Source organism: Lysobacter enzymogenes, from assembly GCF_900106525.1.
Lineage (GTDB): Bacteria > Pseudomonadota > Gammaproteobacteria > Xanthomonadales > Xanthomonadaceae > Lysobacter > Lysobacter enzymogenes.
In genome coordinates this window covers 1-57,354 of the sequence record NZ_FNOG01000004.1, presented here as the reverse complement: position 1 = coordinate 57,354, position 57,354 = coordinate 1, and the positions used below count along the sequence as shown (strand labels likewise).

The following is a 57,354-nucleotide window of genomic DNA, read 5'->3' as shown; positions in this document are numbered from 1 at the left end:
GGGAAGTGGAGGATCGGCGCAGATTGAGCGCCCCCAGTCGCAGCGACTGCGACGCAGCACCCCTGTAGGAGCGGCGCAAGCCGCGACCGCGTGGCATCAAGATCGCGCCGTAAGTGCCTGCGCTACATACCAAAACCGCGCCGCGATCATGCCGGTCCGCAGTCGCGGCTCGCGCCGCTCCTACAGCGGCTGGCGGGAAGCGCCGACGAACGGCGCTGGAGCCTATTGACGGTCTACGGTCTCTTCATTAATTTCTGTCTAAACAGAAACAAGAGAACGATCATGCCCCTCAGCCCCCTGCAAGAACGCTTCATCCTCCACTGGGGCGAGATGGGCAGCCGTTGGGGCGTCAACCGCACCGTCGCCCAGATCCACGCGCTGCTGTTCCTGTCCGAGCGCGCGATCACCGCCGACGAGATCTGCGAAACCCTCAACCTCGCCCGGTCCAACGTCAGCACCAGCCTGCGCGAGCTGCAGTCCTGGAACCTGGCCCGGGTCACCCATGTGCTCGGCGACCGCCGCGACCACTTCGAGACCTACAAGGACGTGTGGGACATCTTTCGCGCCGTGGTCCAGGAGCGGCGCCGGCGCGAGATCGAACCGACCCTGAGCATGCTGCGCACCGCCGTGCTCGATGGCGACAACGCCGCGGTGTCGCCCGATCCGACCGACCCGCGCGATCGCCTGACCCTGGCGCGCATGCGCGAGGTGCTGGAATTCATGGAGACCGGCACCGGCTGGATCGACGAGATGAACCGGCTCGATCCCAAGACCCTGATCAAGCTGCTGAAGATGGGCGCGCGCATCCAGCAGTTCGTGCGCGGCCCGATCAAGCCGCTGCCGGAACCGCAGGCGCAGGCCGTGGGCGTGCTGTTCGCCGATGAGGACGAGGCGGGCGAGGGCGCTGCGACGGGCCAGGCCGACGCGGGCGCCGCGGCACCGCGCGGCAACGGCCCGAGCTGAGCGCGCCCTTTTTTGCCGATCTATTTCTGTAATTACCGAAATAACCGTAGGAGTCGATCATGAAGAACGATCCTGTCACCCGCCTTCCCATCGAACCGGTCGTGGCCCTGTACGACCGCGCCTGCCCGCTGTGCCGCAGCGAGATGCATCGGCTCAAGGCGCGCGACCGCCACGGCCGGCTGCGCCTGGTCGACATCGCCGCCGACGATTTCGACCCCGCCCAGTGGGGCTTCCCGCTCGACGCGCTGCGCAACGCCCTGCACGTGCGCGGCGCCGACGGCCAGTGGCGGATCGGCGTGCCCGGCATCGCCGAGGCCTACCGCGCGGTCGGCCTGGGCTGGCTGACCTGGCCACTGCGCGTGCCCGGCGCCGGCCGCGCCGCCGCGCGCGCCTACCGCTGGATCGCGCCGAACCGCCACCGCGTCTCGCGCTGGCTGGGCTTTCGCGAAGCCGGCGAAGACCCCGCGCCGCGCTGCGACGACGGCCATTGCCCCACCCACTACTGAGGAAGCGGCCATGGACCTGCACACCTTGTTCCTGAGCTTGCTGCTGCTGCAGATCGCGATGGGCGCGCTCGACACCGTCGCCCACCACGAAGTGATGGAGAAGCTGGCCAACCGCCGCAGCGCCGCGCTGGAGCTGAAGCTGCATTCGGCGCGCGGCTTCGTCTACGGCTTCCTGTTCCTGGTGTTCGCCTGGATCCGCCCGCAAGGGCTGTGGCTGGCGGCGGTGTGGGCGCTGGTGCTGATCGAAGTCGGCATCACCTTGTGGGACTTCGTGGTCGAAGACGCGACCCGCCTGCTGCCCAACACCGAGCGTGTGCTGCACACCATCCTGGCGGTCAACGGCGGCGCGATGTTCGCGGTGTATGCGCTGGCCACGCGCAGCGACTGGGCGCTGCCGAGCGCGTTGGTGGTGGCGGCGCATGGCTGGATGTCGTGGGCGCTGACCGCGGCCGCGCTGGGCATCGCCGTCAGCGCGGTGCGCGACGGCCTGGCCGCGCGCGCCAACGCCGCCGAGCCCACGCCGCGGCCGCTGCTGGCGCAGCACCCGCAGCAGCATTTCCTGGTCAGCGGCGGCACCGGCTTCATCGGCACCGCGCTGGTCGAAGGCCTGCTCGCCGGCGGCCATCGCATCACTGTGCTCAGCCGCGATCCGCGCCGCGCCGCGCTGCGTTTCGGCGGCCGCGCACGCTGCATCGCCGACACCGCCGAACTGCGCGACGACGAACGCATCGACGTAGTGGTCAATCTCGCTGGCGCGCCGGTGGTCGGCCCGCGCTGGTCGCCGGCGCGCAAGCGCGCGCTGCTGGCCAGCCGCGTCGGCACCACCGACGCCTTGCGCGCCTGGTGCGATCGCGCCAGCGCCAAGCCGGCGCTGTGGCTGCAGGCCAGCGCGGTCGGGCTGTACGGCGCGCAGGCGCGCAGCGCGCCCGAACTGCGCGAGGTCGCGCCGGTGCGCGGCGACTTCCCCAGCGAACTGTGCGCGGCCTGGGAACGCGCCGCCGCGCCGGTTGGCGAACACGGCGTGCGCCTGACCACGCTGCGGCTGGGCCTGGTCCTGCACCGCAGCGGCGGCCTGCTGCCGATGCTGGCGCTGGCGGCCGCGCTCGGCGGCGCCGCGCGCCTGGGCGACGGCAAGCAGTGGTTCGCCTGGATCCATCTCGACGACGTGCTGCGCTTCGTCGAGCACGCGGTCGAACACGCCGGCGTGCGCGGCCCGTACAACCTGGTCGCGCCGGGCGGCTGCAGCCAGGCCGAGTTCACCCGCGAGCTGGCGCGCTCGCTGCATCGCCCCGCGTGGCTGGCGATGCCGGCCGCGCCGCTGCGGCTGCTGCTGGGCGAGATGGCGACGATGCTGCTCGACGGCCCCGTCGTCGCGCCGCAGCGCCTGACCGACCAGCGCTTCGCCTTCGTCCACCCCGTGCTCGCCAGCGCCTTGGGCGGCGCGCGCGCCGGTTTGGCGATCGATCCCCGTTCTGACTATGTGGGTGTAGGACACCCGGGTGAGGGACATGGAACTGTTGCAACGCATTGACCTGCCGGCGCCCGCCGGCGACCGCGCCGTCGCTCCCGCGGCGGCGGATCTTCCCGCCGCGGCCGGCCGAGCGGCTCCCGCGCACGACCTGACCGAACTGCTCAAGGCCGCGCTGGGACCGCGCTGGGCGCTGCTGCATCCGCATATCCAGGCGCGCTTCGGGCTCGCCGACGGCCAGGCCCAGGCCGAATACGTCGGCGACATGCACCAGGTGCGCTGCACCCGCCTGGGCGCGCTGTTCGCGCGGCTGATCCGCTACGCGCGGGTGCTGCCGCACCACAACGCCGACAACGTGCCGTTCCGCTTCGACGTCGAACCGCTGCGGCGCGAACTGGGCTGGCTCAAGACCCGCACCTACCACTTCGCCCAGGAGATCTTCAGCTTCCGCTCGCGCATGACCCTGGGCGCCGATGGCGAGTTGCTGGAACACTTCGGCGGCGGCCTGGGCATGCGGGTGCGCCTGGAAGTGCTGCCGAACCGGCTGGTGTTCGTCGACGACGGCTTCTTCCTGCACTGGCGCGGCCTGCGCCTGCCGCTGCCCAGGCTGCTGTCGCCGGGCCGGTTCGTGCTGGTGCACCGCGACCTGGACGCCGAGCAGTTCGAAGTCAGCATCGACGTCGTCCACTCCTGGTTCGGCCCGCTGTTCCACCAGGAAGGCCGGTTCCAGCGCATGCGCGGCTGATGCGCTGTTGCGATCGCGCGCACGCCACGGACGGCTACCTGCGGGAGCGACTTAAGTCGCGACCGCGGGGCATCGAGCTTGCGGCGCGAACCTGCGACCACGCGGTCGCGGCTCGCGCCGCTCCTACAGGAAGCGCTTCGCGGCAAACGAATGCCTGCGCAATCCACGCCCACCCCCTGTAGGAGCGACGCAAGTCGCGACCGCGAAGCTTCAAACTCGCGGCGCAAACCCGCGAAACCAGCGCCGCCCGCTCAAGGCGCCCGAAACACCACGTTGTACTGAAACTTCCGCCCCGCCACCGCGCGCAGCTTCTTCGCATCGCGATGCTCGGGATTGATCAGCGCGTTGTACTCCTCCGGCACGATCACCGACGGCACCAGCAAGATCGCCGAGTCGCCGCCGCGCAGCCACTGCGCGCCGATGCGCACGCTGGCCAGGCCGGCCGGCACCGCGTCCCAGCCGCCGGGCAGGTCGGCGACGGCCAACTGGATGCGCGCCTTCCACACCGACGCCGGCACCTCGATCGAGACCACGTGCCGGTTCAACGGCAAACCGTGCGCGTCGACGTAAGCCGCCGTCTCCAGCGCCGCCAGCGCCAGCGAAGTGGCGGTGTAGAGCACGCGCTGGCCTTCGTCGTTCCAGCGTCCGGGAAACTTGGCCGCGCCCGCGCCGCTCATGTCGTCGGCGCGGTAGGCGCGGGTCTCGCCGGCGATACGCCATAGCTTGGTCATCGGCACGGCTCCGTGCCTGCGCCGCGCCGGGTCACTGGTAGGCCCCGCTGGCCAGCGCGCCGAGCAGGCGCGCGACCACGCTCAGACCGGTCGGGGTGTCGAGCAGGTCGGCCGGCCGCTGTCCGCCCAGCGCGGCCTGCGGTTGCTCGATCCATTGGCCCAGCCAGCGCGCGGCGTCGAAGTCGGCCGCGGCCGGATCGGTGCTGTCGGCGACGATGTCGCGGGCGATGCCGAGCAACTGGATCAGCCCCAGCGCGGCCTGGCCGCTGGCGCCGGTGATGTGCGCCTGCTGCGCGGCCTTGGCCTCGGCGGTGGCCTTGGCGATGCCGAGGATGTCGAACATGCGCACCGCCGGCAGGTCCATGTCGCTGGCCATGTGCTTGACCATGCGCGCCGGCACGCCTTCGCGTTCGGCCTCGACCCGCTGCAGCGGCGTGGCTTCGCGCAGGTAGTCGACGTAGCCGTTGAGCGTGGCCGGTGCGGGTGGGGCGGGCGGCGCATCGCGCACAGCCAGCCTGCGCTTGGCCAGCGGCGGCGCGTAGGCGGCGTCGTGGACGAGGCGTTGGCCGGCCTGCGCGTCGGCGCGGCCGCGCGCGAGCGGCTTGGCCGGCTTGGCGACGGTCTTGGCGGCGCCCTTGGCCGGGGCGGACGGCTTGGTGGCTTTGCTCATGGCGCTGAATCCGTCTTGATTTGGACGAACTATAGCTCAAAACGATACGGTCGATGCAAGCCGTCCCGTCCGGATTCAGCTTCACCGCGCGTGGTCGCGGACCCTGCGACCCTGACCTGGGACACTGTCTCGGCATGGCCGCCGCCGCGCCCCTGGCAGAGCCGGCAGTCGACACGAAATGGCACACTTTTGGTTGCTATGCTGCGCGGCTGAACAGCGCGCCGTCCGTCCGCCGCCGCGCCCGCGCCGCCTTATCGAGCCCTCACGTTTCGTTTTCGGAGTCGTCATGAACTGCAAGTCGCGCATCCTCGGATCCAGCCTGGGGCTGTTGCTCATCCTCGCCCCGCACGCCGACGCGCAGAAGCGGCGCGCGCAGCCGCCGGCGAAAGACAACGCGACCCATGCCGCCGCTATGGCCCGTTCGGCCGAGACCTGCCCCGAGCATTCCGACGCGCGCACCCGTCCGGGCGTGGCCGCGGTGCCGGCCGCGGCGCTCAAGGTGCTGGAGTCGCGCGGCTATGTGCTGTGCCCCGACACCCGCCTGGACACCACCACGCCGGTGGTGTGGTACGGCAAGCAGGGCGTGTTCGCCTGGAACCCGTCCAGCGCCGGCGCGATCAAGGTGCTGGCCGCGCAAGCCGCGGCCTTCGCGCGCAGCGAAGAGTTCCCGCCCGGGACGGTGGTGTGGCGGGCCAACGGCAAGCTCGCCGAAGGCGCGCTGGTGCCGGCGTTCCGCAGGCGCTGAGCGCCGCCGCGCGCAGGCCGCGCGACGCGCGCGGCCCGCGTTCGCGCATGCGTGCGGCCGCACGCGTCGCCGGTTCGTGAACGCGAGCTACACCGTTCTCGCCCTTGCGGCGTCAGCAACGGAAATTTAATTCTCCTGCGCCCTCGCTCCTCGTTATCGTCGCCTCGACCCGATCCGCGCGCGCAGCGAGCCGCCGGCATCGCCGGCGCGGTTTCGCGGGCGCACTGGGCGCGCGCGAGGTTCACCTACGCGATGTCGCCGATATCGCCCGGGTGATGGCCGCAGCCGCGTCGTCCGCGCTGGCGGCCGCCGCGCTCCGGCGATCCGCCGCGCTCCGCTTCGCCGCGCTTCGGGACCGCGGATCGCGCCATGCGCGCTCCGCGCCCGTTCCGCCGCAACCGCCACGCTTCGCCGAGCGCACGCAAGCCCGCGCGCATCGCAGCGCGCACGCACGCGGCGTTTTTCCGAGCAGGATGCATGCGCGCAGACGAGTCATCGCCCGAATTGCCGTTACGCCTGGGCGCCGCTGCGCTGGCGTTGGCGTCGACGGCGTTCATGGTCTGGCTGTTGATGCGCATCCCGCCGCCGTTGCCGCTCGCGCCGGACGTCGAGCTGGTGCTGGTCGAACGCATCGTGCCGGTGCCGCGCGCCGGGCCTGAGCCTGCACCCGACGAGTCCGCTCCCGTTGCGGCCGACGCCGAACCGAAGCCACGCAGCGCAACGCCGCCGTCCGCGCGTGCGGCGCGAGCTGCCGCCGCGCCGGTCGCACCCGCTGCATCCGCGCCGCGCACGGCGCCGCATCCCAGCGCGCCGTCCGCGCGCCTGTACAACTCCGAAGGCCTGGTCGCGGTGCCGGTGACTCCCGACTTCAACCCGATGAAGCGCAAGACCTACATCCCGGGCAGCGACGAGGATCCCAACGCGAACAAGGTCAGGAATGCGTTCGAGCGCGCACCGCCGGCGCTGCCTTTCCCAGGCAGCGGCTTCGGCGGCTTCGCCAGCGAGGGCACCCTCGGCGAAGCGCTGATGGAGAACGCCAACAAGCGCCTGAAGAAAATCGTCGACAAACTGCCGGGGCGCAAACAGACCCAGGAAGTCGTCGCGCGGCCGCCGCCGCCGGTGCGCTTCAATCCGGCCTATCACGAGCGCCCCTCGGATCTGGGCAGCGAGGCCACCGGCGATGCCTACAAGGCCGCGCCGATCGCGTTCGAACGCGCGCCCGGCCTCCAGGGCGACGCCAGCGCGCGCATCCGCGCGGCCATCGGCGAGCTGGAAACGCGCCGCCGCAGCTGCGGGATGGAGCGCCTGCGGCAATGGCTGGCGCCGGCGCTGTCGGGCCTGGACGAGTTGCAGCGGATCGAGCGCGCCTACGCCAGCGGCGCCGACCCGGTCAACGCCCAGCAACTGCTGCCGCGCTCGGCCGACATGGCCTACGACCGCGCGCGACGCGCGATCTGGTATGCCGACAAGCAAGGCGAGAGCTGCGCGAAGACTTAGCCGCGGGGCAGGGTGGCGGCAGGCTGGAAACGCGATTGCGGGTGAGTCGGTTTCGACAATCCGGCCACGAACGCATCGATCCGGAAACGCGACACTTGCCGGCCGCACGCATCGGCGCAAGATGAGCGACCGTCCCGCCATTGGCCGCGCATGCCAGCTACGCCCGCCGATTACCCCGACCCGGTCGTCAAGCGCATCGACATCGCCGCCGCGCCGCATGCGGTGTGGCGCGCATTGACCGACCCCGCGCTCGCACCGCGCTGGATGTCCGACGAACCGCTGACGATCGACACCGACTGGCGCATCGGCGGCCCGATCCGGGTCAGCGGCACGCTGCACGGCCGCTTGCGGTTCGCCAACACCGGCCACGTGCGCGCCTTCGACCCGCCGCGCCGGCTCGAATACACCCACTACAGCTCGCTGTCGCGCCGCGCGCTGCCCGACACGCCCGAACACCACGCCGTGTTCGCGTTCGAACTCGAACCCGACGGCGCTGGCACCCACTTGCGGTTGAGCCTGAGCAACCTGTCCGACTACGCCGTCTACGGCCATCTGAATTACTACTGGGAGCTGGCCCTGGCCGCGCTCAAACGCGAATGCGAACGCACGCCGGCGTCCGCGCCCATCGCCGGCGCATAGACCGCGCGCACGCCGCGCCGGCCGCCTTATCACTCGCCGCCGCCTGCCGTATGCTTCGCGCTCCCACCCAGGAGCGAAAGACACGTGGATCTGGAAACGATCGGTGAAGTGGTGCAAATCGACGACGTGCAGGAAGTGAACCAGCGCCTGCAGGACGGCTGGGTCGTCCTCGCCGTGGCCCCCGGCACCAAGGCCGGCGGCGAGCCGTGGCTGCGGTACTCGATGGGCCTGCCTTACGAGGATGAGGACGAAGAAGACGAGGACGAAGAAGAAGGCGACGAGGAAGAGGAAGACGAGGACCAGTAAGTCCGCGCCCGCGCCATCGTCTTGGAACCGCAAAGGCCGGCGTTTGCCGGCCTTTGCGTTGTTGCGACCCACCCATCGTTCAAGGCAGATAGGCCGAGTCGTTGCTCACGCTCAGCCGCACGCACAGGCCGCTCTCGTTGGCCGAGAACGCCACGAACGAGGTCGGCACGATGGTGCGAGCGATGTCGATGACGGCCGGGTCCACCGAAATGCAATCCACCCGGCCTTGCGAGTTGCGCGCCACGCAGGTGACGTAGACCTGGGTGAGGCCGGGGTAGGGATAGGTCGAGGTGGGGACGCCGTATTTGATCGTGCAACCGATCTGTGCGTTCGGATCCGCGCTGCGGCGCGCCACGTTCAAGGTACCCGCGGCGCCGCGCCCGGGCAGATAGATCGACACTTCGCCGTCGTAGTACTGATGTCCCGCATAAGCGGCCGGGCAACACGCGAACGCAGCCGCCAGCGCCAACAGCGCCGATCCCATTTTCATACCGTCTTCCTTTTAGAGTGCGCCCGATCGCGACCGGGCCTGCGCCAGAACGGACCTCGGGCCGCAGCCGCGATCGGATGCGGCGGTCCGATGATGGACTCGCAGGGCGCGGGGAAAGCGGCTCATGCAGGGGGCGATGGGGCCAGGTCGCGCGGATGAGCGCGGAAGCTGTGGCCTCTTCCGTCTCGCCGGCGTCGAGGTCGCGGCGCTCCAGGTTGTGGCGCAGCACGTGCTCGTAGAAGGCGTCCGCCAGGATTATCCCGTGGCGGTAGCCGAAGAGCTTCGACCAAGACGATTCCAGCTTGTCGCGCCAGGCGTTGTACGTGCCCTGGTATTGGCGCTCGGTCTTCTCGTTCCAGCCCGGAAGCCGGCACTGGTAGCGCATGAATTGGATTGCGCGCCGGCCATCCTCCCAGACGATCGGCGGCACCAAGGGGGGGAGATCCGCGAGTCCCGCGGCTTCAGCTCCGAGCGCTTCAGGTCGTCGAGCTTCGTCTTGAAAAGCTATTTGTCGATAGCGGCTTTCCACATGATCACGATCACGCTCCAGAACCCAATGCCGATGGTCCACGCAACGACAAAATAAAACTTGTCTCGGTGGATTTGCCAACTGGTCGGTCTGGGGATGGATCGAAGAAATGCTGAGAATTTCTCTTCATCTGCCGCCAGAATGCGTAGTTCGTGTTTGTCGTCGATCAGGCCGCCGACTATCAGCCCATCATCGAGCATCATCAGGCGCGCGTGCTTGAACTCACGGTGGGCTGGGTGCACGAAATTCAGTGCTTCGACGGTGCAGGGTTCGACTTTGTATCCGGCACGAACAAGCGCATCTATTCGCCGCACCGCCGAATTTTTTGCACCATCTTCCATCGCAGTTAACTCTATTAAGCCCGCAGCGCTTCTTGATTGAAGGCGCGCTCGAAGTCCGACGATTCCCAGGCCTCTGCGACCTCCAGAGCGTCGCGTACAACTGCTGCGCGGCCTTCTCCCGTCGGGTCGAGAGGAGCATGGCTGAGCCCGGATGTGGCCTGGGCCGATCTTAACCCCGTCAACTAGACGCGCGGTTAACCAACCCCGGCATGGCGCCATGCCGCTCGTGCCGCGCGTTAGCTAGAGGATACGAATGAGGATCTCGATATCGGGGCGCCTGGCGCGTAATGCATCAAAGAAAGCGCTTAGCTTTTGGTCCTCGCCAGGCACTCGAATGCCGAGTCCAGTTCTGCCGTAAACGAGGATCTTTGCCGGAAGTTCGGCGTCTTCAAGGCCACAAACCAGGCTAGTGAGTCCGTCCCACGTGAACTCACGATCCAATTTGAGTCCAAAGGCAACAGCGACAGTCTGCCGGACGAAAAGGGCATTCTTTGCGTGTCGAAGATCGATTTGTAGTTGAGTCGGGAGCATGTAGAAACCGGATTGCCAAGTCGGCCACCAGACCATCTTCGCTGGATCGATCGAGCGGTGTCGGAGTTGTCGCGATCTACGCCGGTTCGCGCAATGGTGCTCCGACATGAGTTTTGCGAATCCGGTACCCAAGTTGAAAAAGCGGCCGCCGTCGAGGCTTTGTACGGCGGTCGATTCTCGGTGTGGCAGTACCGCCGAGAACTTCAGCGGGTAATGGACTTCTTAGGCGGACGAAGTGCCGTTGCTTAGTACTTTCCCATCAGCTCCGCAAGCTGAGCGAAGAGTTCGTCTGCTCTTTCTTCGGATGGGAAGTGGACCGAGTGGGTATGGCCTCCCTCCAGCAATATCTGCACCCCGACAACGCCTGGCCGGCCACCTACGTTCCGAATCCGACCAATCATGACTACCTTGTCCGTGCGAATTGCTGCCTCATCTATGTGCAATACCATTGCCATCGTAGATTGCTCCCTGCGTGGACGGAGTCTTATCGGAGCAGTTGACCACGTGGTTGACAAGTTGCACTCGCAGCGAGAAGATTTGGCCACAGTCAAGAATTGTCCCTGAAGCCCTGGCGAAAGCCGGGGCTTCGCCGTTCTGGGTCGTGTCGCAGCCGCTCCATTGCGTCGATCAGTGAATCCGCAGCATGATTGGGCTTCTACCAGGGACAGGGAGCGGGGGGATGAAGGTCTTCATTAGCTGGTCAGGTGACCGGAGCCGAGAGGTAGCAGATTTACTGCGAGATTGGTTGTCATGCGTAATCCAAGCTGTGAAACCTTGGGTCTCCACGCGAGACATTGACAGAGGTGCCCTTTGGTTTGGTGAGATTTCTGGGCAACTTCAAGACACTGCGGTCGGCATAATCTGCCTCACTCAAGAGAACAAAGAACGTCCTTGGATACTCTTTGAGGCGGGGGCGCTTGCTAAAGGGCTTTCAACCGCACGGGTGTGCACTCTTCTCATTGATCTTCAGCCTGGCGACGTTCGCGAGCCATTAAGTCAATTCAATCACACGTTTCCAATTAGAGAGAGCATGCTTTCTCTCGTTCGAACTTTGAACGGCGCGTTAGGGGAGAAAGGATTGGAGCAGGGAGTCCTTGAACAGGTCTTTGAGACGTATTTTTCGCAGTTCGATCAGAAATTCAAGGCAATTATTGCGAACACGGTCTCTCAGCCAAACAAGGAGATTGGTCCTGAAGACGACGTTCTGAATGAGATACTGGCTGCAACGAGAGCTCTCTCCCGTCGAGTTGGTCGAATTGAGTCAACAATGAGTAGGCGAGCCGGCAACTTGTTTGGCTCGCCTTCGACGCCGTCTCCAGTACAGCGAAATGACGAGGCACCTGAGGCCGCGGCAGTGAAGAGAGCATTCGAAGAGGTCAGCAAATTGGCTGCTGAAGGCGCGTCGAAGAACAGCGCTATGTCCGCAGCGATGAAATTTGTGGACGAGGTCACGGCAGGTTTTATCGTCTCACATTTCTTTGGTACTACTTAGGCTCTCCCGCAATTAGCACAAGTCGCTTCATCTAGCGTGGGACGCTGGATTCTGTTTGCTGCGACGATTTATTTGTTTGACCAAGGCATCCAGGCCCTGCGAGCAATCGCGGGGCTTTCCATTTCTGGAGCAACCACGACCACCCGAGTCCGCATCGAGCTCGCCCAGCAATGCGGCGAGAAGAAGGTCGAGATCCTCCGCAGCACGTTCGTCGACGCCACCAACCGCACGGTCGACGTCGCTGCCACGCTGGACAACGAGAACTGCACGTTCGAGGACGTGGTTTACGTCGGCGTCGAGTTCTCGGTGCGTGAGATCGAAGGTTGATGGTTTCCCCGCTAGACGCCTTGAGCCCTGTGCCCGACCTGGCGTCGGTGACTGCGGCGAGGTGCCGCTCCGGCGGCGTCGCTAGGGCGCCCTTCAAGTCGGCCACCGGGTTGCGCGGCGCGCGCTGGGTGGCCACCGCGAAGCGCATGATCTCGCCGCACTTCTGCATGATCCGGTGCGCCGACTCCAAGGCGCCGCGCGCCTCGATCCGGCGTGCGAGGGCAAGGAAGTCCGCCGCGGTCAGCTCAGCGGCCGGCCGGGCGCCGATCCAGGGGAACACGTTGACCTCGAGCCAGGCCTCGACCTTGACCCGGTAGGCCGGCACCCAGTCGCGAAGCGGCAGCCACTCCCGGGCAATGACCTGAAAGGAGCCGGCATCCAGAGTGCCGCGGGCGGCGCGTGCCGCTTTCCTGTGCTCGCCGGGATCGATGCCGTTGGCGAGGACGCGCCGCGCCTCGTCGCGCCTCTTACGCGCGTTGGTGAGCGAGACCTCGGGGAAAACGCCAAAGGCCATGAGCCTTTCCTGGCCGGCGTAGCGGTACTTCCAGCGCCAATATCGGAACCCGGCTGGCTTGATCGGCAGGTAGAGGCCGCCGGAGTCGAAGAGCTTGAAGGGCTTCGGGCCAGGCTTGGCCTTGCGAATTGCCAAATCCGTCAGGGGCATTGGGGGTGCTTGCTCGGGCATGGGGTCAGGTACCCCAACATATACCCCCAAAGTCGCACGTCCTATGTAGGACTAAGCCAGACTACGACGGACACAAAAAAGGCCGGAAACCCTTGAAATCAAGGTATTCCCGGCCTGTTTCGGACCCTTGCGGATCAACTGATGGTGGAGGTGGGCGGAATCGAACCGCCGTCCGAAGGCACTCCATCCCCGGCACTACATGCTTAGCGCTCCGTTAGATCTCGTCCCGGGACAGCACGGCGCGCGAAGCGCATCCAAGGACCAGCCTGCTATAGGTTGAACGGGAGCTGGCAGGCGGCCGCTCCCGGCGATTCCGTGATAGTGACCCTACGCTGCGAGCACGGACACAAGCAGTTTCGGGGCTTACGCCTTAAGCGGCGAGAGCGTAGTTGTCGTCGTTGGCAACTAGAGTTTTGCAGCTGGATTTACGAGGAAAGCTACCCCCTCGGCATGCGCCAAGCGATTTTGCGACCCCCGTCGAAGCCAGTGCACCCCCGGGAACTGCGTGTTTCGCTGACGTGTTCAGTATAGGGGTTGCGCGCCGGTTCTCAAGCCCGCGGTGGACGACGGTGGGGCGGCGCTCAGGTGGGGGCGATGCGGGAGGGCTTTCAGGCCTGATGCTTTCGTGCCCGATCGCGGCGCGATCTGGAACAAGAGCGTCGGGCCTGAAGGCCCTCCCACAAGCAGCGCAGCGCTTCAGTTGCCGTCGAGCAGCTCGATCAGCGCACGGCGCTTCTTGCGCGAGAGCTTGCGCATCAGGCCCATCAGCCGCAGTTCGTCGGGATCGCTGTATTTGGCGGCGTTCTCGCGCACCGACAGCGATTTGCCTTCGATGGTGCCGCGGCCGGTGGCCAGCCATTCGAAGCTGACGTGCTGCTGCACGGCGATCTGCAGCATCCGCTCCAGTTCGGGCAGGGCCAGGCCGACCAGCCATTTGCGCGCGGTCTCGCGGCTGACGTCGTAGTAGGCGGACAGGGCGCCGGTGCGGGCGCGGCCCTTGGCGAAGCCGGAAAAATCCAGGGCCTGGTGCAGCCGGTTGGCGAATTCTTGATGGGGCGCGTTGGTCATAGGTCTCGCCGGAGCATCCTGCAGGGCTAGAACGTGGGCGCCAGGGTCCGGGCCGGCAGCGGGCCGGAGCGGAAAAGAGAGCGCAACTCATTGTTGCGTATTCTCGCGTAAAAAGATCACTCTTTTTGCTTGTTGAAAAGAGCAATTTACGATGGTAATTTTTCCTGGCACGGATGCACGGGAGAAAGGGGCCATGGAACGGCTGAATCGCAGCAACGGCAATACCTGGGAACAAGCGCGCCGCAGCGGTGCGGCGCAGCGGGGCACGGCTTCGCGACAAGATCCGCAAAACGGAAGCCGCGTCACGAACGCGCTCGAATCGCAGGTCGAAAGTGCGGTGGAAAACAGCTCTGGGGATGATAACGGTCGCGATCGACGGCGGGCTCCGCCGAGTTCCCGGCCCAATCCGATCGAACGCTATATCGCCTGTTTCCCGACCGTGCGCGCGGCTGCGGAGGCGGCCGGGGTGTCCACCGCGATGCTGCGGCGGATGCGTTCGCGCGGTTATGTCTCGACCCGGCAGCGCGCGCTGCGCATGGCGCGCGCCTGCGACCTGCGGCTGAGCGCGGCGGAGCTGCTGGACCTGGAACTGCTGGATCTGGCGCTGCTGGACGCGGGGGCGCCGCCATGAGCGCGGTCGCGGTGGCTGCCACCGCGTGGGGCGCGGCGCCATGGCCGGCGGGCGCGTGGTGGTGGTTGATGGCGCTGGCGGCGGCGCTGTTCGCGCTCGCCGCGCTCGCCGGCTGGCTGTGGGGCGCGCGCTGCGCCTCGCGCGCGCGCCTGGCTGCGCGTGCGGACCGCAACGGCCGGGCGCTGCTGGAGCTGGCCGACGAAATCGAGATGCATCTGTGGCAGCAGCGCGCCGGCGGCGCGGCGGTGTGGGTGCAGGCGCATTGGCCGCGGCTGTGCCGGCAGGCGGCGCTCGATCATCTGGAGTGCATCAATCGGCTGATGATCGAGGATTCGATGCGCCGCTAGCGCCGTGCCGCGCTGGGCTCGCCGGCGATGCAGCGCGGCGCCACGCGCCGCGCTGCGGCCGGATCGCCACGGCCCGGGCGGCCGCAGTTGGGCGCAACGAAGGTGATGTTGCGTCGCTGCGATGTGCCTGTCCGGGTACGGCTTGTATGCTTGGGCGGATGACGACGACCGATCCGGCCGCCCGTGCCGCTCCGCCGAACGAACCGGACCCCGTGCCGGATTTCGCCGATGTCTCCGGTTTGATGCCGCGGCGCGGCTATGTGCTGGCGTTCATCGTGTTCATCGTCGCCCTGGTGCTGGTGTTCACCGCCTGGCGGGTGGCGCGCGATCGCGAGCAGCGTTCGGCCCAGATCGAATTCATCGGCCGCACCGCCCAGGTGACCGAGCTGCTGCAGCAGCGCATGGTCAATTTCGAGTTGGTCGCGCGCGGCGGCGTGTCCTTGTTCGCCTCGGTGCAGCGGCCGACTGCGGCGCAGTGGAAGGCCTATGTCGAGGGCATGAACCTGCAGCGGCGGTTTCCCTCGACCCTTGGCCTGGGCTTCACCGGCTATGTGCCGCAGCGCCTGCTGGTGCAGTTGCAGAACGAGTGGCGCGACGCCGGCTACGGTTTGCTGACGGTGCGTCCGTTCGGCCAGCGCGAGGTGTACGGCCCGATTCTTTATCTGGAGCCCCGGACCGCGGCCAATGTCGAGGTCATCGGCTACGACATGTTCGCCGAGCCGGTGCGCCACGCGGCGATGGAGGCGGCGCTGGAGTCGGGGCAGGCGCGGCTGTCGGGCAAGATCCAGTTGCTGCAGGACAAGCACGACGGCATCGAGAGCACCGGCCTGCTGCTGGTGCTGCCGGTCTATCTCGGCGGCGGCCGGCCGCAGAGCCCGAGCCTGCGCCGGGCCGAGATGCAGGGCTGGGTGTACGTGCCGTTCCGGCTGCAGAAGTTCGTCGACACTTCGCTGGCCGAAGGCCACAAGAACCTGCGTTTCCGCATCTTCGACGAAAGCGGCGGCAACGAGACCTTGCTGTTCGAAACCGCGGGGCCCAAGCCGGCGCAGCCGGCCGCGTTCCTGCACAAGACCACCTTCGAGGTCTACGGCCGCACCTGGCGGATCGAATACGAATCGCCGCCGATCGAGCAGGCGGTGCCGCGCATGGAAGGCCTGCGCAACATGTTCGCGCTGGGCATCTTCACCGCGCTGCTGTTGTACGGCATCGCCCTGGTGTTGGCGCACACCGAGTCGCGCGCGCGCCAGATCGCGCTGCGCATGACCGAGGATTTCCGTCGCTCCGAGGCGCGCTTCCGCAGCGCGATGCAGTATTCGGCGATCGGCAAGGCGCTGCTGGACAGCGAGGGCCGCATCGTCGATGCCAACCCGGCGCTGGCCAACATCGTCGGCCTGTCGCGCGCGCAGTTGCTGGACCAGCGCTTCGACAGCCTGCTCGAAGACGAGGAAGGCGAGGCGCAACAGCCGCTGGAAGCGCGCACCGACGAGGACGGCGTGCACCGCGCCACCCGCCGGCTGCTGCGCCAGCACGGCGTGGCGCGGCAGGTGCAGCTGACCTATTCGCCGGTGCCGGGCAAGGTCGGCCAGGACATCACCGGCCTGGTCCAGGTCGAGGACGTGACCGAACGCCTGCGCGCGGAAGCGCGCGTGCATGCGCTCAACCGCACCCTGGAGGCGCGCGTGGCGCTGCGCACGCGCGAGCTCAGCCAGGCCAACCAGGAGTTGGAGGCGTTCGCCTACAGCGTCTCGCACGACCTGCGCGCGCCGCTGCGGGCGATCGACGGTTTCAGCCGGATCCTCGGCGAGAAGTACGCCGACCGGCTCGACGAATCCGGCCGCGGCTATCTGGCGCGGGTGCGCAAGGCCGCCGCGCGCATGGGCGATTTGATCGACGCGTTGTTGAAGATGTCGCGCCTGACCCGCAGCGAGCTCAAGCACGAGAACGTCGATCTGAGCCGCTTCGCCGGCGAGCTGATCGAGGAGCTGCGCATGGGCGAGCCGCAGCGCGCGGTCGAGGTGCGGATCGAGCCGGGGCTGAAGGTGGTCGGCGATGCGTCGCTGCTGCGCAACCTGCTCGGCAATCTGCTCGGCAACGCCTGGAAGTTCACCCGCGACAGCGCGCCGGCGCGGATCGAGTTCGGCCTCGCCGAGGCGCCCGGCGGCGGCCGCGAGTTCTTCGTCCGCGACAACGGCACCGGTTTCCCGCAGGCCTACGTCGACAAGCTGTTCCGGCCGTTCCAGCGTTTGCACAACGTCGAGGACTTCGCCGGCCACGGGATCGGGCTGGCGTCGGTGAAGCGCATCGTCGAGCGCCACGGCGGCACGATCCGCGCCGAGGGGCATGAGGGCGAGGGGGCGGTGTTCTATTTCACGCTGCCTGGGGGCGGGTGAGGGCGCGGCTCGGGTGAAGCGGCGCCGGGGTTTGCGGTGTCGCGGTCGCGGCTCGCGCCGCTCCTACAGGTAGCCCATGTAGGAGCGGCGCGAGCCGCGACCGCGACAATCGTCTACCGCGAACCTGTCGCCGAAGGCCCGCGCACGCACAAGCCGCGGCGCACGCGTCTCCCGCGCCGCGGCTGCCGAGCCTGCCGATATCCCCACCGCCGCCGCGTTATGCGGCAACCGCCGTCACGCGTCGCGGTTGTGCCGGCGCATGACCCGCTGCTTCTCGCGTTCCCAGTCGCGCTCCTTGCTGGCTTCGCGCTTGTCGTGGCTCTGCTTGCCCTTGGCCAGCGACAGCCCGGCCTTGACCTTGTTGCCCTTCCAGTACAGCGAAGTGGGAATCACGGTGTAGCCGTCGCGCTGGACCCGGCCGATCAGGGTGTCGATCTCGCGCCGGTGCAGCAGCAGCTTGCGGCTGCGGCGTTCGTCGGCGACGACGTGGGTGGAGGCGGAAATCAACGGGACGATCTGGGCGCCGATCAAGTAGATCTCGCCGTGCAGCACCACCGCGTAGGCGTCGGTGATGTTGGCGCGTCCGGCGCGGATCGACTTGAGCTCCCAGCCCTGCAGGGACAGGCCGGCCTCGAAGTTCTCTTCCAGGTGGTATTCGTGGCGGGCGCGCTTGTTCTGCGCGATGGTGCCGCCAGCGCCGCCCTTTCCTTTATCCTTGGCGGTCTTGTTGTTTGTCTTGGCCATGCGGCGATTGTCTCCGATCCGGAGGCGGTTTGAGTAGCCGGCCGGCGGGGCGGCAACGGCGGAGCGGGCGCGCGCCGGCCCGAAACGCCGCAAAATCGGCGCGAAACGCGCAGGGTCGTTGCCGATGCGGGCGGCCCGGCCCCGTCCCGGTACGACCCGGTTGAATCCCGCGCTGCGATCCCAATTAGCGAACACGATGCCTACCATCCGCCGCTCCGCCCTGGTCGAACACTCCGCCGCGCGCATGTTCGCGCTGGTCAACGACGTCGCCGCCTATCCGCGCCGCTTCGATTGGTGCGAGGCCGCGCAGGTGCTGGAGGCCGACGACGCGCACATGGTCGCGCGGCTGGACCTGGGCCTGGGCGCGCTGCGCACCTGGTTCACCACCCACAACACGCTGTCGCCGCCGCGCCACATCGAGCTCAAGCTGGTCGACGGGCCGTTCCGCAAGCTCGGCGGGCGCTGGGAGTTCCATGCGCTGGACGAGTCGGCGTGCAAGGTCACGCTGACCCTGGAGTTCGAGCCGGCGCTGAAGCTGCTGGGGCCGGCGATGGCGCTGGGGTTCCAGAGCCTGGCCGACCGCATGGTCGACGACTTCGTCCGCGTCGCCGATCGTGGCGCGGAGCCGGCGGCTCCGGTGCCGAGCCCGGCCGCGGCCGGCCCGGCGTCGGGCGAGACGCCTGCGTGAAGATCGACGTGGTCCGCGCCTGGCCGCGCCGGTTCGAAGCGATGGCCTTGGACCTCGACGAGGGCGCGACGCTGGCCCAGGCCGTGGCCGCGGCCGGCTTCGCCGACGATGCCGAGACGACCGGCTACGCCGTGTTCGGCGTGCGCGCGGGCGTCGAGACCGTGCTGCGCGACGGCGACCGGGTCGAGGTGCTGCGGGCGCTGCAGATCGACCCGAAGGAAGCGCGGCGGCGACGGGCCGAGGAGCGGCCGCTCAAGAAGAAGTGATTGCCTGGCTCAGGCGCGGCTCTTGTAGGAGGGCCTTCAGGCCCGAGGCTTTTGTGCCAGGTCGCGATGCCCGGATCCAACAGCGTCGGGCCTGAAGGCCCTCCCACAAGAGCGGCTTGTCCTGACCTGGAGGTCCTGCCACAGAGTCGCATGTGTTGGCTGGCGCGGGTCTGCGCGGCGGGCGACGGGTGGGGCGCTGCGATCTGAGCGCAAGGCATCGGGCCTGAAGGCCCTCCCACAAGAGCGGAAGGCGTCGGGAGCGAAAGCCCTCCCACAAACGAAACAGCCGCCTTTCGGCGGCTGTTTTCGCGGGACGAGAGCGGCGCCTCAGCGGCGCTTCTTCTTGTCCTTTTCCTTGGCCAGGTTGCGGCCGAACTGCTTGACCGAGGCGGCGGCGATTTCCTTGTCCTGCTCGGGGAAGTAGTCGCCTTCCCACTTGGTCAGGGCGTCGTTCTCGAACCACAGGGTCAGGTTCTTGCGCGAGGTGTGGCCGAGGCGGTCGACGCGCTGGGTCGAGGTGTAGTCCCAGCGGTTCTGGTGGAACGGGTCTTCGATCGACGGCGTGCCGATCAGCACCTGCACCTGCTGCTTGCTCATGCCGGCCTGGAGCTGGTCGACCGCGGTCTTCTCCAGCAGATTGCCCTGGTAGATGGGCTGCTTGTAGATGATGCCGCAGCCGGAGGTGACCAGGGCGAGCGAGAGAACGAGCAGGACTTTACGCATCGGATAGGAGTGTCGGCGGCAGTCGAAGGCAACGGGCCCGATGATACACTGAAGGGCGACTCCACCAAGGGCGGATCGCGGCGCGGGGCGGCCCCTCGCGTTCATCCGCCATTCCGGCCCGCCCGCCCTGTACGCCCTTCGCGGCGACGGCCAGCCGGTCTCCACCCGGGCCGGCTCCACCGGCCCACGTTATCGAAGGGACAACGCCCTCATGGAATCTCAGGACCTGCGCAACGCCGGACTCAAGGTCACCCATCCGCGCATGCGGATCCTCGAGTTGCTGGAAAGCGCCAAGCCGCGCCACATGACCGCGGAAGACATCTACCGGATGCTGCTGGAAAAGGGCGAGGACATCGGCCTGGCCACGGTCTACCGGGTGCTGACCCAGTTCGAGTCGGCCGGTCTGGTGCTCAAGCACAACTTCGAGGCCGGCCAGTCGGTCTACGAGCTCGATCGCGGCCACCACCACGACCACATGGTCGACATCGACACCGGCAAGATCATCGAGTTCGAAAGCACCGAGATCGAAGAGCTGCAGCGCAAGATCGCCGCCGAGCACGGTTACCTGATCGAAGAGCATTCGCTGGTGCTGTACGTGCGCAAGAAGCGCTGATCCGCGGGCGCGGCGCTTCGGCGTCGCGGCGCTGCAACGAAAAAGCCCGCGTATGCGGGCTTTTTTGTGCGCGGCCGACCGGCGCCGATCAGGAGAAGATCGAGCCGCGCTCGTAGCCCAGGGCGCGCAATTGCCAGTCGACATAGAACGCTATCGCCAGGCCCGCGGCCATGCTCAGCGCGAGCAATACGGCGTTCAACGTGCTGACCTTGCCGGTGCCGGGGCGGTCGAGCAGGTTGATGCCCTCCGGGCCGCGGATCAGGATGTTGAAGCCGGCGAACGCGAACGCCGGCGCGATCACGGTGAACTTGCCGTTGTAGAACATCGCGTCCATGTGCCGCGCGGCCGATTCCAGCGCCTCGTAGGCCAGCCACAGGCCGAGCGCGCCGGCGCCGATGGCGAGCAGGCCGGCGGTGTAGGACAGGCCGTCGCGCGGCGCGGGCTTATAAGGCTTGGGCGGTGTCGCGCTCATCGATGTTCCCCCTGTAAGACTCGTCCGCCGTCGGGCGCCGTCGTTCAGACCACGTCGGCCAACAGCCGCCGCGCCGCCGCCCGCACTTCCTTGGTCAGCTCGACGCCGCCGAGCATGCGCGCCAGCTCTTCCTCGCGCTGCTTGGCTTCCAGCACCTGCACCGCGCTTTGGGTGACGCCTTCGCTGGCGGCCTTGGCGACCCGATAGTGGGCGTGGCCCTGGGCCGCGACCTGGGCCAGGTGGGTCACGCACAGCACCTGGCGGCTGCCGCCGAGCGCGCGCAGCTTCTGGCCGACGATCTCGGCCACGGCGCCGCCGATGCCGGTGTCGACTTCGTCGAACACCATCGTCGGCACCGCGTCCAGGCCGAACGCGGCCACTTCGATCGCCAGCGAGATGCGCGAGAGTTCGCCGCCGGAGGCGACCTTGCGCAGCGGCCGCGGCGGTTGGCCGGGGTTGGCGGCGACCATGAACTCGACGCGTTCGGCGCCGTTCGGGTCGGGCCGGTCCTGGTCTTGCGGTTCGATCTCGACCGCGAAGCGGCCGCCGCCCATGCCGAGTTCGCCGATCAGTTCGGTGGTGCGCGCCGACAGCGAGGCGGCGGCCTCGCGGCGGACGCGGCCGAGCGCGTCGGCGGCCTGGCGCCACTGCTTGCGCGCCAGGTCGATCTCGCCGTCGAGCTTGTCCAGGCGCTCGCCGGCGCCGCGCAGTTGTTCCAGCTCGGCGCCGACGCCGTCGCGGGTGGCGGCCAGTTGCTCGGGCGCGACCCGGTGCTTGCGCGCCAGCTCGTGCAGGCGGCCGAGCTTGGCTTCGATGCGTTCGAATTCGGACGGGTCCAGGTCGAGGTCGTCGCGCACGCGGTCGAGCAGGCTCAGCGCTTCGTCGATCTGGATCGCGGCGTTGTCGAGCATGGCGTCGACCTCGGTCAGGCGCGGCTCGTGCTCGGCCACGCGCTGCAGGTCGCCGCGCACCTGTTGCAGGGTGCGGGTCAGCGACGGGCCTTCGTCGCCGCCGATGCGCGCGAACGCGCTCTCGCAGGCGGCGATCAGGCCGGCGGCGTGGGCGTGGCGGCGGTGGTCGGCGTTGAGCTTGGCGATGGCGTCGGGTTCCAGCGCCTCGCGTTCGAGTTCGGCGTGCTGGTGTTCGAGCCAGCCGATGCGGTCGGAGACGTCGCCCTGGGCGACCAGGCCGTCGCGCTCGCGCAGCAGCGCGCTCCACGCGCGCGCAGCGGCGGCGACCGGCTCGCGCACGGCCTCGTGGCGGCCGTAGGCGTCGAGCAGGTCGAGCTGGCTGGCGCGGGTGAGCAGGGCCTGGTGTTCGTGCTGGCCGTGGATCTCGACCAGGCGGGAGGTCAGGTCCGCCAGTTGGCTCAAGGTCACCGGGCGGCCGTTGACCCAGGCGCGCGAGCCGCCGTCGGCGCGGATCACCCGGCGGATCTGGCAGACCGGGGCGTCGCCGTCGCCGGTTTCGTCGAGTTCGTTCTCGGCCAGCCAGGCCGCGGCGAGCGGGGCGTCGTCGAGGGTGAAATCGGCGACCAGCTCGGCGCGGTCGGCGCCGTGGCGGACCACGCCGCTGTCGGCGCGCAGGCCGCCGAGCAGGCCGAGCGCGTCGACCAGCAAGGACTTGCCGGCGCCGGTTTCGCCGGAGATGACGGTGAGACCCGGACCGAAGCTGAGTTCGGCGGCGGTGACGACGGCGAATTGCTTGAGCGAAAGATGGGCGAGCATGCGGCGGCGATTGTGCCTGGGCGGGGCGGCGCCTGGGAATGGGCGCGCGGCGTGAGCGAGCGTAAGGGGAGGGTGGATCAGGAGGTGAGACGCTGGGGCGGGTGGTGGTTCTGGGTTGGGGCGGTGGGGGGGGGTGGAGCGATGAGGCGATGAAGCGGAGGAGCGGAGGAGCCGTGGAGCTGTGGAGCCGTGGAGCCGTGGAGCGTAGGGGCATCAGTATGATCGCGGCGGATGACGTGCGGTCGCAGCGACCCGGCGCGACGGCCGGGGTGCTTCGGACCCGCGTCGACTTTTCCTTCTCCCGCTGGCGGGAGAAGGTGCCCCGCAGGGGGGGATGAGGGCGCGCGGGGGCTCGGCCCTCACCCCAACCCCTCTCCCGCGAGCGGGAGAGGGGCTTTGAGCGAAAGGCGGCTTCGAGCGGGTGGGGCTGCTCTGGGGCAAGGGGCGATTGAGTTCCTTCCCGACCGTCATCCCCGCGAAGGCGGGGATCCAGGGCTTTATCGCGACATGACTCTGAAGTCTCTGGATCCCCGCCTTCGCGGGGATGACGGTAGGTAGGGGCGCGGCGGCTCCTGGCCGCACTCAGGCCTCCAACGCCTAACGCCCAAGCCCAACCCCCAAGCCCAACCCCCAAGCCCAACCCCCTAAGCCCCACTTCCCACTTCCCACCTCCAAACCCACCCCGCCGCTTGCACCCAGCCCTCCGCGCGCATATATCGCCCCCATGAACCGCCGCCCCAACGACCCCGCCCTCGACCCGCGCGCGCGCCAGCTGTTGCGCGCGCTGATCGGCCGCTACATCCACAGCGGCGAGCCGGTCGGTTCGCAGACCCTGGCCCGGCATGCCGGGCTCGATGTCAGCGCGGCGACGATCCGCAACATCCTGTCCGACCTGGAAGAGGCCGGACTGCTCAGCGCGCCGCACACCTCGGCCGGGCGCATCCCCACCGCCCAGGGCTACCGCCTGTTCGTCGATTCGCTGCTGCAGGTGCGGCCGCTGCCCGACGGCGAGGTGGCGCGGCTGCGCAGCGAGCTGCCCTCGGGCTCCGGCACCCAGGCCTTGCTCGGCAGCGCCTCGGAGCTGCTGTCGGCGATGACCCACTTCGTCGGCGTGGTCAGCGTGCCCAAGCGCGAGCAGTTCGCGTTCCGCCGGATCGAGTTCGTGCCGCTGGACGCTCAGCGGGTGCTGGCGATCCTGGTGTTCGCCGATCAAGAGGTGCAGAACCGGATCATCCAGACCCGCCGTCCGTTCGAGGCCGGCGAGCTGGAGCGGGTCGGCAACTACCTCAACGCCCACTTCGCCGGCCGCCCGGTGGCCGAGATCCGCGCGACCTTGCTGCGGGAGCTGCGCAACGCCCAGTCGGAGATGCAGGCGCTGCTGGCACAGTCGGTGGAACTGGCCGAGCAGGCGCTGGCGCCGGACGGCGACGACATGGTCCTGGCCGGGCAGACCCGGCTGATGGGCGTGCAGGAGCTGGCCGACCTGGACCGCCTGCGCGAGCTGTTCGAGGCCTTCGCCCGCAAGCGCGAGATCCTGCAATTGCTCGAGCGCACGGTGAGCGCGCCGGGCCTGCGCATCTTCATCGGCGAGGAAACCGGGCTGGCGCCGCTGGAAGGCGTGTCGTTGGTGACTGCGCCGTACACCTCGGGCGGGCGCGTGCTCGGCGTGCTCGGGGTGATCGGGCCGACCCGGATGGCTTACGACCGGGTGATCCCGGTGGTGCAGGCGGCCGCCGATGCGCTCGGCGATGCGTTCCAGGCGGGCGAGGGCGAGTAGTCCGGGCGTTTGGGTGTAGGAGGGCCTTCAGGCCCGATGCCTTCCGGCCCGGTCGCGGCGATCTGACCGGAAGGCATCGGGCCTGAAGGCCCTCCCACAGCGGCTCCGGCCGGCCGCGATCCCCGCTCGGATTGTCCCAAAACCACGCCCGAACCCCGACGCTGCGCGCCGATCCCGCACGATCGGCGCAGATCGCGGCCGTTGTGCGGCGCCCGCCTCTTGAATGCCGTTCCCACGGCCCCATAGCTGGCCCTGTCGCGGACGACCGCAAGGAACCAGCATGAGCCAAAACGATCCCAACCCCGATCTGAACCTCGAACCCCAGGACCCGGCCGGCGCCGGCTTGTCCGAGGTCGAGGCGCTGCGCGCCGAGCTGACTAAGCTGCGCGAGGACTCGCTGCGCGAGCGCGCCGAGCTCGACAACCAGCGCAAGCGCGTGGCCCGCGATATCGACATGGCGCGCAAGTTCGCCAACGAACGCCTGCTCGGCGACCTGCTGCCGGTGATCGACAGCCTGGAAGCCGGCCTGGCCGCGGCCGGCGGCGATGCCAGCGCGCTGCGCCAGGGCATGGAGCTGACCCTGAGGCAGTTGCTCAAGGTCGCCGGCGACAACGGCCTGGTCGCGGTCGATCCGACCGGCCAGCCGTTCAATCCCGAGCACCACCAGGCCATGAGCATGGTGCCGGCCGCGGGCGTGGCGCCGAACCATGTGGTCCAGGTCTACCAGAAGGGCTGGCTGCTCAACGAGCGCCTGCTGCGCCCGGCCCTAGTCGTGGTCGCCCAGGACTGAGCCGGCCGGTCCGGCGCGCGCCGCGGCGGGGGCCGCGCGAACGGCGTGCGCAACCGGGCCTGAGCGAGCGTTTCGAACCGATCAGGGGCAGGGCACGGGCGCTTGAACTGCCCGGCACCGGGCCCCAAATAGCGAACATCGGCGGCCCGCAGCGTTCCGCGCCGCCCCCACATTCCAGCATTGAGAGAGGGAGCACCACCTATGGGCAAGATCATCGGCATCGACCTGGGCACGACCAATTCCTGCGTCGCGATCATGGAAGGCGGCAAGGCCAAGGTCATCGAGAACTCGGAAGGCGACCGCACCACGCCGTCCATCGTCGCTTTCACCAAGGACAGCGAAGTCCTGGTCGGCGCCTCGGCCAAGCGCCAGGCGGTGACCAACCCGAAGAACACCTTCTACGCGGTCAAGCGCCTGATCGGCCGCAAGATGACCGACGCCGAAGTGCAGAAGGACCTGGGCCTGGTGCCCTACGCGATCGTCCCGCACGACAACGGCGACGCCTGGGTGGCCACCGCCGACGACAAGAAGATGGCGCCGCAGCAGATCTCGGCCGAAGTGCTGGGCAAGATGAAGAAGACCGCCGAAGCCTACCTGGGCGAGCCGGTCACCGAAGCGGTCATCACCGTGCCGGCCTACTTCAACGACAGCCAGCGCCAGGCGACCAAGGACGCCGGCAAGATCGCCGGCCTGGAAGTCAAGCGCATCATCAACGAGCCGACCGCGGCCGCGCTGGCCTACGGCATGGACAAGAAGGGCGGCGACCGCAAGGTGGCCGTGTACGACCTCGGCGGCGGCACCTTCGACGTGTCGATCATCGAGATCGCCTCGGTCGACGGCGAAATGCAGGTCGAAGTGCTGTCGACCAACGGCGACACCTTCCTCGGCGGCGAAGACTTCGACAAGCGCGTCATCGACTACTTGGTCGACGAGTTCAACAAGGACCAGGGCATCGACCTGCGCAAGGATCCGCTGGCCCTGCAGCGCCTGAAGGACGCGGCCGAGCGCGCCAAGATCGAGCTGTCCTCCTCGCAGCAGACCGAAGTCAACCTGCCCTACGTCACCGCCGACGCCTCCGGCCCGAAGCACCTCAACATCAAGCTGACCCGGGCCAAGCTGGAGTCGCTGGTCGAGGACCTGATCAAGAAGACGATCGAGCCCTGCCGCATCGCGCTGAATGATGCCGGCCTGCGCGCCAGCGACGTGGCCGAGGTGATCCTGGTCGGCGGCCAGACCCGCATGCCCAAGGTCAGCCAGGCGGTGGCCGAGTTCTTCGGCAAGGAACCGCGCAAGGACGTCAACCCGGACGAAGCCGTCGCCGTCGGCGCGGCGATCCAGGGCGGCGTGCTGGCCGGCGAGGTCAAGGACGTGCTGCTGCTCGACGTGACCCCGCTGAGCCTGGGCATCGAAACCCTGGGCGGCGTGTTCACCAAGATCATCGAGAAGAACACCACCGTTCCGACCAAGGCCTCGCAGACCTTCTCCACCGCCGAGGACAACCAGTCGGCCGTGACCGTGCACGTGCTGCAGGGCGAGCGCGAGCAGGCCCGCTTCAACAAGTCGCTGGCCCGCTTCGACCTGTCCGGCATCGAGCCGGCGCCGCGCGGCATGCCGCAGGTCGAGGTGTCCTTCGACATCGACGCCAACGGCATCCTGCACGTCAGCGCCAAGGACAAGAAGACCAACAAGGAACAGAAGGTCGAGATCAAGGCCGGTTCGGGCCTGTCCGAGGAAGAGATCGCCAAGATGGTCGCCGACGCGGAAGCCAACCGCGAGGAAGACCAGAAGTTCCACGAGCTGGTGCAGGCGCGCAACCACGCCGACGCGCTGATCCACAGCACCCGCAGCGCGATCAAGGAGCACGGCGAGAAGATCCCGGGCGAGGCCATCGGCCGCGCCGAGGCGGCGATCGCCGAGCTGGAGACCGCGATGAAGGGCGACGACAAGGGCCAGATCGAGGCCAAGTCGCGCGCGCTGGAAGAGGCCGCGCAGTCGGTGCTCGCCGCCGCCAGCGCCGGTCAGCCGGGCGACGAGGCCCCGGCCGGCGACGCCGGCGCCTCGGCCAAGTCCGACGACGTGGTCGATGCGGAATTCACCGAAGTGAAGGACGACAAGAAGTAAGAGCGGGAAGAGGGGATGGGGAATCGGGAAGGTAGGCGCAGCTCGATCGCGGCCTGTCGCACACCCGGTTCCCCGTTCTCGTATTCGCAGCTTTCGATTCAACGATTTCCACTCTTGGTTCCCGATTCCCGCCGATGAGCAAACGCGACTACTACGAAGTGCTGGGCGTGCAACGCAACGCCAGCGACGACGACCTGAAGAAGGCCTATCGCCGCTGCGCGATGAAGTTCCACCCGGACCGCAATCCCGGCGACGCGGCCGCCGAGGCCTCGTTCAAGGAGTGCAAGGAGGCCTACGAGGTCTTGGCCGATGCGTCCAAGCGCCGGGTCTACGACCAGCACGGGCACGCCGCGTTCGAGCACGGCATGGGCGGCGGCGCCGGCGGTCCCGGCCCCGGCTTCGCCGACATGGGCGATATCTTCGGCGACATTTTCGGCAACATCTTCGGCGGCGGCGGAGCCGGCGGCGCGCGCGGTCCGCGGCGCGGCGCCGACATCGGCTACGTGATGGAGCTGTCGCTGGAAGAGGCGGTCGGCGGGGTCGAAAAGCAGATCGAAATCCCGACCCTGGACGAGTGCGAGACCTGCAAGGGCTCGGGCTCGGCCGACGGCAAGATCGAAACCTGCACCACCTGCAACGGCCGCGGCCAGGTGCGGTTCCAGCGCGGCATCTTCTCGATGCAGCAGGCCTGCCCGCATTGCAACGGGCGCGGCCAGACCATCGCCAACCCCTGCGGCGACTGCCACGGCCAGGGCCGGGTCGAGCGGACCAAGACCTTGCAGGTCAAGATCCCCGCCGGCGTCGACAACGGCGACCGCATCCGCCTGACCGGTGAAGGCGAAGCCGGCCCGACCGGTTCGCCGCCGGGCGACCTGTACGTGGAAGTGCGCGTGCGCGAGCACGAGATCTTCCAGCGCGACGGCGACGACCTGCACTGCGAAGTGCCGATCCGCATCTCCCAGGCCGCGCTCGGCGACATAGTGCGCGTGCCCACGCTCGGCGGCGAAGTCGAGCTGCGCATTCCGGCCGAGACCCAGAGCGGCAAGCTGTTCCGCCTGCGCGACAAGGGCGTCAAGTCGGTGCGCAGCCGCAAGCCCGGCGACCTGTATTGCCGAGTGGCGGTGGAAACCCCGGTCAACCTCACCCCCGAGCAGCGCGAACTGCTGGAAAAGTTCGAAGCCACCTTCGTCGGCGAGGGCGCGCGCAAGCATTCGCCGCGCTCTTCGACCTTCATCGACGGGGTCAAGGGGTTTTGGGATCGCATGACCTCGTGAACCCGGCGCAGCGGTAACGCTGCGCTTCGCGGAACGAAGGCCTCGACCTGACGGTCGGGGCCTTTTCGTATGCGCCGGGCGCCGGGCGCCGGGCGCCGGCCGCTGCCGGCGGCGAGCGCAGATCACGAGTATCGTGATCCCTGCCTGGGCCGGCGTCGGCGGCAAGAACGCAGAATCGGCGGGGATCGCCGCAGAGCGGCGACGATTTTCCGCTTCGACGACCCACACAAGGACTAGCGATGAGAAACGGAACGCTCGCGATTCACGCAAACGCAGCGTGGCTGTCGCTGCTGTGCCTGTGCTTCACCGCTGCTGACGCGCAAGACAAGGTGCGCGCGGGCGATGCCGGCGCCGGTGCGCAGGAGCGCGAGCCTGTCGTGCAGGTCGAGCTCGTCGAACCGCCGGAGCCGGGCAGCGTGCCGGGCCCGGGTGCGCCGCGGCCTCCGATCGAGGTGCAGCGCCCGACTGGGTTTCGTGCGATCGCGCCGCCCGAGTTTCCCGGAGGCGAAGCCTCGCTCAGGGCGTATCTCAGGGAAAATCTGCAATACCCCAGCCAGGCGCGGAAAGCGCAAACGCAAGGCGTGGTGGTCGTGAGGTTCGACGTCGATGTCGATGGGACGCTCAAGAACATCAATCTGCTGCGCGACATCGGCGGCGGCTGCGGCGCGGAAGCGGAGCGGTTGGTGCGGAACATGCCGCCCTGGCGGCCGGCGCAGGACTCGGGCATGGCGGTAAAACAGGAGTACACGCTCAGGATCGACTTCGAATTGGCGCAGTGGCTGCAAGACAGGAAGGCGCGCAAGTGACGGCGCGGCGCGGCGGGCGGCGGAACGTGCGCCGTCGAGGCCGCGCCGGATATCGACCGCCGGGCCCGCGCGACAGGGACGGCGGCATCGGCGTCGAGCGGCGAGGGGTTTGACGCGCGCTCGGGTTCCGGGCATCGCCGCTCCAGCGCATCGGTTCGGATGGGAATTACAAACAAAAAGGGAGCTTCGGCTCCTTTTTTGTTTGCGCCCGCGCACAGTCGCCGCAGCGATGTGATAGAAAATCGCGACCGGCGCCGAGGCGGCGCCGACCCAGGTCGATCCAAGGATTCGGAGGAAAGAAAGGATGCGCATCGTCATGCCGCGGCGTTGGGCCGCACTGTCTCTGGCGCTGGCCGCGGCGCTCGCCGCCCAGGCCGGGTTCGCCCAGCCACCGTCCGCGCAGAAACCTGCCGCCCAGAGCGCGCCTGCCCAGAGCGCGGCGCCGCAAGGCGCGGCCGACGAGTCCGCCGACGAGCAGCCCGCACGCCTGGATCGCCTGCATTACACCTACACCGTGCAGCCCGACGGCACCTACACCGAGCAGCGCGAGTCGGCGCTGAAGGTGCTGCGCGAGGAAGCGGTCGAACAGGCCAAGTACGCGTCGATCGGCTACAGCGCCAGCCTGCAGACCCTGGACGTGGCCGAGGCCTACACGCTCAAGCCCGACGGCCGCCGCATCGCGGTGCCCAAGTCCAACTACCAGGTGCAGACCAACCAGGGCCGCGGCAACGGCGGCCCGGCGTTCTCCGACATCGCCACCACCCGCCTGGTGTTCCCCGACCTGGCCGTCGGCGACACCGTGGTGCTGAACTACCGCCTGGTCGGCAAGCAGCCGATGTTCGAAGGCCAGTTCTCCGACACCAGCAGCTTCAGCGACTATGCCTACATGGGCGACCTGAAGCTCAAGTACGACCTGCCGGCGTCGATGAAGATCCGCAAGGAAGCCTACGGCGGCCTCAAGACCGTGCGCGACGAGGTCGTTGGCGATCGCCGCATCGTCGAGTGGAGCTTCAGCAACCGCCAGCCGCGCAAGGCCGAGCTGCGCACCACGCCGCCGTTCGACCTGACCCGCAGCAACGGCGCCTCGGTCTCCACCTTCGCCAGCTACGGCGACATCGCCCGCGTCTACGGCGAGCGCGCGCTGCCCAAGGCGGTGCCGACCGAGCGCGTGCGCAAACTCGCCGACGAAATCGCCGCCGGCAAGACCGCCCCGCGCGAGGTCGCCCAGGCCTTGTACGAATGGGTGTCGCTGAACATCAACTACGCCGGCAACTGCATCGGCCTGGGCGCGGTGGTGCCGCGCGACCAGGACTTCGTGCTCGACAACCGCATCGGCGACTGCAAGGACCACGCGACCCTGCTGCAGGCGCTGCTCGCGGCCAAGGGCATCGAGGCGACCCAGGCGCTGATCAACTCCGGCACCAGCTACACGCTGGCGCCGGTGCCGGTGGCCTCGGCGGTCAACCACGTGCTCAACTACCTGCCGGGCCTGGACCTGTACCTGGACGCCACCGCCAAGGGCATCGCCTTCGGCGAGCTGCCGTGGAGCGTGGCCGGCAAGCCGGTGCTGCGCGTCGACCGTCCGGACCTGCAGGCGCGCACGCCGGCGCCGGCCAGGCTGGCCAATCGCCAGAGCATGAAGACCCAGCTGACGGTGTCCGAGGACGGCAGCATCAAGGGCTCGATGACGGTCGAACTCGCGGGCCAGCCGGCGATGGAGTTCCGCGCCGGGCTGCGCGACCTCAGCGACAAGGACGCCGGCGAACTGGTCAAGAAGGTCTACGAGAACGGCGGCATCCAGGCCATCGGCAGCTTCCGCCAGGACGATCCCAAGCCGCTGCGCAGCCGCCACAATTTCCAGGTCGATATCGAGGCCAAGCAGGCGGTGCCGATGCCCGGCGCGTTCGCCCTGGGCGCGTTCTTCACCACGCCCTTGCCGGTCGCCGCGCTGGTCGGCAGCGGCGCGGCCTCGCAGATCAAGGACGAAGGTGAGGGCTTGTGCATCGGTGGCCGCTCGGAAGAGACCTACCGGATCGAGTTTCCCAAGACCGTCAAAGTGCTGGCCAAGCCGCAGGATCTGAAACTGGAATCCAACGGCTCGCGCTACGAGGCCAGCTATCGCCTGGAAGGCAATGTACTGCACGCGCACCGGGTCATCGAAGACGTTTCCGTCGGGCCGGTGTGCAGCGGCGAATACAACCGCGGCTATTCGGAATTCGCGAGCAAGGTGTTGCCGAATCTGAAGGCGCAGGTGATTTACCAGTAAGCGCGCCCGCGCCGGCGGGGTTGCTTGCTGAAGGCGCGAGCCGTCCGACCGGCGGCTCGCGCGTCGTTCAGGCGCTGGATTCAGCGCGTTCGCACGTTGTCGCGCCACAGCGCTTGTGCGGCGCGAAGCGCGGCCTTAGCCTGCGCGCATGAACGACACCGCCAAGACCCCGATCCGACTCCTCGTCCACGGCGCCAGCGGGCGCATGGGCCAGGCCCTGCTGCGGCTGGCGCGCGAGCGCGACGACGTGCGCGTGGTCGCCGCCTATTCGCGCTCGCAACCGGCGCAGCGGGTGAAAGACGAAGTGCCGCAGTTCGCCGCCGCCGAACTGGGCGGCGCGCCGGATTTCGACGTCGCCGTCGACTTCAGCCTGCCGGACGGCTTCGACCCGGTGCTGGCGCTGTGCGCGGCGCGCGGCAAGGCGCTGGTGTCGGGCACCACCGGGCTGTCCTCGGCGCAGAACGCGGCGATCAACGACGCCGCGGCCGGCATCGCCGTGGTCTGGGCGGCCAACTACAGCCTGGGCGTTGCGGTGCTGACCGAACTGGTGCGCCGCGCCGCCGCGGCGCTGCCGGGCTGGGACTGCGACGTGGTCGAGGCCCACCACACCCGCAAGCTCGACGCGCCCTCGGGCACCGCGCTGCACCTGGGCGCGGCGGTGGCGATCGGCCGCGGCAGCGAGCCGCACTACGCCAGCCTGCGCGCCGGCGACATCGTCGGCGAGCACACCGTGCAGTTCGCCGCGCCCGGCGAGCGGCTGGAGCTGATCCACCGCGCCAGCAACCGCGACATCTTCGCCCGCGGCGCGCTGGAGGCGGCGGCGCGGGTGGCGCAGCAGGCGCCGGGGCGCTACGGGCTGGCGGAGCTGATGTTCCCGAATCTGTGAGCGGTTCGGCCGGGTAGGGCGGTCGCGCCAGGCGGGGAGATGTCGCGTCGCGGCTCGCGCGAAACCGGCCTGGGCCCCTGTAGGAGCGGCGCAAGCCGCGACCGCGAACCCGCCCGCCGCCGCGTCCGCCCGATTCAGGCGCCACCCCACGCGCTGCATTCAGCCAATCCGGTCCCGCCGCGCCCGATTCCGTTCAGCCAACCGCGCCGCCGACCCCGCCGGATCGTCATCTCCCGGCCACATTAATACTGGCGTCCGGGCCCCATCGCAGATAGAATTCCGGCTCGCCTGAATCCCAACGCCGGACCGGTCCAGCACCGCGTCCGCGCTTTGCTGCAACTGCGTTTTGCCGTAGCCGCAACGGGATCAGTTCCTCCGGCAGCCAAGGCGACCCCCGTGACCCAACCCGCAATCCTCGCTCTCGAAGACGGCACCGTGTTCGAGGGCGTTTCCGTAGGCGCGCCCGGCCTCAGCGTCGGCGAAGTCGTATTCAACACCGCCATCACCGGCTACCAGGAAATCCTCACCGACCCGTCGTACGCGCGTCAGTTGGTGACCCTGACCTATCCGCACGTCGGCAACACCGGCGTGACCGACCAGGACGACGAAGCCCGCCAGGTCTGGGCCTCCGGCCTGATCGTGCGCGACGTGCCGCGCCGTCCCAGCAACTGGCGCAGCCAGATCGCCCTGCCGCAGTGGCTGGCCGATCGCGGCGTGGTCGCCATCGCCGACATCGACACGCGCAAGCTGACCCGTCTGCTGCGCGACACCGGCGCGCAGAACGGCGCGCTGATGGCCGGCGACATCGACGTCGACAAGGCGCTGGAAGCCGCGCGCAAGTTCCCCGGCCTCAAGGGCATGGACCTGGCCAAGGAAGTCTGCACGCGCGAGCGCTACGAGTGGACCGAAGGTCAGCTCGACCTCGACCGCAACGCCTTCGTCAACGCCGAGCCGCGCTTCCACGTCGTCGCCTACGACTTCGGCGTCAAGCTCAACATCCTGCGCATGCTCGCCGAGCGCGGCTGCCGCATCACCGTGGTGCCGGCGCAGACGCCGGCCGCGGACGTGCTGGCGCTGAAGCCCGACGGCGTGTTCCTGTCCAACGGCCCGGGCGACCCGGAACCGTGCGACTACGCGATCGCGGCGATCAAGCAATTCATCGCCCAGAAGATTCCGACCTTCGGCATCTGCCTCGGCCACCAGTTGCTCGGCCTGGCTTCGGGCGCGAAGACGCTGAAGATGAAGTTCGGCCATCACGGCGCGAATCATCCGGTCCAGGATCTCGATTCCGGCCGGGTCATGATCACCTCGCAGAACCACGGCTTCGCGGTCGATGAAAGCTCGCTGCCGGCCAACGTGCGGGTGACCCACCGCTCGCTGTTCGACGGCAGCAACCAGGGCATCGCGCTGACCGACGCGCCGGCTTTCAGCTTCCAGGGTCACCCGGAAGCCAGCCCCGGCCCGCACGATGTGTCGCCGTTGTTCGACCGCTTCGTCGCCTCAATGGAGAGCGCTCGTTGAAAGCGCGCGCGCTGCTCGCGGTGCTCGTCCTGGCGTGCTCAGGCGCTGCGGCCGCGACTGAACTCGACCGGGCGGAGCTCGCTCAGGCGCGCGAATTGCTCGGTGTCGGCAGGGCACAGTTCGATCCTTGGGTCCGCACCCGGGTCGAGGAACTCAAGGCGGCTCCGCGGCTGAGTCAGCAGCAACGCGATTGCCTCAGCGACCGCCTGACCGAGGCGCTCAACACCAATGTCGACGCGATGGTGGAGCAGGCTTTCGTGCATCGTAGCGAGCTGGATGCGTGGAAGCGGTTCTCGCGAACCAAGGCCGGGCCGCCTACGTTGCAGTATCTGGCCGCTAAAACGCGCGCGGCCTATTCCGGCAGTCCGGAACCGGACGGCAAGGCGCTTGATCGGAGCATGAGCGAATCCGACAAGGCCGTGGCGATGAAGTTTCTCGGCGCCGAAGGTGGCCGGGTCATGGCTCGTTTCGGCAGCATCGGTATAACCGATGCGGTGGGGCCGGCGCGGGACGAAATCGTGCGGCAGTGCCTGGAGACGCCGCAGTCGTGACCGCCCGTGTCGGCCACGCAGCGCCTGCCCGCAAAAACGCTGCGCGTTTTTTTCGGGCAGGCGCCTGGGCCGCGCTAGCGTTCGGCGCGTATCCCGCCTTCGTAATGATCGCGGTGTACTCGCAATGGTTCACCGCGCAACTCCCCGGCGGACGCAACGGCCCCGCCGATGCGTACCGCCACAGCCTGGCCAGCGCCGTCGTCGCTTACACCTTGTCGCCGCGTTGCGTCGAGTGGGTGACCGCGGTGATGGAGCGGGGCGGGGAAGGGAATGCGAGCCGGGCCATGGACGCCCACAACAACGCGATCGGCGCGCGCATCGGCGCCGCCGCTTCGACCTGGACCGCGATGCAGCGCGAGGTTCGCGCCGCGGTCGACCACGGCGCGATCGACGCACGATCGCCCGAGCAAATCACCTGGCGCGCCCCCGAGACGTGGCAGGACCGACTTTACTGAGGACCTCATGCCCAAGCGTACCGACATCAAAACCGTCCTGATCATCGGCGCTGGCCCGATCGTGATCGGCCAGGCCTGCGAGTTCGACTACTCCGGCGCGCAGGCGTGCAAGGCGCTGCGCGACGAGGGCTACCGCGTGGTCCTGGTCAACTCCAACCCGGCCACGATCATGACCGACCCGAACATGGCCGACGCCGTGTACATCGAGCCGATCAACTGGCAGACGGTCGAGAAGATCATCGCCAAGGAAAAGCCCGACGCGCTGCTGCCGACCATGGGCGGCCAGACCGCGCTGAACTGCGCGCTGGACCTGGCCGACAACGGCGTGCTGGAGAAGTACAACGTCGAGCTGATCGGCGCCAAGCGCGACGCCATCCGCATGGCCGAAGACCGCGAGCTGTTCCGCGTGGCGATGAGCGAGATCGGCCTGGAGTGCCCGCGCGCCGCGGTGGCGCGCACCCTGGAAGAGGCGATCGAGATCCAGGCGCGGGTCGGTTACCCGACCATCATCCGCCCCAGCTTCACCCTTGGCGGCAGCGGCGGCGGCATCGCCTACAACCGCGAAGAGCTGATCGAGATCGTCACCCGCGGCCTGGAACTCTCGCCGACCACCGAAGTGCTGGTCGAGGAATCGGTGCTGGGCTGGAAGGAGTTCGAGATGGAAGTGGTCCGCGATACCGCGGACAACTGCATCATCGTCTGCTCGATCGAGAACTTCGACGCGATGGGCGTGCACACCGGCGACTCGATCACCGTCGCCCCGGCGCAGACGCTCACCGACAAGGAATACCAGCGCCTGCGCGACGCCTCGATCGCGGTGCTGCGCAAGATCGGCGTCGACACCGGCGGCTCCAACGTGCAGTTCGGCATCAACGCGCAGGACGGCCGCGTGGTGGTGATCGAGATGAACCCGCGCGTGTCGCGCTCCTCGGCGCTGGCCTCCAAGGCCACCGGCTTTCCGATCGCCAAGATCGCGGCCAAGCTCGCGGTCGGCTACACCCTCGACGAGCTGCGCAACGAAATCACCGGCGGCGCCACCCCGGCCTCGTTCGAGCCGAGCATCGACTACGTGGTCACCAAGATCCCGCGCTTCGCGTTCGAGAAGTTCCCGCAGGCCGACGCGCGCCTGACCACGCAGATGAAGTCGGTCGGCGAAGTCATGGCGATGGGCCGCACCTTCCAGGAATCGCTGCACAAGGCGCTGCGCGGGCTGGAGACCGGCAAGGTCGGGCTCGACCCCACCGGCCTGGACCTGAGCAGCGAAGCCGACCTGACCGCGCTCAAGCGCGAGCTCAAGGAACCGGGCCCGGAGCGCATGTTCTACATCGGCGACGCCTTCCGCGCCGGCCTCAGCGTCGAGGACGTGCACGCGCTGTCGTTCGTCGACCCGTGGTTCCTCGACCAGATCGAGGAGCTGATCGCGACCGAACGCGAAGTCGCCGAAGGCGGCCTGGCCGCGCTCGACAAGGGCCGCATGCGCGCGCTCAAGCGCATGGGCTTCTCCGACGCGCGCCTGGCCCAGCTGACCGGCACCGACGAGACCGCGCTGCGCACCCTGCGCCGCGCGTTCGGCGTGCGCCCGGTGTACAAGCGCGTGGACTCCTGCGCCGCCGAGTTCGCCACCACCACCGCCTACATGTACTCGACCTACGAGGACGAGTGCGAAGCCAACCCGAGCAACCGCGACAAGATCATCGTTCTCGGCGGCGGCCCCAACCGCATCGGCCAGGGCATCGAGTTCGACTACTGCTGCGTTCACGCGGCGCTGGCGCTGCGCGAGGACGGCTACGAGACCATCATGGTCAACTGCAACCCGGAGACCGTGTCGACCGACTACGACACCTCCGACCGCCTGTACTTCGAGCCGCTGACGCTGGAAGACGTGCTGGAGATCGCCGACCTCGAAAAGCCCAAGGGCGTGATCGTGCAGTACGGCGGCCAGACCCCGCTGAAGCTGGCGCGCGCGCTGGAAGCCAACGGCGTGCCGATCGTCGGCACCTCGCCGGACAGCATCGACCTGGCCGAAGACCGCGAGCGCTTCCAGAAGCTGGTGCAGGACCTGGGCCTGGCCCAGCCGCTCAACCGCACCGCGCGCAACCCCGACGAGGCGCTGGTGCTGGCCGCGCAGATCGGCTATCCGCTGGTGGTGCGCCCCAGTTACGTGCTCGGCGGCCGGGCCATGGAAATCGTCTACTCCGACGCCGACCTGTCGCGCTACATCCGCGACGCGGTCAAGGTGTCGAACGAGTCGCCGGTGCTGCTCGACCGCTTCCTCGACAACGCGGTGGAAGTCGACGTCGACGTGATCGCCGACCGCGAAGGCCGGGTGCTGATCGGCGGGGTGATGGAGCACATCGAAGAGGCCGGCGTGCATTCCGGCGACTCCTCGTGCTCGCTGCCGCCGTACTCGCTGTCGCCGGCGACGCAGGAAAAGTTGCGCGAGCAGGTCGTGGCGCTGGCCAAGGCGATCAAGGTCGTGGGCCTGATGAACACCCAGTTCGCGATCCAGACCGACGCCGACGGCAAGGAAACGATCTTCCTGATCGAAGTGAACCCGCGCGCCTCGCGCACGGTGCCGTTCGTGTCCAAGGCCACCGGCATGCCCCTGGCCAAGATCGCCGCGCGCTGCATGGTCGGCCAGACCCTGACCTCGCAGGATGCGGTCGACGAGATCGTGCCGGACTACTACTCGGTCAAGGAAGCGATCTTCCCGTTCGCCAAGTTCCAGGGCGTCGACCCGATCCTCGGCCCGGAGATGCGCTCCACCGGCGAGGTGATGGGCGTGGGGCAGAACTTCGGCGCGGCGATCGCGCGCGCGCAGGAGGCCGGCGGCATCAAGGCGCCGCCGGTGGGCAAGGTGTTCGTGTCGGTGCGCGATCCGGACAAGCAGCGCGTGCTGCCGGTGGCGCAGGAACTGCTGCGCCGCGGCTACAGCCTGGTCGCCACCCGCGGCACCCAGGCCTTCTTCGCCGAGCACGGCGTGCCGTGCGAGGTCATCAACAAGGTCACCGAGGGCCGTCCGCACATCGTCGACCTGATCAAGAACGGCGAGATCGTCTACATCATCAACACCGCCGAAGGCCGCCAGGCCATCGCCGATTCGTTCTCGATCCGGCGCGAGGCGCTGCAGCAGCGGCTGACCTACTCGACCACGGTGTCCGGCGCGCGCGCGCTGGTCAATTCGCTCGACTACCGCGGCAAGGGCCCGGTGTGGTCGCTGCAGGAGCTGCACGCGCAGATCGGCGCGGCCTGAGCGCAGCCCAAGGCGCGGCTTCGGCCGCGTCGCTTTGTGCGGGAGGGCCTTGAGGCCCGATGTTTTCTGTGGGAGGGCCTTCAGGTCCGGTGCTTTTGTCTCAGGTCTCGACGATCTGACCGGAAAGCGTCGGGCCTGAAGGCCCTCCCACGGTTTGTCCCCGCCGTTTTCAAGGGCTGTCTTCCGCCGGACTTCCCCGGCACAATGCCCCTCAGACACCGCTTCGTAACATCCGCGCCGGGCCCGAGAACCGCCCGGCGCCGTACTTTGCAGAGGAACCAAGGAATGAGAGCACCCATTACCGCCAAGGGCGCGCTGCGCCTGCGCGCCGAACTGGACGAACTCAAGTCGGTCAAGCGCCCGGCCGTGATCAACGCGATCGCCGAAGCGCGCGCCCACGGCGATCTCAAGGAAAACGCGGAGTACCACGCCGCGCGCGAGCAGCAGGGCTTCATCGAAGGCCGCATCAAGCAGCTCGAAGCCGAGCTGTCGCATGCGCAGATCATCGACACCAGCACCCTCAACGCCGGTTCCAAGGTCGTGTTCGGCGCCACCGTCGAGCTGGCCGACACCGAGACCGACGAGGAAAAGAGCTACCAGATCGTCGGCGACCTGGAAGCGGATATCAAACAGGGCCTGATCGCGATCTCCTCGCCGGTGGCGCGCGCGCTGATCGGCAAGAACGAGGGCGACACCGTCGTCATCGAAGCGCCGGGCGGCACCCGCGAGTACGAGATCGTCGGCGTCAGCTACAACGGCTGAGCCGCGCCCATCCGCACCGATCCGGCCGCCATGAACCGCGTCGACCTGTTGCTGCCCGCGCGCGAACGCTTCGGCGGCCAGCGCCTGGGCGAGGAGCTGGCCCGTCGCTTCGGCCGTGCCGACCGCACGGTGGAGGCGGCCGATTTCGCCGCGCGCGCGTTCGACATCCTGCCGCGCGGCTGGCCGGTGGCCGCGGCGACCCGCCAGCGCGACGCCGGCGACGCCGCGCACGGCGCCTGGCTGCGCGCCGATCCGGTGTATGTGCGGCCCGACATCAACGGCGCGCGCCTGCTCGCCTACGGCCGTGCCCTGTCGCTGAGCGAACGCGACAGCGCCGCCTTGCTGCCGGCGCTCAAACCGCTGTTCGGCGACGCCGGGTTTCCGATCGACGCGCCGGCGCCGGATCGCTGGTACATCGCCTTGCCGCGCGAAAGCCGGTTGCCGCGCTTCGTTTCGCCCGAACAGGCGCTGGGCGAGGACATGTTCCAGCACCTGCCCGAAGGCGACGGCGCCGAAGGCCGCCGCTGGCGCGCGCTGCTGAGCGAGGCGCAGGTGGTGCTGCACAACCATCCGCACAACGCCGCGCGCGCCGCCGCCGGGTTGGCGCCGATCAATTCGCTGTGGTTCTGGGGCGCGGGCGCGCTGCCGGACCACGTGCGCAGCGGCTACGCCGGCGTCTACAGCGACGACGAAGCGCTGACCGCGTTCGGCGCCCAGGCCGGCATTGCCGCGGGCGCCTTGCCGCCGAACTGGAGCGCGCCTGCGTTCGAAGGCGCGGCGCTGTTCGACCTGCGCGCGCAACGCGACCTCGCGCTGATCCAGCGCGACTGGCTGCAACCGCTGGCGCAGGCGCTCGACCGCGGCGCGCTCGCGCGCGTGGCGGTGCTGTGCGCCGACGGCGAACGCTTCGAACTGGCGCGTTCGCAGCGCTGGCGGTTCTGGCGCAAGCCGCTGCGTTCGCTGCTGGATTGAACGCCGCCATGCCCATCGCGCGTTCGGAGCCGCGGCGTTGAAGCCCGCCGCGCGCCTGCGCCGGCGCGAGCCGGCGGCCGACGGGCACTGGCCCGACTCGATCCCGCCGCTGCTGCAGCGCATCTACGCCGCGCGCGGCGCGACCTGCATCGAACAAGCCCAGCCCAAGCTCGCCCAACTGCTGCCGCCCGACGGCATGCTCGGCCTGGACCGGGCCACCGAACTGCTGGCCGCGGCCATCGCCGACGACCGCCACATCCTGGTGGTCGGCGATTTCGATTGCGACGGCGCCACCGCCTGCGCGGTCGGCGTGCGCGGCCTGCGCATGCTCGGCGCGAAGCGGGTCTCGCACGCGGTGCCCAATCGCATCGTGCACGGTTACGGTTTGTCGCCGGCGCTGGTGGAAGAATTGGCGCGGCTGCAACCGGATCTGCTCGTCACCGTCGACCACGGCATCGCCTGCCACGCCGGCATCGATGCGGCGCGCACGCGCGGCTGGCAGGTGCTGGTGACCGATCACCACCTGCCCGGCGAAACGCTGCCGCCGGCCGACGCCATCGTCGATCCGAACCAGCCCGGCGACGCGTTCCCGAGCAAGATGCTGGCCGGCGTCGGGGTGATGTTCTACGTGCTGCTGGCATTGCGCCGGCGCTTGCGCGAAGCCGGCGCGTTCGGCGCCGGCCACAACGGCCCCGACCTCAGCCAGCTGCTCGATCTGGTCGCGGTCGGCACCGTCGCCGACCTGGTTCCGCTCGACGCCAACAACCGCGCATTGGTCGCCGCCGGCCTGCGCCGGCTGCGCTCGGGGCAGGGCGGCGCAGGCCTGCGCGCGCTGATCGAGGTCGCGCAGCGCGATTACCGCCGCCTCACCGCGGCCGACATCGGCTACGCGCTGGCGCCGCGGCTCAACGCCGCCGGGCGCCTGGAAGACATGGCGCTGGGCATCGAGTGCCTACTGACCGAAAACCCGGCTCAGGCGCGCGAGATCGCGTCCACGCTCAACGACATCAACGCCGAACGCCGCGCGGTGCAGCAGCAGATGACCGACGTGGCCGAGCGCGCGTTCGCGCGCGTGGCGTTCGATCCGGCTGCAGCGCCCTTGGCGCCGTGCCTTTTCGACCCGGACTGGCATCCCGGCGTGGTTGGGCTGGTCGCATCGAAGATGAAGGAACGCCTGCACCGCCCGGTGATCGCGTTCGCGCCGGCCGAGCCCGGCAGCGCGCAGTTGCGCGGCTCGGCGCGCTCGATTCCCGGCTTCCATATCCGCGACGCGCTGGCCGACGTGGCCTCGCGCCATCCCGAGTTGATCGAACGCTTCGGCGGCCACGCCATGGCCGCGGGCCTGTCGCTGCACCGCGACGCATTCGAACCGTTCCGCGACGCCTTCGACGCGGTCGCGCGCGCGGCGCTGACGCCGGAACTGCTGCAGGCCGACGTGCTCAGCGACGGAGCGCTGGCGCCGGCCGAGTTCGACCGCGGCCACGCCGAATCGCTGCGCGACGGCGGGCCGTGGGGGCAGGGCTTCGCCGAGCCGCAATTCGACGGCGAGTTCGAAGTGCTGTCGTGGCGGGTGATCGGCGAGCGCCACCTCAAGCTGGAGCTGGGCTGCGAAGGGCGCCGGCTCAACGCCATCGAGTTCGGCGGCTGGGACGGCAACAAGCCGCCGCCGTGGGTGCGCATCGCATACCGACTGGAGCCCGACGATTATCGAGGCGGCGAAGCGGTGCAGCTGATCGTCGTGCATCGCGAAGCGCTGTAGCTGCGCATCGTGTCCTGCCTGCGGCCGGACAGGTCGCCACCTCACGCCTAATGATCCCGCGGCGGGCCTCGTCGAGCCTAGCTGACGCAGGACAGTGCGGCCCGTCCGCCGATGGCATTGTCCGCCGGCTTCTCCTGCGCAATCGCGAACGGCTTGGAAGTTAGGCGCTGATGAGCACGGCGCATAAGTCCCGTCGGACTGTTCGGCGCACGCGGCCGAATGCATCGCGCTGCCGATTTTCGCGCCGATAAGCCTCGCTGCCGGCGCCGCTGCATGGACGGGGTTGCGTCCAAGTAGCGCCGCCTCTTGGCAAGCGCCTGCGCTGAAGCGGAAAAACTACGCAAAAAATGAGCGTAAATCATGTGTTTCGCACCCTGAGCGGCGCGGAAGCATGGTCGCTCTTGGTGCTTCAGTGCGCGAATTTGAGTGGATCGGCATCACGAGTTGCGTAGCTTTTTGCTTATAAAAATTACGTATAAGAAACGCCGTTGGATTCCGCGCGGCGCTCTTGCGATGTGCTGCGGAGGTGGATGCCAACAGTACTCATTAAGTGAGTATTTGATGTGCGATTGTCTCGCGGTAAGCCTTTGAGCGGCCGACCGATGCCGCGAAACGTCGAGGGCGGCATTGGCGCTCCCGCGATTTGATAATCGCTTTCGACTGCGATTTTTTCGGTGCTTTTTAGGCACACAAACGATCCATCGATCTTTGCCGGATGTCGCATAAGCATGCCGGCGGTGAGTATTCGCATGCTTGACAGGCGAATTTCTGTAGATATTTTTTCTGCAACTGACGTTGATTCAGTTGCGTTAACTACTTGAGTCACAGGGGCGGTTGCGTTCGGCGGTAGCGGACGCGTCGGTGGAGTGACGAAGTACTTGCAGTTCCGCCGTCCCGCTTAAGTGCGGGTGTTGCGGCAAAACGGGATCCCGACACGATGCGTCCGACCGGCGCGCGGACCCGTGGGCGTGTGCACCGAAGACAACGATGGCTGGGCTGCGCGACCGCTGCGCGGCGTGTCTGTGCGTGGAAAAAAGAGGGATCACATCATGAATTCGAACGCTGTCGGCAAGCCTTGTAGGTGGTTCGGATGCATGCTGCGCACGCTGCTGTGCGTCATGGCGCTGGCGGGCCTGCCGGCCGGCGCACAGACCGTGACCAACACCGCCACGGTGTCCGCACCCGCCAACGGCGCCGATCCGACGCCCGCCAACAACAGCGCTTCCGACACCGATACGGTGCTGGCGCCGCAGTTGACGATGGCCAAGAGCCACACCGGCAACTTCACCGTCGGCACCAACGGCACGTACACGCTGACGGTGAGCAACACCAGCACCGCCGCTAACGGCGCGGCGACCTCCGGCACCGTCACTATCGTCGACACGCTGCCTAACGGCCTGGGCTTCGTCTCCGGCACCGGCAGCGGCTGGGCCTGCAGCGCCAGCGGCCAGGCCGTGACCTGCACCAGCACCACGCCGATCGCCGTCGGCGCCAGCAGCGCGGTGACGCTGACGGTTTCGGTCGGCAACGCCGCTATCGGCACCGCAACCAATACCGCGCGGGCCAGTGGAGGCAACGATCCGACCTGTCCTGCCGCGCCAGGTACGCCAGCGGCGCGTTGCAGCGCCAGCGACCCGACCCAGGTCAACGGCGCGGCCGATCTGTCGCTGACCAAGACCGTCGACAACGCCAGCGCGGCGATCGGGTCCAACGTCACGTTCACCCTGAGGGTCGACAACGCCGGACCGTCCGACGCCAGCAACGTGATCGTCACCGACCAGCTGCCGGCCGGCTTCACCTTCGTCTCTTCGACCGGCGCGGGAACCTACACCGCCGGCACCGGCGCCTGGGTGATCGGCACGATCGCGGCAGGCGCCAACGCCACCCGCAGCATCGTCGCCACCGTCAACGCGGCCGGCTCGCACGTCAACAACGCCGAAGTCAGCAGCGTCGACCAGCGCGATCCCGATTCCACCCCGGGCGACGGCGGCGGCGACGACTTCGGCAGCGTCACCGTGACGCCGTCGGTGTCGGCGGACATCGCCACGACCAAGACCCTGACCACGGCTGGGCCGTATCGGGCCGGGCAGACGGTGTCGTTCAATATCGTGGTCACCAACAACGGCCCGTCGCCGGCGAGCAACATCGCCGTGGCCGACACGCCGACCAACCTCACCCTCGGCGCGGTCAGCGGGGCCTGCAGCGCGCTGCCATGCACGATCGCCAACCTCGCCGCAGGCGCGTCGGCGACGATCACCGTCGCCGGCACGATCGGCACCGACGGCAGTTTCGCCAACGCCGCCACCGCGACCCTGCCGCCGGGACAGACCGATCCCACGCCGGGCAACAACACCGGCACCGTCACCGCGACCGCCTTGCCGAGCGCCGATGTCGCGGTGCAGAAAACCCTCACCACCGCCGGCGTGATCGTCGCCGGGCAGAGCGTGACGTACCAGATCGTGGCGACCAACCACGGCCCGTCGGTCGCGACTGGCTTCGTGCTCGCCGACACGCCGGGCAACATCGCCATCACCGCGGTCAGCGGCGCCGGCTGTACGGCGTTCCCGTGCACCTTGGGCAGCATCCCGGTCAACGGCAGCGCCACGGTCACGGTGACCGCGACGGTCGGCGCCACTGGCGGCGCGTTCAACAACACCGCGACAACGACCGCGCCGGCCGGCACCACCGATCCGGTGCCCGGCAACAACAGCGACGATGCGCCGGCCACCGCGGGCGCGCGCCCGATCAACGCCAATCCCGATACGCCGCCGGCGATCAACGGCGGCAGCGGCGGCACCACCGCCACCGTGATCGGCAACGACACCCTCGGTGGCCAGCCGGTCACCGTCGGCGCCGGCGGCAACGCCACGCTGACGCCGGGCGCCAGCCCGAATCCGGGCCTGACGATGAACGCCAACGGCACCATCACGGTCGCGCCGGGCACGCCGGCGGGCACCTACACCTATCCGTACACGATCTGCGAAGTCGCCAACCCGACCAACTGCGCGACCACCAACGCCACGGTGACGGTGAATCCGTCCGACCTGGTCGCCAACCCCGACGACTACAGCAGCACGCCGATCAACGGCGCCGGCGGCGGCAGTACGCCCTCGGTGCTCGGCAACGACACCATCAACGGCCAGCCGGTCACCGTCGGCAGCGGCGGCAACGCCACGCTGACGCCGGGCGCGAGCCCGAATCCGGGCCTGACGATGAACCCGAACGGGACCATCGCCGTCGCCCCGGGCACGCCGGCAGGCACCTACACCTATCCGTACACGGTGTGCGAGCGGCTCAACCCGAGCAACTGCCGCACCACCACCGCCACCGTCGTGGTCGGCGCCGCGCCGATCGTCGCCAATCCCGACGACTACACCGGCACGCCGATCAACGGCGGCAGCGGCGGCCGCACGCCGTCGGTGGTCGGCAACGACACCATCAACGGCCAGCCGATCACCGTCGGCAGCGGCGGCAACGCCACGCTGAGGCCGGGCACGAGCCCGAACCCGGGCCTGAGCATGAACCCCGACGGCACCATCGCCGTCGCGGTGGGCACGCCAGCGGGCACCTACACCTATCCGTACACGGTGTGCGAGGTGCTCAACCCGACCAACTGCTCGACCAGTCAGGCCACCGTCGTGGTCACCGCCGCGCCCTTGGTCGCGACGCCCGACACCGCGACCACGCCGCAGAACACCCCGGTGGTCACGCCGGTGCTGGGCAACGACACCCTCAACGGCCAGCCGATCGACCCGAGCAAGGTCACGCTGACCGTACCGACGCCGCCGACCCACGGCACGGTGACGGTCAACCCGGACGGCACCATCACCTACACGCCGAATCCGAACTTCTCCGGCACCGACACCTACACCTACCAAGTCTGCGAGACGCTCAATCCGGCCAATTGCACCACCGCCACGGTGACGGTGACCGTGCAGCCCAACCAGGTCACGGCGACCGACGACGTCATCGACACGCCGGCCAACACGCCGCGCCCGATCCCGGTGCTCGGCAACGACACCACCACCGGCGCGCCCCTGGATCCGGCCTCGGTGACCTTCCCGACGCCGCCGGCGCACGGCACGGTGGTGTTGAATCCCGACGGCACGGTGACCTACACGCCGACCCCGGGCTATCTGGGCGACGACAGTTTCGTCTACCAGGTCTGCGACCATTCGACGCCGACGCCGGTGTGCGACACCGCGACCGCGACGATCCGCGTGACCGGCAGCCCGCCGGTCGCCAATCCCGACAACGAGGATGTCGCCACCGGCAGTGCCGGCGAACCGCTGGTGATCGCGGTGCTCGGCAACGACACCGATCCCGACGGCAACATCGATCCGGCGTCGGTCCTGCTGGTCGGCGCGGGCGTCAGCGGCGACGGCAAGACCTTGACGGTGCCGGGCGAGGGCGTGTGGACGGTGAATCCGAACGGCACGCTGACCTTCGTGCCCGCGCCGGGCTTCATCGGCGAGGCCACGCCGGTGCAGTACAGCGTCGCCGACACCACCGGCCTGCGCTCGAATCCGACCACGGTGCGCGCCAACATCCTCGGCAACGTGCGCCTGCGCATCGTCAAGACCGCGCAACCGCGCGACGTGCGCATCGGCGATCTGGTGCGCTACACCTTGAGCATCGAAAACGTCGGCGACGCCGACGCGGTCGATGCGACCGTGATCGACACGCCGCCGCCGGGCTTCAGCTACGTGTCCGGTTCGCTGAGCGTGGCCGACCGCGACGGCGCCGGACGCCAGACCGGCAACTATCCGATCCGGGTCGACCGGATCGACATCGCCCGCGGCGAACGCGCCACCATCGCCTACCTGCTGCGGGTCGGCGCCGGCGTGCGGCCGGGCACGCACGTCAACCGCGCCATCGCCCAGGACAACGGCGCCACCGTGTCCAACACCGCCCAGGCCGAAGTGCGCCTGGTCGCCGATCCGCTGCTGGACGAATCGCTGATCCTCGGCACGGTGTTCGACGACCGCGACAGCGACGGTTGGCAGGACGCCGCCACGCTGGACAAGGTGCACGTGCGCGGCGGCTTCGCGCCCGAGGCTTACGTGCCCGGTTCCACCACCATCGACCGCGGCGACGGCCCCAAGCCGCTCAGCGATGCGAGCGCGCCGCTGTTGCACGGCATCGACCTGGGCCGCTTGCCGGGCCGCGCTTCCGACGCCGATCCGGCACCGCTGGTGACGATCGCCCAGACCCTGCGCGAACCGCGCTTCACCGGCGATTTCGCCCTGAGCGGCGGCGACGGCGTCGAACTGCGCATGGACGCCGACGGCCGCAACACCGTGCAGCGCAGCGGCCGCGCCGGCAAGGGCCTGGACGCCGCCGCGCCGCGCGTGGAGCGCCGCGTCGCCCAGGTCGAAGGCGGAGTGCGGGTGGAGTACGCGATCTACAACGATGGCGTCGACGAACGCGGCATCCCCGGCGTGCGCATCGCCTCGGTCGAAGGCCTGCTGATCGAGACCGATCCGTTCGGCCGATATCACCTCGAAGGCGTTCCGGGCGGCGCGTGGGAGCGCGGACGCAACTTCATCCTCAAGGTCGATCCGGCGACCTTGCCGCCGGGCACGGTGCTGACCACCGCCAATCCGCTGTTGCGCCGGATCACTCCGGGCCTGCCGGTGCGCTTCGACTTCGGCGCGAAGCTGCCGCCGCAGGAGCCGTCGCGAGCTCCAGCGCCGCCCGGGCCGGCTCCAGACGCCAAGGCGGGAGCCGCGCCGACCGCGCCGCAGGACCCACGCGATGCGAGCGCGCCGACGCCGCGCAGCCAGGAGAGGACGCCGTGATGAGCCTGAAACTGAAGCTGCTCGATTACTCCCTGCTGTGCGCGATCGCCGGCTTGCCGCTCCAGGTGTGGGCGCAAGGCGCCGCGCCTTCGCCGTTCGCCGCCGGCGCAGTGGCGCGCGCGGCGGCGGACAATGCCGCGCGCACCGAAGCAATGGCGCCGGCCGTTGCGGCCGCCGCCGCCGTCAACGCGAACTCCGCCGCGCCGCTCGCACCGGCCCGCGGCTCCGCCGCCACCGGCCAGTGGAGCGCGCGCCTGCCGGCGGGCGGGGTGATCTGGGCCACCGAGGATCCCAACCTCGGCCAGCCCGAACTCAACGTGTCCGCGCCGAGCCTGGTGTCCTTCGACGGGCGCAAGGTGGTCGCGCCGGTGCAGTTCTACCTGCAGAACAACTACGCGGCCTTCATCCGCCGCGCCGAGGTGCTGATCTACCGCGCCAGCGACGGCGATCTGGTCGAGCCGCTGGCGACAGTGCCGCTGCCGGCCGGTGCCACCGCCAGCGCGCAGTGGAACGGCGAACTGCCGGCGAACTTCGCAGCGCGCGCCGGCGACGAACTGGTCTACCTCGTGCGTGCCTACGGCGAAGACGGCGCGTTCGACGAAACCTATCCGCGCAAGCTGCAACTGGTGCGGCCCGAAGAGGCCGAACGCGGCGCGCAGCAACTGCGCCGCGCGGTGGAACAGCGCTACGGCGATGCCTTGAGCGCCGAACAGGCCCAGCAGCGCAGCCTGATCGACCAGGCCTTCGGCGAAAACGGCCTGCGCCAGCAGAACATCCGCATCTACGGCTCGCGCATCCGCATCCAGGGCCGCAACCTGCCCGAAAACGCCAGCGTGACCATCAACGGCCAGTCGCAGCCGGTCGACCTGGAAGGCAAGCTCGCCGCCGAATACCTGGTGCCGGTCGGCCGCCACCGTTTCGACATCGCCGTCGACGGCAAGGACGGCTCGCTCCAGCGCGAACTCGATGTCGACGTCAGCGGCAAGTACCTGTTCGCGATCGCGCTGGCCGACGTGACCGTGTCGAAGAACAGCGCGTCGGGTTCGGTCGAAGCGCTGGGCGCCGATGCCGAGCGGCTGGACGACAGCCTGCTGGTCGACGGCCGCCTGGCGTTCTATCTGAAGGGCAAGTTCAAGGGCAAGTATCTGGTCACTGCCCAGGCCGACACCCAGGAACGCGAGATCAGCGAGCTGTTCAGCGGCTTCTGGGACGCCGACCCGCAGGACGTGTTCCGCCGCCTCGACCCGAACCTGTACTACCCGGTCTACGGCGACGATTCCACCGTCTACCGCGACGTCGACACGATGGGCCGGCTGTACCTGCGCGTGGACTGGGACAAGAACCAGGCGCTGTGGGGCAACTTCAATACCGGCATCACCGGCACCGAGTACGGCCAGTACTCGCGCGCGCTGTACGGCGGCGCGTTCGAGTGGCGTTCGCAGCGCACCACGAATCTGGGCGAGGCGGGCACCACGCTGCGCGCGTTCGGCTCGCAAGCGCAGACCGCGCCCGGCCACAGCGAATTCCTCGGCACCGGCGGCAGCCTGTACTACCTCAAGCACACCGATGTGTTGCCGGGCTCGGAACGGCTGACGATCGAAGTGCGCGACGACACCACCGGCCGGGTCGAGAACCGGATCGAACTGCACCGCGGCGCCGACTACACCATCAACGAGCTGCAGGGCCGGCTGGAACTGTCGCGACCGCTGCTGACCCGCGCCGACCGCGCCAATCTGCCGCGCCTGACCATCGACACGCCGCTCGACGGCCTCAGCCAGGTGCTGCTGGTCGATTACGAGTACGTCCCGCGCGGCTTCGACCCCGACGACGTCACCCTCGGTGTGCGCGGCAAGCACTGGTTCGGCCAGCACGTCGCGGTCGGCGCGACCTACGTCGATGAGAACCGTTCCGGCGAGGACTACACGCTCAAGGGCGCGGACGTGACCCTGCAGGCCGGGCGCGGCACTTACCTCAAACTCGAGCACAGCCGCACCCAGGCCACCAGCGCGCCGGTGTTCTTCTCCGGCAACGGCGGCCTGAGCTTCGTCCAGCGCAACGCCGCGCTCGGCGCGCGCCAGGGCAGCGCCCGTGCGGTCGAGGCGCGGGCCAACTTCAAGGAATTGGGCTGGACCCACGACGACTGGGCGGTCGGCGCGTGGTGGCGCAAGGTCGATGCAGGCTATTCGATCAGCCGTTTCGATCAGGGCCAGGACATCGAAGAGCGCGGCGCCGAGCTGATCGGCATGATCGGCCAACGCTTCCAGTTGTACTCGCGCTACAGCAAGGCCGAACGCGGGCAAGAGTCGTTCACCCAGGCGCAGCTCACCGGCGAGTGGCGCATCGACGAGGACAACACGCTCAGCGCTGAGCTGCGCCGGGTCGAGGAAGCGCGCGCCGGCGGGCCGTCGGCCGATGCGGTCGGCAGCCTGGCCGCCTTGCGCTATCTGCGCCGGGTCGGCACGAGCTGGGAATGGTCGGGCACCGCGCAGAAGACCTTCGACGACGACCACGGCAAGTACCGCGACAACGACGCGCTGACCCTCGGCGGCAAGTACCTGTTCGGCGATCTGTCCAGCGTCGGCGCCGAAGTCACCACCGGCGACCGCGGCGATGCGGCCCAGGTCAACGCCGAGTACCGGCTCACGCCGGACCACAGCGTCTACGCCGCCTACACCCATTCCACCGACCGCAGCGAGTACGACCCCTTGTTCAACCGCCGGCAGACGCCGGGCTGGACCCTGGGCCAGCGCTGGCGCCTGTCGAACCAGGTCAACCTGTTCAACGAGAGCCAGTTCCTCAAGGAACCCGACGCGTCCGGCCTCGCCCATACCTTCGGCATGGATTTCTATCCGGGCGACAACTGGAACCTCGGCTTCACCCTGCAATCGGCGCAATTGGACAAGGACGCGGGGCAGGTGGACCGCGACGCGATCAGCCTCAGCGGTGGCCGCACCAACGCCGACACGCAGTGGCAGAGCAAGCTGGAATGGCGTCGCGACTCCGGCGCCGAGCGGCGCGAGCAGTGGGTCAGCACCAATCGCCTGCTGCACAAGTTCAACGAGAGCTTCCGCATCGCCGCGCGCATCAACTACTCCAAGACCCAGGACAAGCAGTTGTCGGCCGCCGGCGCGAAGTTCATCGAAGCCAATCTCGGTTTCGCCTGGCGGCCGTTCGACAGTACCGCCTGGGCGCTGCTGGGCAAGTACACCTATCTGTACGACCTGTCGGCGCTGGAGCAGGACGGCCCCAACGTCGCCTTCTACGACCAACGCAGCCAGGTGCTGTCGCTGGAAGGCGTGTACCAGCCCGAGCAGCGCTGGGAATACGCGCTCAAGCTGATGCGCCGCGAAGGCGAGGTGCGTTACGGCCGCTTGCAAGGGCAATGGGCCGATTCGGCCGCGACCTTCGCCGCCGGGCAGGTGCGCTACGAGTTCGCCGGCGTCTGGCACGCGCTGGCCGAGTACCGCTGGCTCGGGGTGAAGGACGGCGGCGAAAAGCGTGGCGTGCTGCTCGGCATCGACCGCGATCTCGGCGAAAACTTCCGCATCGGGCTTGGCTACAACTTTACCGAGTTCAGCGACGACCTGACCGATTTCGACTACGACCATCGCGGCGTGTTCCTTAACGTCGTCGGCAAGTACTGAGGCGAAGGAGACGACGATGTCCACGAAAAAGAATCTTTCGCCGACGCTTTCGAAGCGGCTGTGTGTTCTGGCGTTTCTCGCGTTGACGAGCGTCCCCGCGCAGGCGCAGTTCGCCACAGGTGGCAGCGGACGCTTCAAGTCGCAGATCTTCTGGTTCGATTGGGGCGACCGAGGCGCCACCATTCCGGCGGCAGGCACGACGGTCACCAACACGTTCGCTACGCCGTCGGGTCAGGCGCTGCGCATGACCTGCTCGATCAGCAACAAGGTCGGCAACATGTTCATCAAGCAGCCGGGCGACTTCGGCGGCGACGGACTGGACGACCTGTACAACGTCGGCGGCGTTGGCGCCGCAAACACGATGGATATCGGACTGGTTAGTTCCCCCGGCGGAGCGACGATCACCTTCACTTTCGCTTGCTCCGCTACATTGGGAGCGCCTAGCGATCCCAATCCGTCGGCCTATCCGCTCTCCGGTCTGGTGTTCGCCGATGCCGAACAATCCCAGAACGCGGCTGGGCAGAACGAATACACCCAAGGCACGATCAGCAGCGCCGGCACGACGTGGCGGATGATCGACCGCTTCCGCAATTGCACGACGACGGATACGCCGCTGGTCCGGACCGACAGCGCCGGCCAAAGCGCGCTGCGGATGAACGGTGCCCCCTCCCTTTGCCAATCGGGCCCCATAGGGGTGGCCTTCATGGAGGGTACGACCACGGCGGAGGTCGTGTTGAAAGGCGGCGGACAATCGGCCATTGCGCTTGGCGCGATGGTGGTTTTCACCACCGACTTCGGCGATGCGCCGGCGAGCTATGGCAATCCGACCCACGACGCGCAGCCTTCGTGGTCGGGCGGCGACCTAGCGCCCAATTCCACCACCCAATTGCACAGCATGACCCTAGCCAACTTAGTCCAGCCGACTGCGCGGCTGGGCAGCCGGGTCGATGCCGAACTGGAGGCCAGCCATGGCGCCAATGCCGATGGCGACGACACCCTCGGCGAAGACGACGAAGACGGTTTCACCGCGCCCTTGGGCGTGGTGGTCGCAGTGCCGGGCGCGACCTACACCCCGCCGCTCATCGCCTGCAGTGGTGGCGGTGTCGTGCGCGGCTGGATCGACTTCAACCGCGACGGCGATTTCAACGATCCTGGCGAGGTATCGAACAACAGCCCGGTGTGTCCGGGCGGGCCGAACGGCAGCGGGACCGTGGCTTTGAACTGGGACGTACCGGCCAATGCCGCGCAGGGGCGCAGTTACATGCGCATCCGCACCGCATCGGTGGCCGCGCAGATCGCTACTCCAACCGGCGCGGCCGCCGATGGCGAAGTGGAGGATTACCTCATCACCGCGCTCGCGCCGGCCAAGGTGATCTTGAACAAGCGGATCGTCTCGCGCATCGATGCCACCGATCAATTCACCGTGGGCGTTTTCGACGGAGCCACCTCGATCGGTACGGCGACCACGGCCGGCACCGCGCTCACCGCGACCACCGGCGAACTGCCGGTGGACGTGACCGGGCCCTACACCCTGCGCGATGCCAATGCCGGCGGATCGGCGCTGCTGCGGTACACGCCGAGCCTGACCTGCGTGGCCAATGCCGGAAGCACCGGCGCCGTACCCACGCCCACCGGCCCCACCGGCACCGGGCCGGCGGACTGGAGCATCACCTTCAACAACGGCAACGACCTGACCTGCACGATCACCAACACGCCCAATCAGGCGGACCTGGCGATCGCCAAGACCAATAACCGCACCGCCAGCGAACACGGGCAGGCGAGTCAGTACACCGTGACCGTGACCAACAACGGCCCGGGCACCGCCATCGGTGCGGTCGTCACCGACCCGGCCCAGGCCGGGTTGGATTGCCCGACCGCCAACGCGGTGACCTGCACCGGCGCGGCCGGCGCCTGTCCGGCCACGACGGCGACCGTCGGCGATTTGCAGGGAACCGGCGTGACCTTGGGGACGCTGGCGGTGGGCGCGAGCCTGACCCTGCAGTTCGACTGCGTCGTGCAGTGACGGCGCGGAGGCGGGCTTGCGATGACGCAACGCGAATTCACCGATTTTTTCGCGGCGCTGCAGTACGAGGATTCGCCGCATTTCTCCAGCGAACGCCTGTGCGAGTTGCTGGGGATCAAACGCCGCGAGTTGGCGGACATGTGCCGGCTGCGTCCGGAGCGTTTCCGGCTGGCGCCGATGTCGCCGCAGGTACAGCTTTCGCTGCGCGAGCTGGTGCGGGTGCTCGGCGCCGCCTACGACCGCTTCGACGACGAGCGGCAGCTGGTGTTCTGGTTCAAGAACTGTCCGATCGCGCCGTGCGACTACCGCACGCCGGCCGAGCTTTGCGCGCAAGGGCGCGCCGCGGACGTGCTCGAATGCCTGGCGACGCAGCGATGCTGAGCGCGGATCGCCGCGGCCCACCGCGCGCGGGGCGGCCCGGAGCGCGCGCATGAGGACGCTACGGGCCGTGTGCGAGGCGAAAGTGCGCGAGCTGTGCCGGCAGTGGGCGCTGGCCGTGTGCGAGGTCGGAAAGCCGCTGGATCCCGGCCGCTTCGACGATTTCTATGCCTGGATCGAACGCACGCATCCCGAGTACCTGCGCTTCAAGCCCAGCCGCAGCGTCGTCTACTGGGTCGGGTTCTGGTTCGAGCAGGAATGCGAGCGCGCGCAGATGCGGCGCGCCGGCGAATCCTGGCCGGTGGCGGAAACCAGCGAAGACCTCCAGGCATCGCCGTGCGCGGACGCCACGCACTGCGGTCCGCGCCGGGCGTAACGCGAACCCGCGCGCGCCACCGAACAGGGGATTGGTGTTCCTTCACTGGGAGATACCGTCATGTCGAAGTTGTCGTTGCTGGCCCTTTCCATGGCGATCGCCGCGCCGGCCGTCGCCGCGCCGCCGTCGCTGTTCCAATCGCCGCCGCTGCAGAAAATCGCGGCCGCCGCCGTTCGCGAGCAACGGGTGACGCTCAATCCCGACGCGCTGGAACAGGCCATCGTCGAGCGCGGGATGTGGATCGCCACGCCCTCGGGCCAGCGTGTGTTCGCCCGCACCTCGCGCCACCAGTTCCTGCCCGACGGGACCTTGCTGTGGGTGGGCAAGGTCCGGCTCAAGGACGCAAGCGAGCGCACGGTCATGGTCGCCAGCGGCAAGGACGCGTCGTTCGGCGCGCTGGTCGCCGAAGACGGTTCGCCGCTGAAACTCGACACGCGCAAGGGCGCGACCTATTTGATCGTGCCCGACCCCATGCAGGACGCGGATCGCATCAGCGCCGCGAAAGGCCTCAAAGCGTCGCCCGACTTCATCGAGGCGCAGCCGATGCTGGCAAGCGCCAAGGACGCGTTGCGGACCAAGATCGCGCTGGCCAAGACCGCCGGTCCGGTGGTGGACGTGTTCGTCGGCTACACGCCAGGGTTGGTGACGCGCTACGGTTCGCAATCGGCGGCGCTGACCCGGATCAATTATCTGGTTTCGGTTACCAACCAAGCGTTCATCGATAGTCAAGTCGATGCCACTCTGCGTTTGGTCGGCACCAAGCAGGTCGCCTACCCGGAGACCGAAACCAACTCGGCAACCCTCGATGCGCTCGGCGACCGAAGCGGGGTGGGGCCGTTGCAGGTGCTGCGCGACGCGCGTCGTGCCTCCGGCGCCGACATGCTTACCATCGTGCGTCCGTTCCTGACGCCGGAACACGGCAATTGCGGCTTGGCGACGGTCAACGGCAGCAATCTGGGGCCCTACACCACGGCATCCGGCGGCGGCGCGAACGCCGCGATCAGCGACGGCACGGACGACAACAGCACGACCTACTGCAAAGACACCACGTTCAGTCACGAGCTCGGCCACAATTGGGGCTTGGTCCACGATTCGGCCAACAGCGATAAGCCTGGGCCGTTTCCCTATACGTTCGGCTGGAAACGCGATCTTCCCGGTGGCGGCTTCTACACCCTGATGGCCTACGGCTCTTCCGGCCAATCGCCCGCGCCTTATTACTCCAACCCAGACATCTATCTGTGCAAGGGCCAGCCTTGCGGCGACGCCGGCACCGCCAACCAAGCGCGGGCTCTGCGCACCACCTTGCGCGTGGCCTCGGCCTTCAATCAGCCGCTGGACCCGTTGATCGACATCGACGGCGACGGCATGGCCGACCTGGTGCTGCAGAACGACGGCGCGATGGCCTTCATCCTGTATCGCGGTACTTACGCCGCTTACGGTGGCAAGCAGACGATGGGCGCGGGCTTCCGCCTCGTCGCCGCCGGCGATTTCAACGGCGACCACCGAACCGATTTCGTTTGGAACAGCGACGCCCGCGAGCCGCAGATATGGACCGCGCAAGCCGACTACACCTTCCAGACGACCGCCAAGTCGGTCACGTCCTGGGACGTGATCGGCGCGGCGGACCTGAGCGGCGACGGCAAAAGCGACATCTTGTTCACCAAACCCGGCGAAACTCAGTTGCGCGTGTGGGTGATGAACGGAACCAGCACTGCATCGGTCAAGTGTTTCGACATCACTGCGGGTTACCGGGTCGTCGCCGCGCGCGACTTCGACGGCGACGGCCTGATCGATCTGATGTGGGCCAACGCCGACCGCCGCCTGGAGTACTGGAAGAACAACGGCAATACCACGTTCACCATCGTCCAGACTGGGCTGCAGTACCCGCAGGGCTGGACGCTGGTCGGCAGCGGCGATTTCAACAACGACAACAAGGCCGATCTGGCTTTCGACACCAACGCCTTGCTGCTGTCGGCGGCGACCGTGTGGACCATGGACGGCGGCGGCAGGATCGGCACGCAATCGGTCAGTGGTCCGCTGCTCGAACTGCTGCACAGCCCGATCGCGGTGGATCGCTATGGCGGCGCCACCGCCAGCATGCTGTGGACCAGCGGCATTTTGCGCGATATGTGGATGTCGTTGAACGACGGCACCGGCGCGAACTACAACACCACGAGCGTCTACGGCTTCCCCTCCGATTCGTCGGGTTCGTTCTATCGCAATTATCCGGCCGGCTGGACGGTGTTCACCGGCGCGCCGATCGCGCCGTAGTGCGTGGCCAGGGGCCGTGCGACCGCGCGCTGCGCGGCGGCGGGCGCGCGGTCCCGCTTCTTGCCGCATGCCGAGGCGGCTTGGATTCGCCAGGCAAGGGCAGGGCGGATGCCGATTCAGTTCACAGCCGCGGGCTCGGGGCGGGTATGCGGGCAGGCAACTGTGGCGGCGTCTTGCGCACCCTGCGGCGACGATGCTTGAACCGCAGCTGACGATTTGCGACGAGCGAAGCAGCGTGGCGACGCAAGTCGCGACGGGCGGCGGGTTGCGCGGATAGACTAGCGCACACTCTTCCCCCGGAGTTTTTCAGCATGTGCGGAATCGTAGGCGCGATCGCCGATCGCGATGTGGTGCCGGTCCTGATCGACGGCTTGAAGCGGTTGGAATACCGCGGTTACGACTCGGCGGGCATCGCCGTGTTCGACGGCGCGCAGCTGCGCCGGGTGCGCCGGACCGGGCGCGTGGCGGAGATGGAGAACGCGGCCCAGGCCGAGGCGTTCAGTGCGCAGATCGGCATCGGCCACACCCGCTGGGCGACCCACGGCGGGGTGACGGAGGCCAATGCGCACCCGCACATCAGCTTCGGCGAACTGGCGGTGGTGCATAACGGCATCATCGAAAACCACGACGAGCAGCGCGAGCGGTTGCGTGCGGCCGGTTATGCGTTCGAATCGCAGACCGACACCGAAGTCATCGCCCACCTCATTCACTCCTATCTGAAGCAGGGCCACGACCTGCTCGCGGCGGTGCAGGCGGCGGTGCGCGAGCTGGTCGGCGCCTACGCGATCGCGGTGGTGAGCCTCAACGAGCCGGGCCGCTTGATCGCCGCGCGCATGGGCTGCCCGCTGCTGGTCGGCCTGGGCGAGGGCGAGAACTTCGTCGCCAGCGACGTGTCGGCGATCGTGCAGGCTACGCGCCGGGTGATCTTCCTGGAAGAAGGCGACACCGCCGAGGTCACCCGCGCCGCGGTGCGGGTGTTCGACATCGACGGCGCGCAGATCGAGCGCGAAGTGCATCTGTCCGACGTGTCGCTGGCCTCGCTGGAGCTGGGCCCATACCGCCACTTCATGCAGAAGGAAATCCACGAGCAGCCGCGCGCGATCGCCGACACCATCGAGGCGGTGATCGACAACAACGGCTTCAGCGCGTCGCTGTTCGGCGCCAAGGCCGACGAAGTGTTCGCCGGCGTCGAGGGCGTGCAGATCCTGGCCTGCGGCACCAGCTATTACGCCGGCCTGACCGCGCGCTACTGGATCGAGGCCATCGCCGGGTTGCCGTGCCAGGTCGAGATCGCCAGCGAGTACCGCTATCGCGCCGCGGTGGCGAACCCGAAG

47 protein-coding genes, 1 other RNA gene and 5 pseudogenes are annotated in these 57,354 nt (G+C 68.5%); 39 read left to right on the top strand and 14 right to left on the bottom strand.

Features of this window, described 5'->3' with window-relative positions; all coding sequences use genetic code 11:
* Positions 1-282: 282 nt before the first annotated feature.
* From BLU84_RS11205 to BLU84_RS11190, 4 genes are read left to right on the top strand one after another with little or no spacing between them, the layout of a single operon-like run.
* Complete coding sequence (locus BLU84_RS11205; protein ID WP_083382508.1) at positions 283-963, top strand: GbsR/MarR family transcriptional regulator; 681 nt, start codon at positions 283-285, stop codon at positions 961-963.
* A 59-nt stretch (positions 964-1,022) separates the two neighbouring features.
* Positions 1,023-1,469, top strand: a complete 447-nt coding sequence (locus tag BLU84_RS11200) for a thiol-disulfide oxidoreductase DCC family protein (RefSeq protein ID WP_074866804.1) — start codon at positions 1,023-1,025, stop codon at positions 1,467-1,469.
* Positions 1,470-1,479: 10 nt separating this feature from the next.
* Entirely contained in the window at positions 1,480-3,000 is a 1,521-nt protein-coding gene (locus tag BLU84_RS11195; RefSeq protein ID WP_074866800.1) for a TIGR01777 family oxidoreductase, read from the top strand.
* Positions 2,978-3,682, top strand: a complete 705-nt coding sequence (locus tag BLU84_RS11190) for a DUF4166 domain-containing protein (protein WP_074866797.1) — start codon at positions 2,978-2,980, stop codon at positions 3,680-3,682. Before BLU84_RS11195 ends, BLU84_RS11190 begins: the two co-directional genes overlap by 23 nt.
* A gap of 251 nt (positions 3,683-3,933) precedes the next feature.
* Here BLU84_RS11190 and BLU84_RS11185 read toward each other — a convergent pair whose 3' ends face one another.
* Both BLU84_RS11185 and BLU84_RS27500 read right to left on the bottom strand, forming a co-directional pair.
* Positions 3,934-4,413: an RES family NAD+ phosphorylase gene (locus BLU84_RS11185; RefSeq protein ID WP_074866795.1), complete on the bottom strand. Its 480-nt coding sequence runs from the start codon at positions 4,411-4,413 to the stop codon at positions 3,934-3,936.
* Positions 4,414-4,444: 31 nt separating this feature from the next.
* Positions 4,445-5,083, bottom strand: a complete 639-nt coding sequence (locus BLU84_RS27500) for an antitoxin Xre/MbcA/ParS toxin-binding domain-containing protein (protein WP_211664526.1) — start codon at positions 5,081-5,083, stop codon at positions 4,445-4,447.
* A gap of 286 nt (positions 5,084-5,369) precedes the next feature.
* Here BLU84_RS27500 and BLU84_RS11175 point away from each other — a divergent pair, with 286 nt between their 5' ends.
* The gene (locus tag BLU84_RS11175; RefSeq protein ID WP_083382507.1) at positions 5,370-5,828 is read left to right on the top strand and encodes a hypothetical protein; all 459 of its coding nucleotides are present in this window, start codon (positions 5,370-5,372) and stop codon (positions 5,826-5,828) included.
* Positions 5,829-6,073: 245 nt separating this feature from the next.
* On the opposite strand, the gene BLU84_RS26385 is transcribed toward BLU84_RS11175, so the two are convergent.
* On the bottom strand, positions 6,074-6,406 hold the full coding sequence (locus BLU84_RS26385; protein ID WP_139174931.1) for a hypothetical protein: 333 nt from the start codon (positions 6,404-6,406) through the stop codon (positions 6,074-6,076).
* Between BLU84_RS26385 and BLU84_RS11165 the strand changes: the two genes are divergently transcribed.
* From BLU84_RS11165 to BLU84_RS11155, 3 genes are all read left to right on the top strand, one after another.
* The gene (locus tag BLU84_RS11165) at positions 6,384-7,325 is read left to right on the top strand and encodes a hypothetical protein (protein WP_139174930.1); all 942 of its coding nucleotides are present in this window, start codon (positions 6,384-6,386) and stop codon (positions 7,323-7,325) included. The genes BLU84_RS26385 and BLU84_RS11165 overlap by 23 nt on opposite strands.
* Positions 7,326-7,475: 150 nt before the next feature.
* On the top strand, positions 7,476-7,964 hold the full coding sequence (locus BLU84_RS11160) for an SRPBCC family protein (protein ID WP_074866787.1): 489 nt from the start codon (positions 7,476-7,478) through the stop codon (positions 7,962-7,964).
* Positions 7,965-8,072: 108 nt separating this feature from the next.
* A complete protein-coding gene (locus tag BLU84_RS11155) occupies positions 8,073-8,270 on the top strand; it encodes a hypothetical protein (RefSeq protein WP_139174929.1) in 198 nt (65 codons plus the stop codon).
* A 79-nt stretch (positions 8,271-8,349) separates the two neighbouring features.
* On the opposite strand, the gene BLU84_RS11150 is transcribed toward BLU84_RS11155, so the two are convergent.
* Together BLU84_RS11150 and BLU84_RS26380 are read right to left on the bottom strand one after the other, a co-directional pair.
* Positions 8,350-8,760, bottom strand: coding sequence for a hypothetical protein (locus BLU84_RS11150; RefSeq protein WP_139174928.1), 411 nt, complete (start codon positions 8,758-8,760; stop codon positions 8,350-8,352).
* 504 nt (positions 8,761-9,264) lie between these two features.
* A complete protein-coding gene (locus tag BLU84_RS26380; RefSeq protein WP_139174927.1) occupies positions 9,265-9,630 on the bottom strand; it encodes a hypothetical protein in 366 nt (121 codons plus the stop codon).
* Between the two features lie 1,210 nt (positions 9,631-10,840).
* On the opposite strand from BLU84_RS26380, the gene BLU84_RS11135 reads away from it, so the two are divergent.
* The gene (locus tag BLU84_RS11135; protein ID WP_074866770.1) at positions 10,841-11,653 is read left to right on the top strand and encodes a toll/interleukin-1 receptor domain-containing protein; all 813 of its coding nucleotides are present in this window, start codon (positions 10,841-10,843) and stop codon (positions 11,651-11,653) included.
* A 36-nt stretch (positions 11,654-11,689) separates the two neighbouring features.
* Positions 11,690-11,980 (top strand): hypothetical protein, encoded by a 291-nt coding sequence (locus BLU84_RS27755; protein ID WP_233431139.1) that lies wholly within the window; start codon positions 11,690-11,692, stop codon positions 11,978-11,980.
* A 145-nt stretch (positions 11,981-12,125) separates the two neighbouring features.
* On the opposite strand, the pseudogene BLU84_RS28555 reads toward BLU84_RS27755, so the two are convergent.
* Positions 12,126-12,644: pseudogene (locus tag BLU84_RS28555) on the bottom strand (tyrosine-type recombinase/integrase); the annotation flags it as partial.
* 163 nt (positions 12,645-12,807) lie between these two features.
* Positions 12,808-13,161, bottom strand: a transfer-messenger RNA (tmRNA) gene (ssrA, locus tag BLU84_RS11125).
* A gap of 63 nt (positions 13,162-13,224) precedes the next feature.
* On the opposite strand from ssrA, the pseudogene BLU84_RS28550 reads away from it, so the two are divergent.
* Positions 13,225-13,359 (top strand): annotated as a pseudogene (locus tag BLU84_RS28550) (DUF6053 domain-containing protein); the annotation flags it as partial.
* Positions 13,360-13,361: 2 nt separating this feature from the next.
* On the opposite strand, the gene BLU84_RS11120 reads toward BLU84_RS28550, so the two are convergent.
* Positions 13,362-13,733: a helix-turn-helix domain-containing protein gene (locus BLU84_RS11120; protein WP_031373591.1), complete on the bottom strand. Its 372-nt coding sequence runs from the start codon at positions 13,731-13,733 to the stop codon at positions 13,362-13,364.
* 193 nt (positions 13,734-13,926) lie between these two features.
* Between BLU84_RS11120 and BLU84_RS11115 the strand changes: the two genes are divergently transcribed.
* The 3 genes from BLU84_RS11115 (at position 13,927) to BLU84_RS11105 (ending at position 17,101) form a co-directional block, all read left to right on the top strand.
* Positions 13,927-14,364, top strand: coding sequence for a hypothetical protein (locus tag BLU84_RS11115; protein WP_074866764.1), 438 nt, complete (start codon positions 13,927-13,929; stop codon positions 14,362-14,364).
* On the top strand, positions 14,361-14,711 hold the full coding sequence (locus tag BLU84_RS27160; RefSeq protein ID WP_074866761.1) for a hypothetical protein: 351 nt from the start codon (positions 14,361-14,363) through the stop codon (positions 14,709-14,711). The genes BLU84_RS11115 and BLU84_RS27160 overlap by 4 nt, the downstream gene beginning before the upstream one ends.
* A 212-nt stretch (positions 14,712-14,923) precedes the next feature.
* Positions 14,924-17,101, top strand: coding sequence for a CHASE domain-containing protein (locus BLU84_RS11105; RefSeq protein ID WP_170849148.1), 2,178 nt, complete (start codon positions 14,924-14,926; stop codon positions 17,099-17,101).
* A gap of 234 nt (positions 17,102-17,335) precedes the next feature.
* Here BLU84_RS11105 and smpB read toward each other — a convergent pair whose 3' ends face one another.
* Positions 17,336-17,845, bottom strand: a complete 510-nt coding sequence (gene smpB, locus BLU84_RS11100) for an SsrA-binding protein SmpB (RefSeq protein ID WP_074866755.1) — start codon at positions 17,843-17,845, stop codon at positions 17,336-17,338.
* Between the two features lie 196 nt (positions 17,846-18,041).
* Between smpB and BLU84_RS11095 the strand changes: the two are divergent.
* Together BLU84_RS11095 and BLU84_RS11090 are read left to right on the top strand one after the other, a co-directional pair.
* A pseudogene (locus BLU84_RS11095) lies at positions 18,042-18,464 on the top strand (type II toxin-antitoxin system RatA family toxin); the annotation flags it as partial.
* Positions 18,465-18,529: 65 nt separating this feature from the next.
* A pseudogene (locus BLU84_RS11090) lies at positions 18,530-18,772 on the top strand (RnfH family protein); the annotation flags it as partial.
* On the opposite strand, the gene BLU84_RS28545 reads toward BLU84_RS11090, so the two are convergent.
* Positions 18,658-18,906 carry a DUF6053 domain-containing protein gene (locus BLU84_RS28545; protein ID WP_425479375.1) on the bottom strand — a complete coding sequence of 83 codons (249 nt, stop codon included), beginning with the start codon at positions 18,904-18,906 and terminating at the stop codon, positions 18,658-18,660. The pseudogene BLU84_RS11090 and the gene BLU84_RS28545 overlap by 115 nt on opposite strands.
* Here BLU84_RS28545 and BLU84_RS28540 point away from each other — a divergent pair.
* Positions 18,836-19,006, top strand: a pseudogene (locus tag BLU84_RS28540) (DUF6053 domain-containing protein); the annotation flags it as partial. The gene BLU84_RS28545 and the pseudogene BLU84_RS28540 sit on opposite strands and share 71 nt — an antisense overlap.
* A 120-nt stretch (positions 19,007-19,126) precedes the next feature.
* Here the strand turns inward: BLU84_RS28540 and BLU84_RS11085 are convergent.
* Entirely contained in the window at positions 19,127-19,522 is a 396-nt protein-coding gene (locus BLU84_RS11085) for an outer membrane protein assembly factor BamE (RefSeq protein WP_074866747.1), read from the bottom strand.
* Between the two features lie 211 nt (positions 19,523-19,733).
* Between BLU84_RS11085 and fur the strand changes: the two genes are divergently transcribed.
* Positions 19,734-20,135, top strand: a complete 402-nt coding sequence (gene fur / locus BLU84_RS11080) for a ferric iron uptake transcriptional regulator (protein WP_074866743.1) — start codon at positions 19,734-19,736, stop codon at positions 20,133-20,135.
* Positions 20,136-20,223: 88 nt separating this feature from the next.
* Here fur and BLU84_RS11075 read toward each other — a convergent pair whose 3' ends face one another.
* Together BLU84_RS11075 and recN are read right to left on the bottom strand one after the other, a co-directional pair.
* A complete protein-coding gene (locus BLU84_RS11075) occupies positions 20,224-20,607 on the bottom strand; it encodes a hypothetical protein (protein ID WP_074866738.1) in 384 nt (127 codons plus the stop codon).
* 44 nt (positions 20,608-20,651) lie between these two features.
* Positions 20,652-22,334, bottom strand: coding sequence for a DNA repair protein RecN (recN, locus tag BLU84_RS11070; protein ID WP_074866736.1), 1,683 nt, complete (start codon positions 22,332-22,334; stop codon positions 20,652-20,654).
* A gap of 724 nt (positions 22,335-23,058) precedes the next feature.
* Here recN and hrcA point away from each other — a divergent pair.
* A complete protein-coding gene (gene hrcA, locus BLU84_RS11065) occupies positions 23,059-24,111 on the top strand; it encodes a heat-inducible transcriptional repressor HrcA (protein WP_074866734.1) in 1,053 nt (350 codons plus the stop codon).
* On the opposite strand, the gene BLU84_RS28535 is transcribed toward hrcA, so the two are convergent.
* Positions 24,033-24,209 (bottom strand): DUF6053 domain-containing protein, encoded by a 177-nt coding sequence (locus tag BLU84_RS28535; protein WP_425479374.1) that lies wholly within the window; start codon positions 24,207-24,209, stop codon positions 24,033-24,035. The two genes, hrcA and BLU84_RS28535, sit on opposite strands and share 79 nt — an antisense overlap.
* 182 nt (positions 24,210-24,391) lie before the next feature.
* Between BLU84_RS28535 and grpE the strand changes: the two genes are divergently transcribed.
* The 20 genes from grpE to glmS form a co-directional block, all read left to right on the top strand.
* Positions 24,392-24,901 carry a nucleotide exchange factor GrpE gene (gene grpE, locus BLU84_RS11060; RefSeq protein ID WP_074866732.1) on the top strand — a complete coding sequence of 170 codons (510 nt, stop codon included), beginning with the start codon at positions 24,392-24,394 and terminating at the stop codon, positions 24,899-24,901.
* Between the two features lie 201 nt (positions 24,902-25,102).
* The gene (dnaK, locus tag BLU84_RS11055) at positions 25,103-27,022 is read left to right on the top strand and encodes a molecular chaperone DnaK (RefSeq protein ID WP_074866729.1); all 1,920 of its coding nucleotides are present in this window, start codon (positions 25,103-25,105) and stop codon (positions 27,020-27,022) included.
* Positions 27,023-27,156: 134 nt separating this feature from the next.
* A complete protein-coding gene (gene dnaJ / locus BLU84_RS11050) occupies positions 27,157-28,296 on the top strand; it encodes a molecular chaperone DnaJ (protein WP_074866727.1) in 1,140 nt (379 codons plus the stop codon).
* 239 nt (positions 28,297-28,535) lie between these two features.
* Positions 28,536-29,102 (top strand): TonB family protein, encoded by a 567-nt coding sequence (locus BLU84_RS11045; RefSeq protein ID WP_074866724.1) that lies wholly within the window; start codon positions 28,536-28,538, stop codon positions 29,100-29,102.
* Between the two features lie 304 nt (positions 29,103-29,406).
* Complete coding sequence (locus tag BLU84_RS11040; RefSeq protein ID WP_074866722.1) at positions 29,407-31,368, top strand: DUF3857 domain-containing transglutaminase family protein; 1,962 nt, start codon at positions 29,407-29,409, stop codon at positions 31,366-31,368.
* Between the two features lie 148 nt (positions 31,369-31,516).
* Positions 31,517-32,254, top strand: coding sequence for a 4-hydroxy-tetrahydrodipicolinate reductase (gene dapB, locus BLU84_RS11035; protein ID WP_074866718.1), 738 nt, complete (start codon positions 31,517-31,519; stop codon positions 32,252-32,254).
* 396 nt (positions 32,255-32,650) lie between these two features.
* Positions 32,651-33,775, top strand: coding sequence for a glutamine-hydrolyzing carbamoyl-phosphate synthase small subunit (gene carA, locus BLU84_RS11030; protein WP_074866715.1), 1,125 nt, complete (start codon positions 32,651-32,653; stop codon positions 33,773-33,775).
* Positions 33,772-34,326 (top strand): hypothetical protein, encoded by a 555-nt coding sequence (locus BLU84_RS11025; protein ID WP_074866711.1) that lies wholly within the window; start codon positions 33,772-33,774, stop codon positions 34,324-34,326. Before carA ends, BLU84_RS11025 begins: the two co-directional genes overlap by 4 nt.
* Entirely contained in the window at positions 34,323-34,781 is a 459-nt protein-coding gene (locus tag BLU84_RS11020) for a DUF6973 domain-containing protein (RefSeq protein ID WP_074866710.1), read from the top strand. The genes BLU84_RS11025 and BLU84_RS11020 overlap by 4 nt, the downstream gene beginning before the upstream one ends.
* A 7-nt stretch (positions 34,782-34,788) precedes the next feature.
* Positions 34,789-38,034: a carbamoyl-phosphate synthase large subunit gene (gene carB, locus BLU84_RS11015; RefSeq protein ID WP_074866707.1), complete on the top strand. Its 3,246-nt coding sequence runs from the start codon at positions 34,789-34,791 to the stop codon at positions 38,032-38,034.
* A gap of 285 nt (positions 38,035-38,319) precedes the next feature.
* Entirely contained in the window at positions 38,320-38,796 is a 477-nt protein-coding gene (greA, locus tag BLU84_RS11010) for a transcription elongation factor GreA (RefSeq protein WP_074866704.1), read from the top strand.
* 30 nt (positions 38,797-38,826) lie between these two features.
* A complete protein-coding gene (locus BLU84_RS11005) occupies positions 38,827-39,768 on the top strand; it encodes a hypothetical protein (RefSeq protein ID WP_074866701.1) in 942 nt (313 codons plus the stop codon).
* A gap of 37 nt (positions 39,769-39,805) precedes the next feature.
* The gene (recJ, locus tag BLU84_RS11000) at positions 39,806-41,527 is read left to right on the top strand and encodes a single-stranded-DNA-specific exonuclease RecJ (protein WP_074866698.1); all 1,722 of its coding nucleotides are present in this window, start codon (positions 39,806-39,808) and stop codon (positions 41,525-41,527) included.
* Positions 41,528-42,576: 1,049 nt separating this feature from the next.
* Positions 42,577-47,328, top strand: a complete 4,752-nt coding sequence (locus BLU84_RS10995; protein WP_083382504.1) for an Ig-like domain-containing protein — start codon at positions 42,577-42,579, stop codon at positions 47,326-47,328.
* Positions 47,328-50,972, top strand: coding sequence for a hypothetical protein (locus BLU84_RS10990; RefSeq protein ID WP_074866693.1), 3,645 nt, complete (start codon positions 47,328-47,330; stop codon positions 50,970-50,972). Before BLU84_RS10995 ends, BLU84_RS10990 begins: the two co-directional genes overlap by 1 nt.
* Positions 50,973-50,988: 16 nt before the next feature.
* Positions 50,989-52,995 carry a CshA/CshB family fibrillar adhesin-related protein gene (locus BLU84_RS10985; RefSeq protein ID WP_139174926.1) on the top strand — a complete coding sequence of 669 codons (2,007 nt, stop codon included), beginning with the start codon at positions 50,989-50,991 and terminating at the stop codon, positions 52,993-52,995.
* Positions 52,996-53,016: 21 nt separating this feature from the next.
* On the top strand, positions 53,017-53,376 hold the full coding sequence (locus BLU84_RS10980; protein ID WP_074866687.1) for a hypothetical protein: 360 nt from the start codon (positions 53,017-53,019) through the stop codon (positions 53,374-53,376).
* 49 nt (positions 53,377-53,425) lie between these two features.
* On the top strand, positions 53,426-53,749 hold the full coding sequence (locus BLU84_RS10975; protein ID WP_139174925.1) for a hypothetical protein: 324 nt from the start codon (positions 53,426-53,428) through the stop codon (positions 53,747-53,749).
* 60 nt (positions 53,750-53,809) lie between these two features.
* Complete coding sequence (locus tag BLU84_RS10970) at positions 53,810-56,020, top strand: reprolysin-like metallopeptidase (RefSeq protein WP_074866683.1); 2,211 nt, start codon at positions 53,810-53,812, stop codon at positions 56,018-56,020.
* 311 nt (positions 56,021-56,331) lie between these two features.
* A partial coding sequence (glmS, locus tag BLU84_RS10965; RefSeq protein WP_074866680.1) for a glutamine--fructose-6-phosphate transaminase (isomerizing) occupies positions 56,332-57,354 on the top strand: 1,023 nt, incomplete at its 3' end.

Excerpts from the sequence above, each read along its gene's own strand:
- BLU84_RS11185 (WP_074866795.1), bottom strand. The coding sequence starts at position 4,413 with ATGACCAAGCTATGGCGTATCGCCGGCGAGACCCGCGCCTACCGCGCC.
- greA (WP_074866704.1), top strand. The coding sequence starts at position 38,320 with ATGAGAGCACCCATTACCGCCAAGGGCGCGCTGCGCCTGCGCGCCGAA.
- BLU84_RS10990 (WP_074866693.1), top strand. The coding sequence starts at position 47,328 with ATGAGCCTGAAACTGAAGCTGCTCGATTACTCCCTGCTGTGCGCGATC.
- dapB (WP_074866718.1), top strand. The coding sequence starts at position 31,517 with ATGAACGACACCGCCAAGACCCCGATCCGACTCCTCGTCCACGGCGCC.
- BLU84_RS11005 (WP_074866701.1), top strand. The coding sequence starts at position 38,827 with ATGAACCGCGTCGACCTGTTGCTGCCCGCGCGCGAACGCTTCGGCGGC.
- BLU84_RS11045 (WP_074866724.1), top strand. The coding sequence starts at position 28,536 with ATGAGAAACGGAACGCTCGCGATTCACGCAAACGCAGCGTGGCTGTCG.
- recN (WP_074866736.1), bottom strand. The coding sequence starts at position 22,334 with ATGCTCGCCCATCTTTCGCTCAAGCAATTCGCCGTCGTCACCGCCGCC.
- BLU84_RS11120 (WP_031373591.1), bottom strand. The coding sequence starts at position 13,733 with ATGACCAACGCGCCCCATCAAGAATTCGCCAACCGGCTGCACCAGGCC.
- smpB (WP_074866755.1), bottom strand. The coding sequence starts at position 17,845 with ATGGCCAAGACAAACAACAAGACCGCCAAGGATAAAGGAAAGGGCGGC.
- dnaK (WP_074866729.1), top strand. The coding sequence starts at position 25,103 with ATGGGCAAGATCATCGGCATCGACCTGGGCACGACCAATTCCTGCGTC.
- BLU84_RS11135 (WP_074866770.1), top strand. The coding sequence starts at position 10,841 with ATGAAGGTCTTCATTAGCTGGTCAGGTGACCGGAGCCGAGAGGTAGCA.
- BLU84_RS11160 (WP_074866787.1), top strand. The coding sequence starts at position 7,476 with ATGCCAGCTACGCCCGCCGATTACCCCGACCCGGTCGTCAAGCGCATC.
- BLU84_RS11150 (WP_139174928.1), bottom strand. The coding sequence starts at position 8,760 with ATGAAAATGGGATCGGCGCTGTTGGCGCTGGCGGCTGCGTTCGCGTGT.
- BLU84_RS11190 (WP_074866797.1), top strand. The coding sequence starts at position 2,978 with ATGGAACTGTTGCAACGCATTGACCTGCCGGCGCCCGCCGGCGACCGC.
- BLU84_RS10980 (WP_074866687.1), top strand. The coding sequence starts at position 53,017 with ATGACGCAACGCGAATTCACCGATTTTTTCGCGGCGCTGCAGTACGAG.
- hrcA (WP_074866734.1), top strand. The coding sequence starts at position 23,059 with ATGAACCGCCGCCCCAACGACCCCGCCCTCGACCCGCGCGCGCGCCAG.
- BLU84_RS27160 (WP_074866761.1), top strand. The coding sequence starts at position 14,361 with ATGAGCGCGGTCGCGGTGGCTGCCACCGCGTGGGGCGCGGCGCCATGG.
- dnaJ (WP_074866727.1), top strand. The coding sequence starts at position 27,157 with ATGAGCAAACGCGACTACTACGAAGTGCTGGGCGTGCAACGCAACGCC.
- BLU84_RS11175 (WP_083382507.1), top strand. The coding sequence starts at position 5,370 with ATGAACTGCAAGTCGCGCATCCTCGGATCCAGCCTGGGGCTGTTGCTC.
- BLU84_RS11115 (WP_074866764.1), top strand. The coding sequence starts at position 13,927 with ATGGAACGGCTGAATCGCAGCAACGGCAATACCTGGGAACAAGCGCGC.
- BLU84_RS11200 (WP_074866804.1), top strand. The coding sequence starts at position 1,023 with ATGAAGAACGATCCTGTCACCCGCCTTCCCATCGAACCGGTCGTGGCC.
- BLU84_RS27500 (WP_211664526.1), bottom strand. The coding sequence starts at position 5,083 with ATGAGCAAAGCCACCAAGCCGTCCGCCCCGGCCAAGGGCGCCGCCAAG.
- BLU84_RS11195 (WP_074866800.1), top strand. The coding sequence starts at position 1,480 with ATGGACCTGCACACCTTGTTCCTGAGCTTGCTGCTGCTGCAGATCGCG.
- BLU84_RS10970 (WP_074866683.1), top strand. The coding sequence starts at position 53,810 with ATGTCGAAGTTGTCGTTGCTGGCCCTTTCCATGGCGATCGCCGCGCCG.
- BLU84_RS11075 (WP_074866738.1), bottom strand. The coding sequence starts at position 20,607 with ATGAGCGCGACACCGCCCAAGCCTTATAAGCCCGCGCCGCGCGACGGC.
- carB (WP_074866707.1), top strand. The coding sequence starts at position 34,789 with ATGCCCAAGCGTACCGACATCAAAACCGTCCTGATCATCGGCGCTGGC.
- BLU84_RS11040 (WP_074866722.1), top strand. The coding sequence starts at position 29,407 with ATGCGCATCGTCATGCCGCGGCGTTGGGCCGCACTGTCTCTGGCGCTG.
- BLU84_RS26385 (WP_139174931.1), bottom strand. The coding sequence starts at position 6,406 with ATGCGCATCAACAGCCAGACCATGAACGCCGTCGACGCCAACGCCAGC.
- BLU84_RS10985 (WP_139174926.1), top strand. The coding sequence starts at position 50,989 with ATGTCCACGAAAAAGAATCTTTCGCCGACGCTTTCGAAGCGGCTGTGT.
- BLU84_RS11205 (WP_083382508.1), top strand. The coding sequence starts at position 283 with ATGCCCCTCAGCCCCCTGCAAGAACGCTTCATCCTCCACTGGGGCGAG.
- BLU84_RS26380 (WP_139174927.1), bottom strand. The coding sequence starts at position 9,630 with ATGGAAGATGGTGCAAAAAATTCGGCGGTGCGGCGAATAGATGCGCTT.
- BLU84_RS11085 (WP_074866747.1), bottom strand. The coding sequence starts at position 19,522 with ATGCGTAAAGTCCTGCTCGTTCTCTCGCTCGCCCTGGTCACCTCCGGC.
- BLU84_RS11165 (WP_139174930.1), top strand. The coding sequence starts at position 6,384 with ATGGTCTGGCTGTTGATGCGCATCCCGCCGCCGTTGCCGCTCGCGCCG.
- grpE (WP_074866732.1), top strand. The coding sequence starts at position 24,392 with ATGAGCCAAAACGATCCCAACCCCGATCTGAACCTCGAACCCCAGGAC.
- fur (WP_074866743.1), top strand. The coding sequence starts at position 19,734 with ATGGAATCTCAGGACCTGCGCAACGCCGGACTCAAGGTCACCCATCCG.
- BLU84_RS10995 (WP_083382504.1), top strand. The coding sequence starts at position 42,577 with ATGAATTCGAACGCTGTCGGCAAGCCTTGTAGGTGGTTCGGATGCATG.
- BLU84_RS10975 (WP_139174925.1), top strand. The coding sequence starts at position 53,426 with ATGAGGACGCTACGGGCCGTGTGCGAGGCGAAAGTGCGCGAGCTGTGC.